Origin of the sequence: Bradyrhizobium nanningense (genome assembly GCF_004114535.1) — a bacterium.
In the GTDB taxonomy this organism is placed as follows: domain Bacteria; phylum Pseudomonadota; class Alphaproteobacteria; order Rhizobiales; family Xanthobacteraceae; genus Bradyrhizobium; species Bradyrhizobium nanningense.
In genome coordinates, this window is record NZ_LBJC01000024.1 from 569341 (window position 1) to 624997 (window position 55657).

54 protein-coding genes, 1 tRNA gene and 1 riboswitch (2 of these 56 running past the window's edge) are annotated in these 55657 nt (G+C 64.9%); of the genes, 22 read left to right on the top strand and 33 right to left on the bottom strand.

Going from position 1 to position 55657, the window contains the following annotated elements:
* The 9 genes from XH84_RS20265 to XH84_RS20305 form a co-directional block, all read right to left on the bottom strand.
* Positions 1-758, bottom strand: the 5' portion of a protein-coding gene (locus XH84_RS20265; protein WP_164936468.1) for an aminotransferase class I/II-fold pyridoxal phosphate-dependent enzyme. The gene continues 457 nt to the left of window position 1, outside the view; 758 of the gene's 1215 nt are visible here — the first part of the coding sequence; it begins with the start codon at positions 756-758; its stop codon lies off the left edge, out of view.
* Between the two features lie 214 nt (positions 759-972).
* Positions 973-1377, bottom strand: a complete 405-nt coding sequence (locus tag XH84_RS20270) for a GFA family protein (RefSeq protein WP_128921079.1) — start codon at positions 1375-1377, stop codon at positions 973-975.
* A gap of 215 nt (positions 1378-1592) precedes the next feature.
* Complete coding sequence (locus XH84_RS20275; protein WP_128921078.1) at positions 1593-3041, bottom strand: ammonium transporter; 1449 nt, start codon at positions 3039-3041, stop codon at positions 1593-1595.
* 37 nt (positions 3042-3078) lie between these two features.
* Positions 3079-3417, bottom strand: coding sequence for a P-II family nitrogen regulator (locus tag XH84_RS20280; RefSeq protein ID WP_008142813.1), 339 nt, complete (start codon positions 3415-3417; stop codon positions 3079-3081).
* A 413-nt stretch (positions 3418-3830) separates the two neighbouring features.
* Positions 3831-4433: an ATP-dependent Clp protease proteolytic subunit gene (locus XH84_RS20285; RefSeq protein ID WP_128921077.1), complete on the bottom strand. Its 603-nt coding sequence runs from the start codon at positions 4431-4433 to the stop codon at positions 3831-3833.
* A gap of 41 nt (positions 4434-4474) precedes the next feature.
* The gene (locus tag XH84_RS20290; RefSeq protein WP_128921076.1) at positions 4475-4831 is read right to left on the bottom strand and encodes an SRPBCC family protein; all 357 of its coding nucleotides are present in this window, start codon (positions 4829-4831) and stop codon (positions 4475-4477) included.
* Positions 4832-4843: 12 nt separating this feature from the next.
* Entirely contained in the window at positions 4844-5158 is a 315-nt protein-coding gene (locus XH84_RS20295) for an ArsR/SmtB family transcription factor (RefSeq protein WP_128921075.1), read from the bottom strand.
* A gap of 39 nt (positions 5159-5197) precedes the next feature.
* On the bottom strand, positions 5198-6499 hold the full coding sequence (locus XH84_RS20300) for an ammonium transporter (protein WP_128921074.1): 1302 nt from the start codon (positions 6497-6499) through the stop codon (positions 5198-5200).
* A gap of 134 nt (positions 6500-6633) precedes the next feature.
* Positions 6634-6972: a P-II family nitrogen regulator gene (locus tag XH84_RS20305; RefSeq protein WP_027535359.1), complete on the bottom strand. Its 339-nt coding sequence runs from the start codon at positions 6970-6972 to the stop codon at positions 6634-6636.
* A 246-nt stretch (positions 6973-7218) separates the two neighbouring features.
* On the opposite strand from XH84_RS20305, the gene XH84_RS20310 reads away from it, so the two are divergent.
* Positions 7219-8109, top strand: a complete 891-nt coding sequence (locus XH84_RS20310; protein WP_128921073.1) for a DUF4339 domain-containing protein — start codon at positions 7219-7221, stop codon at positions 8107-8109.
* A gap of 40 nt (positions 8110-8149) precedes the next feature.
* Here XH84_RS20310 and tesB read toward each other — a convergent pair whose 3' ends face one another.
* On the bottom strand, positions 8150-9013 hold the full coding sequence (gene tesB / locus XH84_RS20315; RefSeq protein WP_128921072.1) for an acyl-CoA thioesterase II: 864 nt from the start codon (positions 9011-9013) through the stop codon (positions 8150-8152).
* Between the two features lie 155 nt (positions 9014-9168).
* On the opposite strand from tesB, the gene XH84_RS20320 reads away from it, so the two are divergent.
* Positions 9169-10389: a ubiquinone biosynthesis hydroxylase gene (locus tag XH84_RS20320; protein ID WP_128921071.1), complete on the top strand. Its 1221-nt coding sequence runs from the start codon at positions 9169-9171 to the stop codon at positions 10387-10389.
* Between the two features lie 215 nt (positions 10390-10604).
* Here the strand turns inward: XH84_RS20320 and XH84_RS20325 are convergent, their stop codons facing one another.
* Positions 10605-10802, bottom strand: a complete 198-nt coding sequence (locus XH84_RS20325) for a Trm112 family protein (RefSeq protein WP_007598651.1) — start codon at positions 10800-10802, stop codon at positions 10605-10607.
* Between the two features lie 59 nt (positions 10803-10861).
* A complete protein-coding gene (locus XH84_RS20330; protein ID WP_164936467.1) occupies positions 10862-11392 on the bottom strand; it encodes a TetR/AcrR family transcriptional regulator in 531 nt (176 codons plus the stop codon).
* A gap of 105 nt (positions 11393-11497) precedes the next feature.
* Between XH84_RS20330 and XH84_RS20335 the strand changes: the two genes are divergently transcribed.
* The 10 genes from XH84_RS20335 to XH84_RS20380 all read left to right on the top strand — a co-directional run bounded on the left by XH84_RS20335 (position 11498) and on the right by XH84_RS20380 (position 18811).
* Positions 11498-11848 (top strand): hypothetical protein, encoded by a 351-nt coding sequence (locus XH84_RS20335; protein WP_128921069.1) that lies wholly within the window; start codon positions 11498-11500, stop codon positions 11846-11848.
* A 31-nt stretch (positions 11849-11879) separates the two neighbouring features.
* On the top strand, positions 11880-12683 hold the full coding sequence (locus tag XH84_RS20340) for a crotonase/enoyl-CoA hydratase family protein (RefSeq protein ID WP_128921068.1): 804 nt from the start codon (positions 11880-11882) through the stop codon (positions 12681-12683).
* The gene (locus XH84_RS20345; RefSeq protein ID WP_128921067.1) at positions 12680-13126 is read left to right on the top strand and encodes a PaaI family thioesterase; all 447 of its coding nucleotides are present in this window, start codon (positions 12680-12682) and stop codon (positions 13124-13126) included. Before XH84_RS20340 ends, XH84_RS20345 begins: the two co-directional genes overlap by 4 nt.
* A 3-nt stretch (positions 13127-13129) precedes the next feature.
* Complete coding sequence (locus tag XH84_RS20350; protein ID WP_128921066.1) at positions 13130-13942, top strand: SDR family oxidoreductase; 813 nt, start codon at positions 13130-13132, stop codon at positions 13940-13942.
* Positions 13943-14162: 220 nt separating this feature from the next.
* On the top strand, positions 14163-14441 hold the full coding sequence (locus XH84_RS20355; RefSeq protein ID WP_164936466.1) for a PepSY domain-containing protein: 279 nt from the start codon (positions 14163-14165) through the stop codon (positions 14439-14441).
* A gap of 84 nt (positions 14442-14525) precedes the next feature.
* Entirely contained in the window at positions 14526-15119 is a 594-nt protein-coding gene (locus XH84_RS20360; RefSeq protein WP_164936465.1) for a cytochrome b/b6 domain-containing protein, read from the top strand.
* A 390-nt stretch (positions 15120-15509) separates the two neighbouring features.
* A complete protein-coding gene (locus XH84_RS20365; RefSeq protein WP_245471776.1) occupies positions 15510-16985 on the top strand; it encodes a hypothetical protein in 1476 nt (491 codons plus the stop codon).
* 57 nt (positions 16986-17042) lie between these two features.
* Positions 17043-17513, top strand: a complete 471-nt coding sequence (locus XH84_RS20370; protein WP_128921063.1) for an FMN-binding protein — start codon at positions 17043-17045, stop codon at positions 17511-17513.
* A complete protein-coding gene (locus XH84_RS20375; protein ID WP_128921062.1) occupies positions 17494-18402 on the top strand; it encodes an FAD:protein FMN transferase in 909 nt (302 codons plus the stop codon). Before XH84_RS20370 ends, XH84_RS20375 begins: the two co-directional genes overlap by 20 nt.
* A 67-nt stretch (positions 18403-18469) precedes the next feature.
* Entirely contained in the window at positions 18470-18811 is a 342-nt protein-coding gene (locus XH84_RS20380) for a hypothetical protein (protein WP_128921061.1), read from the top strand.
* Positions 18812-18824: 13 nt separating this feature from the next.
* On the opposite strand, the gene XH84_RS20385 is transcribed toward XH84_RS20380, so the two are convergent.
* Positions 18825-19502, bottom strand: coding sequence for an LON peptidase substrate-binding domain-containing protein (locus XH84_RS20385; RefSeq protein ID WP_128921060.1), 678 nt, complete (start codon positions 19500-19502; stop codon positions 18825-18827).
* Between the two features lie 106 nt (positions 19503-19608).
* On the bottom strand, positions 19609-20532 hold the full coding sequence (trxA, locus tag XH84_RS20390) for a thioredoxin (RefSeq protein ID WP_164936464.1): 924 nt from the start codon (positions 20530-20532) through the stop codon (positions 19609-19611).
* Between the two features lie 273 nt (positions 20533-20805).
* Between trxA and XH84_RS20395 the strand changes: the two genes are divergently transcribed.
* The 4 genes from XH84_RS20395 to XH84_RS20410 all read left to right on the top strand — a co-directional run bounded on the left by XH84_RS20395 (position 20806) and on the right by XH84_RS20410 (position 24389).
* Positions 20806-20880: transfer RNA gene (locus tag XH84_RS20395), tRNA-Gly, on the top strand.
* A 76-nt stretch (positions 20881-20956) separates the two neighbouring features.
* The gene (locus tag XH84_RS20400; protein ID WP_164936463.1) at positions 20957-21943 is read left to right on the top strand and encodes an NAD-dependent epimerase/dehydratase family protein; all 987 of its coding nucleotides are present in this window, start codon (positions 20957-20959) and stop codon (positions 21941-21943) included.
* A gap of 381 nt (positions 21944-22324) precedes the next feature.
* A complete protein-coding gene (locus tag XH84_RS20405) occupies positions 22325-23605 on the top strand; it encodes a PQQ-dependent sugar dehydrogenase (RefSeq protein WP_128921057.1) in 1281 nt (426 codons plus the stop codon).
* 190 nt (positions 23606-23795) lie between these two features.
* Positions 23796-24389 carry a c-type cytochrome gene (locus XH84_RS20410; protein ID WP_128921056.1) on the top strand — a complete coding sequence of 198 codons (594 nt, stop codon included), beginning with the start codon at positions 23796-23798 and terminating at the stop codon, positions 24387-24389.
* 200 nt (positions 24390-24589) lie between these two features.
* Here XH84_RS20410 and panE read toward each other — a convergent pair whose 3' ends face one another.
* From panE to XH84_RS20430, 4 genes are all read right to left on the bottom strand, one after another.
* Complete coding sequence (panE, locus tag XH84_RS20415) at positions 24590-25513, bottom strand: 2-dehydropantoate 2-reductase (protein WP_128921055.1); 924 nt, start codon at positions 25511-25513, stop codon at positions 24590-24592.
* Between the two features lie 122 nt (positions 25514-25635).
* Positions 25636-26244: a 2-hydroxychromene-2-carboxylate isomerase gene (locus tag XH84_RS20420; RefSeq protein ID WP_128921054.1), complete on the bottom strand. Its 609-nt coding sequence runs from the start codon at positions 26242-26244 to the stop codon at positions 25636-25638.
* Positions 26245-26333: 89 nt separating this feature from the next.
* Positions 26334-27683 carry an MATE family efflux transporter gene (locus XH84_RS20425; RefSeq protein ID WP_206734157.1) on the bottom strand — a complete coding sequence of 450 codons (1350 nt, stop codon included), beginning with the start codon at positions 27681-27683 and terminating at the stop codon, positions 26334-26336.
* 79 nt (positions 27684-27762) lie between these two features.
* Entirely contained in the window at positions 27763-28359 is a 597-nt protein-coding gene (locus XH84_RS20430) for a DUF2239 family protein (RefSeq protein ID WP_128921052.1), read from the bottom strand.
* A 167-nt stretch (positions 28360-28526) separates the two neighbouring features.
* Here XH84_RS20430 and XH84_RS20435 point away from each other — a divergent pair, with 167 nt between their 5' ends.
* On the top strand, positions 28527-29192 hold the full coding sequence (locus tag XH84_RS20435; RefSeq protein WP_128921051.1) for a glutathione S-transferase family protein: 666 nt from the start codon (positions 28527-28529) through the stop codon (positions 29190-29192).
* 26 nt (positions 29193-29218) lie between these two features.
* Here XH84_RS20435 and XH84_RS20440 read toward each other — a convergent pair whose 3' ends face one another.
* Positions 29219-30514 carry an MFS transporter gene (locus XH84_RS20440; RefSeq protein ID WP_128921050.1) on the bottom strand — a complete coding sequence of 432 codons (1296 nt, stop codon included), beginning with the start codon at positions 30512-30514 and terminating at the stop codon, positions 29219-29221.
* Between the two features lie 94 nt (positions 30515-30608).
* Entirely contained in the window at positions 30609-32357 is a 1749-nt protein-coding gene (gene ggt, locus XH84_RS20445) for a gamma-glutamyltransferase (RefSeq protein WP_164936462.1), read from the bottom strand.
* Between the two features lie 103 nt (positions 32358-32460).
* On the opposite strand from ggt, the gene XH84_RS20450 reads away from it, so the two are divergent.
* Entirely contained in the window at positions 32461-33849 is a 1389-nt protein-coding gene (locus tag XH84_RS20450) for an MFS transporter (RefSeq protein ID WP_128921049.1), read from the top strand.
* A 195-nt stretch (positions 33850-34044) separates the two neighbouring features.
* Here XH84_RS20450 and purH read toward each other — a convergent pair whose 3' ends face one another.
* The 3 genes from purH to XH84_RS20465 form a co-directional block, all read right to left on the bottom strand.
* Positions 34045-35637, bottom strand: coding sequence for a bifunctional phosphoribosylaminoimidazolecarboxamide formyltransferase/IMP cyclohydrolase (purH, locus tag XH84_RS20455; protein ID WP_128921048.1), 1593 nt, complete (start codon positions 35635-35637; stop codon positions 34045-34047).
* Between the two features lie 25 nt (positions 35638-35662).
* Positions 35663-35744, bottom strand: a riboswitch (ZMP/ZTP riboswitch).
* A gap of 59 nt (positions 35745-35803) precedes the next feature.
* Positions 35804-37522 carry a heparinase II/III family protein gene (locus XH84_RS20460; RefSeq protein WP_164936461.1) on the bottom strand — a complete coding sequence of 573 codons (1719 nt, stop codon included), beginning with the start codon at positions 37520-37522 and terminating at the stop codon, positions 35804-35806.
* A gap of 156 nt (positions 37523-37678) precedes the next feature.
* Positions 37679-39025: an RsmB/NOP family class I SAM-dependent RNA methyltransferase gene (locus XH84_RS20465; protein WP_128921046.1), complete on the bottom strand. Its 1347-nt coding sequence runs from the start codon at positions 39023-39025 to the stop codon at positions 37679-37681.
* Between the two features lie 189 nt (positions 39026-39214).
* On the opposite strand from XH84_RS20465, the gene XH84_RS20470 reads away from it, so the two are divergent.
* Positions 39215-39418, top strand: a complete 204-nt coding sequence (locus XH84_RS20470; RefSeq protein WP_128921045.1) for a DUF1674 domain-containing protein — start codon at positions 39215-39217, stop codon at positions 39416-39418.
* A 39-nt stretch (positions 39419-39457) separates the two neighbouring features.
* Here the strand turns inward: XH84_RS20470 and cysN are convergent, their stop codons facing one another.
* From cysN to XH84_RS20495, 4 genes are all read right to left on the bottom strand, one after another.
* Positions 39458-41353, bottom strand: a complete 1896-nt coding sequence (gene cysN, locus XH84_RS20475; protein WP_128921044.1) for a sulfate adenylyltransferase subunit CysN — start codon at positions 41351-41353, stop codon at positions 39458-39460.
* Positions 41353-42327 (bottom strand): sulfate adenylyltransferase subunit CysD, encoded by a 975-nt coding sequence (cysD, locus tag XH84_RS20480; protein ID WP_245471777.1) that lies wholly within the window; start codon positions 42325-42327, stop codon positions 41353-41355. Before cysD ends, cysN begins: the two co-directional genes overlap by 1 nt.
* Complete coding sequence (locus tag XH84_RS41665) at positions 42324-44795, bottom strand: FAD/NAD(P)-binding protein (protein ID WP_164936460.1); 2472 nt, start codon at positions 44793-44795, stop codon at positions 42324-42326. Before XH84_RS41665 ends, cysD begins: the two co-directional genes overlap by 4 nt.
* A gap of 142 nt (positions 44796-44937) precedes the next feature.
* Positions 44938-46968 carry a methyl-accepting chemotaxis protein gene (locus XH84_RS20495; RefSeq protein WP_128921043.1) on the bottom strand — a complete coding sequence of 677 codons (2031 nt, stop codon included), beginning with the start codon at positions 46966-46968 and terminating at the stop codon, positions 44938-44940.
* 244 nt (positions 46969-47212) lie between these two features.
* Between XH84_RS20495 and XH84_RS20500 the strand changes: the two genes are divergently transcribed.
* Positions 47213-47803: a thermonuclease family protein gene (locus tag XH84_RS20500; RefSeq protein ID WP_128921042.1), complete on the top strand. Its 591-nt coding sequence runs from the start codon at positions 47213-47215 to the stop codon at positions 47801-47803.
* Positions 47804-47857: 54 nt separating this feature from the next.
* Here XH84_RS20500 and XH84_RS20505 read toward each other — a convergent pair whose 3' ends face one another.
* Positions 47858-48373 (bottom strand): L,D-transpeptidase, encoded by a 516-nt coding sequence (locus XH84_RS20505; RefSeq protein ID WP_128921041.1) that lies wholly within the window; start codon positions 48371-48373, stop codon positions 47858-47860.
* Between the two features lie 430 nt (positions 48374-48803).
* On the bottom strand, positions 48804-50750 hold the full coding sequence (gene acs / locus XH84_RS20510) for an acetate--CoA ligase (protein WP_128921040.1): 1947 nt from the start codon (positions 50748-50750) through the stop codon (positions 48804-48806).
* Between the two features lie 399 nt (positions 50751-51149).
* Between acs and XH84_RS20515 the strand changes: the two genes are divergently transcribed.
* A complete protein-coding gene (locus XH84_RS20515) occupies positions 51150-52316 on the top strand; it encodes a DNA topoisomerase IB (RefSeq protein WP_128921039.1) in 1167 nt (388 codons plus the stop codon).
* Positions 52317-52333: 17 nt separating this feature from the next.
* On the opposite strand, the gene XH84_RS20520 is transcribed toward XH84_RS20515, so the two are convergent.
* A complete protein-coding gene (locus tag XH84_RS20520) occupies positions 52334-52789 on the bottom strand; it encodes an SRPBCC family protein (protein ID WP_128921038.1) in 456 nt (151 codons plus the stop codon).
* A gap of 101 nt (positions 52790-52890) precedes the next feature.
* Between XH84_RS20520 and XH84_RS20525 the strand changes: the two genes are divergently transcribed.
* Complete coding sequence (locus XH84_RS20525) at positions 52891-53970, top strand: adenylate/guanylate cyclase domain-containing protein (protein WP_164936484.1); 1080 nt, start codon at positions 52891-52893, stop codon at positions 53968-53970.
* A 42-nt stretch (positions 53971-54012) separates the two neighbouring features.
* Here the strand turns inward: XH84_RS20525 and XH84_RS20530 are convergent, their stop codons facing one another.
* The 3 genes in view from XH84_RS20530 to tsaD are tightly spaced (at most 2 nt apart) and all read right to left on the bottom strand, a layout consistent with a single transcriptional unit that may run on beyond the window.
* Positions 54013-54426, bottom strand: coding sequence for an EVE domain-containing protein (locus tag XH84_RS20530; protein WP_128921036.1), 414 nt, complete (start codon positions 54424-54426; stop codon positions 54013-54015).
* A 2-nt stretch (positions 54427-54428) separates the two neighbouring features.
* A complete protein-coding gene (locus XH84_RS20535; RefSeq protein ID WP_128921035.1) occupies positions 54429-55409 on the bottom strand; it encodes an NAD(P)H-dependent glycerol-3-phosphate dehydrogenase in 981 nt (326 codons plus the stop codon).
* 2 nt (positions 55410-55411) lie between these two features.
* Positions 55412-55657, bottom strand: partial view of a tRNA (adenosine(37)-N6)-threonylcarbamoyltransferase complex transferase subunit TsaD gene (tsaD, locus tag XH84_RS20540; RefSeq protein ID WP_128921034.1) — the 3' end only. Its footprint extends 828 nt past the window's final position; the window shows 246 of its 1074 coding nt (coding positions 829-1074); its start codon lies off the right edge, out of view — the gene reads right to left on this strand; the stop codon is at positions 55412-55414.

The following is a 55657-nucleotide window of genomic DNA, read 5'->3' on the forward strand; positions in this document are numbered from 1 at the left end:
GAGCGCTTCGACAATGACTGGAACGCGGCCACGCGGGTGAAATCAGGGCCTGCACATTCGAGCGCGCTGCCCGGGGCTTCGCGGGTGTAGATCTCCGAATAGCACTCGTCGCTGAGGATCATGAAGCCGTAGCGATCGGCAAGGCGCTTCAGGCGCGTGAAGTAATCGCGCGAGGCGACCGAGCCCTGCGGATTGGCAGGCGAGGCCAGATAGAACGCCACGGTGCGCGCCAGCGTCGCCTCGTCGATGGCGTCGAGATCGGGCAGGAAGCCATTTTCGATCGTGGTCGGCAGATAGACCGGCTCGCAGGCTGCGGCTAAGGCGCCGGCGCCATAGACCGGATAGAACGGGTTCGGCATCAGGATGGCGGGCTTGCCGGCGCGCGGGCCGACGTAGCGCGCCGCCGCCATCGCGGCGAGGAACAGCCCCTCGCGGCTGCCATTGAGGACGAGAATCTCGCTTCGGGGGTCGAGCGGGCGCGGCAGCTTGAAGCGCGACGACAGCCAGGCGCTTGCTGCCTGGCGGAATGGGTCGGTGCCCTGGTTCATCGGGTAACGGCCGAATTCGGCGATGTGCTTGGCCAGCACCGGGCCGACGAAATCCGGCACGGGATGCTGCGGTTCGCCGACCGCGAGCGAAATCAAGGGCTTGCCGGGCTGATGCGGCGCCAGCAGCTCGTTCAGCCGGACGAAGGGCGAGCGTTCGTTGCTGGAGCTTCCACCGGCCTGCGGCGCGCGGGATGAAGCGGTCATGACCATTCTGGGCGCCAGTACTCTTGGAACGGCCGGTCGCACCACGGCGCCGGCGGGAAGCGGTTCAGTTCACCATAGATAGGGCGAGGTTAAGACGCGATTAACCATCGGCCGGCCGGCCCGTCCAGAGCGGGAATAATGAGGCCGGACAACAACGGGATGCGGGGCGGCTCTAACCTCCCCCGCAAGCGGGGGGAGAGAGCGCACCCTCATCGCGGCTTCAGCGCCCCGGCAGCTTCTCGAACGTCTTCATGCCCGCGGGAATCGCATGAAACTCCTGCATGTCGCAGGTGTAGATCGCCATCTGCGGATGGAATTGGCCAGGCTCGTCCAGGGTGCCGACCTTCACGATCGTCGCCGGCAGTCCCGGAACCTTGGTCACCAGATGGGTGCCGCATTCGGCGCAGAATTCGCGCGTGACGGGGCGTTCGAGATCCTTGCGCGTGAACTGCTTGGGTTGCCCCAGGATGTAGCTGAAGCCGGCCGCCGGCATCGCGATGAATGTGTTGGGCGCACCGCCCGAGATGTACTGGCACTCGCGGCAATGACATTGGGCCTGCATCATCGGGTCGCCCTCGGCCACATAGCGCACTTCGCCGCAATAGCATCCGCCTTCCAAACGCATGACGACCTCCCGATGATTGTTTCTTGTGGGCGATATTTCTGCGCCGGCGGCGCGGAATGGCAATCCTTTTCTTCGCTGCGAAATCAAAAGAACCCTGCAAAAAGAAAGGGGCTCCAGCTTGCGCTGGAGCCCCTCGACGGTCAGGGCATTGCCGGGTATGTGCCCGAACCGTAGTTCTGAGCGCGATCTCCTGAGGAGACCGCGCCCGGGAGGAGTTACATGTTGTAGGCGCGCTCGGTGTGCTCGGTGATGTCGAGGCCTTCACGCTCGCTCTCGACATTGGTGCGCAGACCGACGATCACGTCGACGACCTTGTAGAGGATCGCCGAACCGATGCCCGACCACACCAGCGTGGTGCCGACGCCCCAGAGCTGGGACATCATCTGCGCTGCGAAGTCGTAATCGGCGACCTTCGGCGGGATCGCGGTGTAGTCGATGATGCCGGCGCCGCCGAGGGCGGGGTTGACGAGGATGCCGGTGCCGAGGGCGCCGACAATACCGCCGATGCAGTGCACGCCGAACACGTCGAGGCTGTCGTCATAGCCGAGCGCGTTCTTCACGACGGTGCAGAAGAACAGGCAGACCACGCCGACGACCAGGCCGAGGACGATCGCGCCCATGACGCCGGAGAAGCCGGCGGCAGGCGTGACGGCCACGAGGCCCGCGACAGCGCCGGAGATGACGCCGAGCACCGACGGATGGCCCTTGATGATCCACTCCGCGAACATCCACGACAGCGCGGCGGCCGCGGTGGCGACGAAGGAGTTGGTCATGGCGAGGGCTGCGCCGCCATTGGCTTCGAGGTTGGAGCCGGCGTTGAAGCCGAACCAGCCGACCCAGAGCAGCGAGGCGCCGATCATCGACATGGTCAGCGAGTGCGGGGCCATCAGCTCCTTGCCGTAACCGACCCGCTTGCCGATCAGGAGAGCGCCGACGAGACCTGCAATACCGGCATTGATGTGCACCACGGTGCCGCCGGCGAAGTCGATCGCGCCCTTCTTGAAGATCCAGCCGGCGTCGGCGTTGATCTCGTCGAGCTTGGCCTGCGCCGCGGTCTTCGCCGCCGCGTCAGTGGCAGCAGCGAGAGCCTTGGCGGCGTCCTGGATCATGTCCGGGCCGGGCCAGTACCAGACCATGTGCGCGATCGGGAAGTAGATCAGCGTGACCCAGAGCGGGATGAAGAGCGCGATCGCCGAGAACTTCATGCGCTCGGCGAAGGCGCCGACGATGAGGGCGGGCGTGATCGCCGCGAAGGTCATCTGGAAGCAGATGTAGATGAGCTCCGAGATGTTGGCGTCGACCGAGAAGGTCGCGGCCTTCGAGTCGGTGGTGACGCCCATCATGAAGGCCTTGGAGAAGCCGCCGATGAAGTCGGAGCCGCCGGTGAAGGCCAGGCTGTAGCCGTACACGGCCCAGATCACGGTGACGACGCAGACGGTGTAGAACACCTGCATCAGGACGGAGAGCATGTTCTTGGAACGGACGAGACCGCCGTAGAACAGCGCGAGGCCGGGGATCGTCATCAACAGCACCAACACTGTCGATGTCAGCATCCAGGCGTTGTCTCCCTTGTTGACCGTTGGCTCGGCGTAGGCTGCGGTCGCAGCGAACAGGCCGACTGCGAGAGCCGCCAATCCCGCGCCATAGGGACGCTTGAACGTCATAATATTCACTCCTGATTGGATAAGGTTGAGCGCGAAATCAAAGGGCCGCGGCATCGGCCTCGCCGGTGCGGATGCGCACCGCGTGGTCGAGGTTGATGACGAAGATCTTGCCGTCGCCGATCTGTCCGGTTTTCGCGGCGGACGTGATGGCGTCGATGGTCTTGTCGACCTGATCAGAAGCGACAGCGACCTCGATCTTGATCTTGGGCAGGAAGCTCACGGCATATTCGGCACCGCGATAGATTTCCGTATGGCCCTTCTGGCGGCCATATCCCTTGACTTCCGTCACCGTGAGACCGTGAACGCCGATGGCGGTCAGGGCGTCACGGACTTCTTCCAGCTTGAATGGCTTGATAATCGCCATAACAATTTTCATGGGTCCTATCCCCGCTTGGGCCCGGTCCGGACATGGCCGGGCGTTCTCGACTGGTTCGCCACGAGGGAGAAGTTCACTACGCGGGCACAGCCGGGACCCATAGAATCAAATGCCGTGCCAGATCGGGCGTGTTGCCTAACGGACTATGAAGACGGGGGTTTTCGCGTTTGACGGGTATTGCGGTGCAGTGCGCTATTCGGTCGCGCCCAAATCATGGTCAGGCCTGCTCAAAACACAAGCACGACAGGCCTCCGACACAATGTTGCTCATGCGTCAGGCAGTGGTGAGGTAATTACGTACTGCCGGCGCTTTAGTGCAGGGCCTCGCCGTGCCGCGAGAATTATCGGACGGCCGGGCAGCTGCCCGGGATACGCGCAGGGCCGTCGATCCCGGTCGATGCTGGGTTGGGGCTTTTAGGCAGCGTCACGTTCCGCAAAGACCCGGTCGATCAATCCCCATTCGACCCCCTGCCGCGCGGTCATGAAGTGGTCGCGGTCCAGGGTCCGCTCCACCTCTTCCTCGGAACGTCCGCAATGCTGCGCGTAGAGCCGGGTGATGCGCCGCTTGGTTTCCTGCATCTCGTTGGCATGGATCAGGATGTCAGATGCCTGCCCCTGGAAGCCGCCGAGCGGCTGATGTACGTGAAGGCTCGCATTGGGCAGCGCGGCGCGGTGGCCGGGTTCGCCGGCCATCAGCAGGAACGAGCCCATGGAGCGCGCGGTGCCCATGCACAGCGTATGAACCGGCGCCTTGATGAATTGCATGGTGTCGTACATCGCCAGCCCGCTGGTGACGACGCCGCCGTAGGAGTTGATGTAGAGATTGATCGGTCTGCTCGGATTCTCCGCCTCCAGGAACAGCAGCTGCGCGCAGACGAGGCCCGACATCGCGTCATTGACCTCGCCGTTCAGGAAGATGATGCGCTCGCGCAGCAGCCGCGAGTAGATGTCGAAGGATCGTTCGCCGCGCGCGGATTGTTCGACGACCATAGGGACGAGCTGAAGCATGTCGCGCATCGGCGACCTCCATGTCTGCAGGTGATGAAGTCGTTATGGTGCTAGGCTGCCGCGCGCATCAGGCAGCAATTGGTGTTGGCTGCCTGCGGCAGCTTGATCTGATCGACGCAGGCTTGCTGGACAATACGAAAGCGGGTGCCGCCGTCCTCGCTCGGCTCGATCCGGAAGATGACGCGGCTCTCGCGATACGGCGGCTCGGAATCGCGCAGCCGGTAGCGCACCTCTTCACCGGGAATCGATGATTCCGGCTCGGCACGGGCAAGGTCGCAATCCGGCAGCCAGCGCTCGCGCAAGGCCGGAATGGTGACGGCGCGCCAGACCTTTGCCGGCGGCGCATCAAATTCATATTCCAGCACGAGGGTTTCGTCGGCACGATCGGGCATCACAGCGTCGCTCATTGATCCAGATCCTTATTGATCCATGTCCTTCAGGAGGTCGGCGAGTGCCTCCATCCGCTTCGGCCAATAGGCGCGGTAGCGCGCCAGCCATGTTGCGATGGAGGCGATTCCGTCGGGGTCGACTTCGTAATTCACAAACCGGCCTTGGCGCTGCTCGCGTACGAGGCCAGCGGTCCGCAGCACCGCGAGATGCTGGGACATCGCCGGCTGGCTGATCTCCAGACCGTCGCGCAAGGCGCTGGCATTCAAGCTGCCGCCAGCAAGCCTCTCAAAGACCTTGCGACGCGTCGGGTCAGCCAGTGCCTTGAAGATGTCGGCTTCGATCATGATAACACATAAGCAGATACTTATGTGTTGTGCAAGCCCCTATTGCAGGGCTTCGCCGTGCTGCGAAATGTCGAGCCCCTCGAGCTCGTGCTCACGGGATACGCGCAAGGGCACGAACAGGCCGACCAGCTTGAGCAGGATGAAGCTGACGCCAGCCGACCAGACGAAGGTGACGGCGACCCCATAGACCTGGATCAGCAGCTGCTGCGGATGGCCCTCGAACAGGCCGGCGGTGCCGCCGATGGCGCTGGTTGCGAACACGCCGGCGAGCAGGGTCCCGGTCAGGCCGCCGATGCCGTGGACGCCGAACACGTCGAGGGAATCGTCATAGTTGAAGCGGTGCTTCAGCCAGGTGCAGGCCCAATAGCAAACCGCACCGGCGATGATGCCGATGACGATGCCGTGCCAGGGCGCCACGAATCCGGAGGCCGGCGTAATGGTGCCGAGCCCGGCCACCGCGCCGGAGATCATGCCGAGCACCGAAGGCTTGCGCCGCGTCGACCATTCGATCGCGCCCCAGGTCAGCGCGCCGGCACAGGCGGCCAGATGGGTGGCGATGATCGCCATCACCGCGTGCGAATTGGCCGCGCCCGCCGAGCCGCCGTTGAAGCCGAACCAGCCGACCCACAGCAGGCCGGTGCCCATCACCGCGAGGGACAGGTCGAACGGCGACAGATTTTCGGTGCCGTAGCCGTGGCGGCGCCCCATCACCTTCGCCGCAACGAGGCCACCGGTGCCGGCCGACAGGTGCACCACGAGTCCGCCGGCGAAGTCGAGCACGCCCATGCTGTTGAGGAAGCCGCCGCCCCACACCCAATGCGCCAGCGGAATGTAGACGAAGATGAACCAGGCGACGGAGAACAGGAGATAGGCGGAGAACCGCATCCGGTCGGCGACCGAGCCCGCGACCAACGCCACCGTGATGATGGCAAACGTCATCTGGTACAGCATGAACAGCGCTTCCGGGATGGTCTTCGCCGCCGGGTTGATGCTGTCCATGGTCATGCCGGCGAGAAACCAGCGGTCGAGCGTACCGATCCACGGGCCATCGCCGACGAAGCACAGCGAATAGCCGAACGCGACCCAGAGAATGGAGATCAGCGCCACGGCGGCGAGGCTCTGCGCCATGGTGGCGAGCACGTTCTTCTTGCGCACCATGCCGGAGTAGAACAGCGCGAGGCCCGGAATCGTCATCATCAGCACCAGCGCGGTGGCGACGATCATCCAGGCGGTGTCGGCGGCGTTGATCTCGGAGCCGGCGGCCTTTGCCGGCGAAGCCATGATCGACACAAGTCCGATCGGCGCAGCCATGGCAGCTGCGCGGCGCAACAATCCCGCCATATCGATTCCCCCAGCATGGTCATGACATCGCACGCCGTGGCGTCTTTGCCGGTGCGATGAAGAAGACGTATCAGAGCGTCTTCGAGCGAAGCGGATCCCGGTTCGCGCAAACGAAAACGCGTCAAAGCAAAACTCTAGAGCGCGTCGCTGTCGGTTTCGCCGGTGCGGATGCGCAGCGCGTGGTCGATCGGCGTCACGAAGATCTTGCCGTCGCCGATTTGCCCGGTGCGCGCCGAGGCGGTGATCACACCGACGGCCTTGTCGGCGATGTCGGAGGCGACCGCGATCTCGATGCGCAGCTTCGGCAGGAAGTTCACGACATATTCGGCGCCGCGATAGATCTCGGTGTGGCCCTTCTGCCGGCCATAGCCCTTCACCTCGGTCACGGTCATGCCGTGCACGCCGATCGCCGTCAGGGCCTGGCGGACCTCATCGAGTTTGAAGGGTTTGATGATCGCGACGACGAGTTTCATGGTCAGGCCTGTTCCCCGGGATGCGCCGTGCCGTATGTCCCCGGCGCTGCGTCAATCTGGCATCTTTCCGGGCAAATGGCACAAAAAAGTTGCAGATTGAAGCGGAAAAACGTTTGGCCGAGGGCGGTCATGTGAACGGCCGCCTCTGTACAGGGCAACCGTTCATCCTTCACAATGCATTTTTGGCATGGATGCGGTGAACCCGCGCCGGCCAGGCGGTACATAAGTATTTTGAGGGGACGCTTCATGGCGAGTTGGTTCTACGCATCCGAGGGCAAGCAGCAGGGGCCCTTTCCGGAAGGGCAATTCCGCGATCTCGTCGCCCAGGGCGTCGTGCGCCCGGATACGCTGGTGTGGACCGAGGGCATGGCCGGCTGGCAGAAGGCCGCCGAGATCCCCGGCCTGGTCGGTGGCGGCGGTGCACCGCCGATGATGCCGGCGGGCGGGCCGCCGATGATGGGTGGCGGTGGCTATGCTGGCGGCGGAGGCGGCGGATCGCTCGCCGTCGATTTCGGCATCCTCGAGTTCACCTGGCGCACGCTCGTGCTCGTGATCGGCTCGTGCTTCATCATCCCGGTGCCGTGGCTGTTCGTCTGGTACATGAACTGGATCGTGCCCTGCGTGAAGGTCCCCGGGCGGCCGAATCTCAGCTTCACCGGGAGCGCGATGACGCTGGTGCCCTGGTTTTTCGGCTTCATCGTTCTGGCGATCGCGATCGGCTTGGTCGGCAGCCAGCTGCTGAGCAATCTGCTGTTCATCGTTCAGATCGTGCTCTACTGGCTGCTGCTCAAATGGATGGTCGCGAACCTCGCCTCCAACGGGCAGCCGCTGGGCTTGAGCTTCACCGGCTCGATCTGGGCCTATATCGGCTGGAATCTGCTTTTTGCAATTTCCATCATCACCATCATCGGCTGGGCCTGGGTCGCTGCAGCCCAGATGCGCTGGTTCTGCCGCAGCATCGAGGGCACGCGGCGCGAGATCGTGTTCAAGGGCAGCGGTCTCGACATCCTCTGGCGCGGCATCGTCGCTGCGATCCTGTGCAGCCTGATCATCCCGATTCCGTGGGTGTATCGCTGGATCATGAACTGGTTCGCGTCGCAGACTGTTCTCGCGCCGCGCGGGTCGCTCGGAGCATGATTTGAATCGCTCCAGGCGCAATTCGTTGCGCCTGGGGCGATCAGGATCTGCGTTCGCGCACGGAGCCTTCCTGCGCGACGGAGGCGATCAGCGTGCCGTCGGGCTTGAAGATCGAGCCACGAGTGAGGCCGCGGCCGCCGCGCGCGCTCGGCGAATCCTGGGCATAGAGCAGCCATTCATCGGCGCGGAACGGGCGGTGAAACCACATCGCGTGATCGAGGCTCGCCGGCATCATGCGCTTGTCGAATAGCGTGCGGCCATAGCGCCCCATGATCGCATCCAGCAGTGAGAAATCCGAGGCGTAGGCGAGCGCGCACATGTGCAGCGCCGGGTCGTCGGGCAACTTTGCCGCGGTCTTGATCCAGACATGGATGCGGCCGTCGTCGATCTTCTGGCCGAAATAGCGGCCGAGCTCGACCGGACGCAGCTCGATCGGCCGATCCGATTCGTAGTAGCGGCGGATGAACTCCGGCATCTCCTTGAACATCGGCTGCTTCGCCACCTCCTCCGCCGTGAGCTTCTCCGGTGGCGGCACGTCAGGCATCTTGTCCTGATGATCGAACGCGCTCTCTTCCTCGGCATGGAACGACACCATGATCGAGAAGATCGCGTTGCCGTGCTGGATCGCGGTGACGCGGCGGGTCGAATAGCTCTTGCCGTCGCGCAGACGTTCGACCTGGTAGATGATCGGAATCTGCGGGTCACCCGGCAGGATGAAATAACAATGCAGTGAATGCGGCAGGCGCCCCTCGACGGTGCGGCAGGCCGCGACCATCGCCTGCCCGATCACCTGACCGCCGAACACCCGCTGCCAGCTCGTCTTCGGACTGTTGCCGCGGAACAGGTTCACCTCGAGCTGCTCGAGGTCGAGGATCGAAATCAGGTCGATCAGGCTTTTGGACATGGAATGAACTCTCAAATGTCTCGTCATTCCGGGGGCATCGCGACAGCGACGAACCCGGAATGACGGAACGAAAGGCTCGCCGCCCTCGTTTCACCGCACTGTTTCGCCCAGCTCAAGTCTGCTAGCAAGACCGAGAATTGACCGGGAATTTGGGTATGTCGGTACAGGGTAGCATTGTCATTGGTGGCGGCGCGTTTGCCGGCCTCGCGCTGGCCTTGGCGTTACGCCAGGGGCTCGGCCCCGAGATTCCCGTCATTGTCGCCGATCCCGCGCTGAGCACACGGCCGAGCCGCGACCCCCGCGCCACAGCGATCGTGGCCGCCTGCCGCCGCCTGTTCGAGGCGATCGGCGCCTGGGACGACGTCAGGAGCGAGGCGCAGCCGATCCTCGACATGGTCGTCACCGATTCCAAGCTGGAGGACGCCACCCGGCCGGTATTCCTCAACTTCGCCGGTGATGTCGCGCCGGGCGAGCCCTTTGCGCATATGGTCGAGAACCGCCGCCTGATCGATGCGCTGACGGCGCGCGCCGAAGCGGAGGGCATCGATCTTCGTGCCACCACCGTGGCGTCCTATGATGCGCGTGCCGAGGGTATCGACGTGACACTGGGCGACGGCAGCGTGATCGCCGCCAGCCTGCTCGTTGCCGCCGATGGCGCGCGGTCAAAACTGCGCGAGCGCGCCGGCATCGCGACCCATGGCTGGGAGTATGACCAATCCGGCATCGTCGTCACCGTCGGCCACGAGCGCGATCACGAGGGCCGCGCCGAGGAGCACTTCCTGCCCGCAGGCCCCTTCGCGATCCTGCCGCTCTCGGGCAAGCGCTCGTCGCTGGTGTGGACCGAGCGTCGAGCCGAGGCCGCGCGCATCGTTGCGCTCAGCGATGAGGAATTTCACGCCGAGCTCGAGCAGCGTTTCGGCCTGCATCTCGGCGAGGTGAAGGCGCTCGACAAGCCGCGGGCGTTCCCGCTGTCTTATTTCGTCGCGCGCTCCTTCATTGCCGAACGGCTCGCGCTGATCGGCGACGCCGCCCATGTCATTCACCCGATTGCGGGCCAGGGCCTCAACATGGGGCTGAAGGATGTCGCGGCGCTGGCCGAGGTCGTGGTCGATGCCGCGCGGCTCGGCATGGATATCGGCGGAGCCGACGTGCTCGAGCGTTACCAGCGCTGGCGCCGCTTCGACACCATGGCGATGGGCGTTGCCACCAACTCGCTGAACTTCCTGTTCTCGAACCAGTCGACGCTGCTGCGCACCGTCCGCGACATCGGCCTCGGTCTCGTCGACCGCGCCCCGCCGCTGAAGAACCTCTTTATCCGCCAGGCCGCCGGGCTCACGGGCGAGGTGCCGCGGCTCTTGAAAGGCGAGGCGTTGTAGCCGCGCTGGCTCTCCAATCTCCGCTGTCGTCCCGGACAAGCGCAGCGAAGCGGAGCGCGGATCCGGGACCCATAGCCACAGGGAGGAGTTTGGCGAAGACTCGGAGTTACCACTTCGGTCGACAACGACGTCCTGTGGTTATGGGTCCCCGCGTTCGCGGGGATGACACCTTGTGTGTGACCACGCCATCGCTCAACAATGGCTGAAAGAGATCCTCAATCGATCTTGCGCGCCTCTTCCGGCAGCATGATCGGGATGCCGTCGCGGATCGGATAAGCGAGCTTGGCGCTGCGAGAGATCAGCTCCTGCTTGGCGGAATCGAACTCCAGCGGACCCTTGGTCAGTGGGCAGACGAGAATCTCCAGCAATTTGGGATCGACGCTGGCTTCGGGACGTTCGGTGGGCGCGTTCATTGGGGTCTCCGGCGATCGATTGCCTCTAGCACAGAAATTCGCGTCCGCCCATCGCTGCACTAGGCCGAAACCATCCGCAGAATCTCGTCGAGCGTAGCGGGGAGCCGTGCTGCCGGCACCGGCGCGTCCGACAGTGCAAAGCCGAGAAACGTCCAGTAGAGGATCTGTGCGCGGGCCTGCGCTGTCGGCGCCTCGAGCCCGCGCTTTCCCAGCAGCTGCTCGATATAGTCGAGCCTGCGGCGGTCGATCGCGCGCACTGCCCCTTGCGCCGCCGCATCGAAGGCCGCCCAGTTGCGCACCGCGCGTTCGAGATCGAGCCGCGCGCCGAACGTCCTGCGCAGTAGGGCCTTCAGCGGTTCGTCCCTGGCGGCCTCGACGTCAGCGATGATCTGCTCGGCCGCAATCTCGCGCCAGCGCTTCAGCACGGCGGCCTGGAACGCACCGAGATCGGCGAAATGCCAATAGAAGCTGCCGCGCGACACCCCCATGGCCTTTGCCAGCGGATCGGCCTTGAGCGCGGTGAAGCCGCTCCTGGCGAGTGCCTTGAGGCCTTGCTTGATCCAGTCGTCGGCGGAGAGCTGTTCGGTCATGTCGGGTTCCCGGAACTTGACCATACACTAGTGTATTGACAGCTGGCAGGCCAGTGCCTATCTCTCCATACAGTACTGTATGGATGAAGGAGGCGAGGTCTGCCGATGCGTGATCTGCTGCTGCAATGTGCCGGCGTCGCGGGAATCGCGGTCGCCCTGATCCATGGCGTGCTGGGCGAAACCAAGGTGTTCGCCAAAGCGACCATCACCCCGGAAAGCCTGCGCACGCTGATCCGCCTGGTCTGGCAGGCCGGGACGGTCGCCTGGATCGGCGGCGGCGTGCTCCTGCTTGCGGCGCCCATGCTGGGATCGGACAGCGCACGGCACTGGATCGTCGCGACCATCGTCGCCATCTACGGCTTTGCGGCCCTCGCCAACGCCTGGTGGTCGCGCGGACGAGGCTTCGGCTGGAAGGCGCTCGCGGGCGTGGTCGCGCTGGCGGTCGCCGGATACTGAACCTGCCGATGCGAGCCAAGGGAGGAGCGCGATGACCGATCGCGTCCGTGTCACCGTCGAGAATGACGTGGCCCACGTTCGCCTGAACCGACCTGACAAGATGAATGCGCTCGATCCGGCGATGTTCGAGGCACTTGCCGAAGCCGGCGCGGATCTTCGCGACAGCCCGGAAATTCGGGCCGTCGTGCTATCCGGTGAAGGCCGTGCCTTCTGCACCGGCCTCGACGTCGAACGCCTGCTCGCCGCCGCAAATGGCGAGCCGCTGCTTCCGTCCGCGGATCTGATGCGCCGGACCCACGGCATCGCAAACTTCGCGCAGCACATTGTCTGGCTCTGGCGCCAGTTGCCGGTGCCCGTGATCGCAGCGGTCCACGGTGTTGCCTTCGGCGGCGGCTTCCAGCTCGCGCTCGGTGCCGACCTGCGCTATCTCGCGCCCGATACGAAGCTCGCGGTCATCGAGACGAAATGGGGTCTGGTGCCGGACATGTGCGGCACGCAATTGATGCGCCATCTCGCGCGCGAGGATGTCGTGCGTGAGCTGACCTATACCGGGCGCGTCTTTTCGGCCGACGAAGCGCTTGCCTACGGCTTTGCGACGCGACTCGTCGATGATCCCGTGGCCGCCGCGCTGGCAACGGCGCGTGATATTGCTGGTCGCAGCCCCGGTGCGATCCGTGCCGCCAAGCGGCTGCTCAACCTGTCCGCAACTTGCGAGGCAGCAGCCGGTCTCGCCGCCGAGACCACCGAACAAGCGGCGCTGCTCGGCACGCCCGATCATATCGAGGCGGTCGGGAGCAACCTCGAAGGCCGCACCCCGCGATGGAGCCGCGCATGAGCACGCCGCACGGATTCGACCTGCAAGCACTCGCGGCGGTCAACGCGTCCGCTGCGTTCAACCGCTCCGCGGGCTTCGACGTTGTCGCGGCCGGCAACGGCGAGAGCACCATCCGCATGAATTGGCGCGACGAGCTCACCCAGTATTCCGGGCATCTTCACGCCGGCCTGATCGCGGCCCTGCTCGACACCGCCTGTGGGTTCGCCGCAGCAACGCTCGTGGGCGCGGTCAACGCGTCGCATTTCTCGATGAGCTGCCTGAGGCCGGCCATTGGTCGTTATTTCCTCGCCAAGGGAACGACGCTCCGCGCAGGGCGCAGGCAGGTGTTCGCCCGCGCCGAGCTGTTTGCGGCTGATGAGCAAGATGCGTTGACCCTCGTCGCGACAGGCGAGACCGTGCTCGTCCCCACCGGCGAGCCGTCGCGCAAGACCGACGGGAGTTGAGCCATGGCTCTGACGCTCGTCACCGGCGGCACAGGTCATCTTGGGCGGGATATCGTCGATCGCCTGGTCCGCGACGGACGTCGCGTCCGGGTGTTCGCGCGATCGCCGGGCTTGCGATCGGACGTCGAATGGGCCGCAGGCGATCTCGCCACAGGCGCGGGGCTGCGGGAAGCACTGCATGACGTCGATACGGTGATCAATGCGGCGACCTATTCGCCGATCGCGCGGCGCGGCGGCGTTCGTCCGGTCGATTTCTTCAGATCGCCCTCCGCCGTGGACGTCGAGGGAACGGAGCGGCTGCTGTCGCTCTGCGGGCAGGCCGACATACGCCATTTTCTGCATGTTTCGATCGTCGGACTCGAGCAGGCAACCCTGCCCTATGCGCAGGTCAAGCTCGCCGGCGAACGGCGGGTGCGTGCGTCAGCTCTGTCCTGGTCCATCGTTCGCGCGATGCCGTTCTATTATCTGCTCGACAAATTGCTCTCGAGCCTCGCCTGGCTTCCGGTATGGCCGGTCCCGACGACGCCGTTCAATCCCGTCGATACGTCGGATGTCGCCGATCACGTTTTGACCTGCGCATTCGACGGGCAGCGTGGCGTGCGTGCGGAGATCGGCGGCCCCGAAGCTCTCGATCTCGTTGCCTTCGCCCGCCAATACCAGGATGCAAGGCGACTGCACCGGAAAATCCTGCCAATCGGCCTGTCCGAGGCGAAGGCGCGCGGCATGGGCTTCGTCGTCAGCCAAGGGGTGCGCGGACGTCTCCGCTGGACGGACTGGCTGCAGCACAACTATCCGGGAATGCGAAGCACGGCCTAACGCAGCTGGCGAAGTTGGCAGTTTATCTGGCCCGTGAGACGTAAGGCCGCAGCGCCCCCGCGAATGCATGCTGCATGCGGAGAGCGCTGATCTTTTGGCGGTCGTTAGAACAACTCTAAATCCAAATGGCCTCGTACCGGATTGACTTCACCATCACCTTTGCTTCCTTCAGTCCCGCTTCGCGGCTCGCGTAGCGCGCACGACAGAGGAGGAGATGTTCGTGAAGGTCATTCGTGTTGTTGCCATGGCACTGACGGTCGGGATGGGCATGGGGTCGGCGGCCATGGCCGACGGTTTCAAGGACTGCACAAAGCTCGACAAGGCGTCGTGGAAGCCGGCCAGCGAAGCCGAAGCCAAGGCAAAGGCCTTGGGTTACGAGGTGCGGCGTTCCAAGATCGAAGGCTCGTGCTACGAGGTCTACGGCGTCAAGGAAGGCAAGCTTTACGAGCTGTTCTACAGCCCCGAAGATCTCAGCCTGAAGCACACGATTGCAAAGTAAATCGCCAAGTGAATGGTCAAGCAGGTCGTGACGTAGACTGCGCGAGTTGATATGCGCAAAGCAGGACTTGAGGATGGTCTTTGCTTGATTGAAGAAGCGACGCCAGAAGCGCGCGGGGCGTCCGACAGGACCCCCGCAGATCGAGCCGCTTCGCGGACGGTTGCAGTCTGGGACCTCCCGCTGCGCCTCTGGCATTGGGCTCTCGCGGCCTGCGTTCTGGCCGCGTGGTTCACGCCCACGGTCTATGATCGGCTTCACCGCATCGTCGGCTATGCGGTGCTCGGACTTCTCGCCTTCCGCCTCGTCTGGGGCTTTTGGGGAAGCCGCTATTCGCGCTTCCGCATGATCGGGGTCAGGCTTCGCGCGGCGCCAGGCTATCTCTGGAATCTGCGCCGCGGCATCACCGGCCGCTATATCGGACTTAATCCCGCCGGCACCTTGATGCTGGTGGCGCTGCTGGTCTCGCTCGCGGTCTCGACCATCACGGGCGCGATGTCGGTGACTGTCACCTTCTTCGGCGTCTGGTGGGTCGAAGATGCCCACCGTTATTCGTCGGATGCGGTCATCGTCCTGGTCGTGCTGCACGTGCTCGGTGTGCTGCTGATGGGGATTCTCCAGCGCGAGAACCTGATCCGCGCCATGATCACCGGCCGCAAACGCATCGGCCATCATCTCTGAGCGAGCCGGCCCGGACTGACGCGGCGGAAGCACGAGCTCGTTCGGTTCTGCAGAGCTTCCAGTCGGATTGCCAAGCTCGCGTCGGACGCCAGCGCAGTTCTTTCATTATTCTAATTCTAATGTCGAGCTATTCTAACTTCGCTTTCCCACGTTCCGCTTTCCAAGGCAGGAATTTGCAGGCTTTTCCTGCGGTCGAATGTCGCAAGACCTTGGGGGGAATGCATGTCATTTCACGTTCTCACGGATCCAGTCGCGCCAGCTTTCGAAAGTCGCCGATACCGGCGCCGATCAGCCCTGCTCGCGGCAACCGCCATTTCGCTTCTGAGTTCTGGTGCGGCTTACGCAGCCGAAGGCGGGGCCAACGATGCCCTGCTCAGGAAGCTGGAGAAGATGGAGCAGCGCATCCAGCAGCTCGAAGCCGAACTGAAGCAGAAGCAGGATCGCCCGGCGGCCGATGCAGAGGCAAAGCGGACGGCCAAAACGGCAGCGTTGGCGAGCGCCAATGCGGCGGCGCCATCTGCCGACACAAAGAACGCAACAGCCAAGCCCGCGGATCAAAAAACCGAACCCCAATCGTCGGAGAAATCGACCAAGCCGAAGTCGAAAGACTTCATGGCCCTGCCGCCGCTGCCGGCGGCGTCGGACAAGCCGATCCTCGGACTTGCGGATTCTCCGGTCCCCGGTCTCAGCATCGGGGCATATGGCGAGATCAAGTTCGGCACCATGCAAAATCCTGCCGCGGGCGGTCAGTGGCAGAAGGGCTTTGATGCGGCCAGGTTCGTTCTGCTGCCCACCTATGCGATCACTCCGAACATCATCTTCAATGCCGAAATCGAGTTCGAGCACGCCGGCGCCGGATTCGACAACGACGACAAGCTGCACGGCACCGCCGAGATCGAGCAGGTCTGGATCGATTTCAAGATCATCGACCAATTCAACTGGCGTTCGCCGGGTGTCGATCTCGTGCCATTTGGCTACATCAATCAGCATCACGAGCCCACGCAATTCTACAGCGTGAATCGGCCCGAGCTCTACAACGGCATCATCCCGTCGACCTGGAAGGTCCCGTCCACAAGCGTCTACGGGACGATCACCGAAGACCTCAAATACCAGGTCATGGTCAGCGCCAGTAACGAGGATTTCGGCGATTCCTTCGACAACCGCACCGATGCAAAGACCGTCCCGCTTCCCGGCACGGCGTATATTGCGGGCATTGACGGTGTGAACGCGCTCGGATTCTCGAGGCCCCCGCTCGGCGATTTCCAGCAACTCAACAACGCCACGGCCATGTCGGGCCGGCTCGACTTCACACCGACGTTCTGGGCCGGCTTCGCCGGAAGCATCAGCGCCTACTACTCGCCGAATACGACGCCGCGCGGCGCACATGATGATTTCGGCAACTTCCTCGGCAGGTCCAGCCTTGCAATGTTTGACGCCGAATTCCGCTACAGGGTGCCTGATACGGGCCTCGAGCTTCGCGGCGAATATGTCCGCGCCGAGTTCGGGCACCCGGAAAATCTGCGCGCCAATAACGACACCGATCCGACCAACAATGTCGGCAAGTCGATGTACGGTTATTCGGGCGAGATTGCCTACCACGTGCCGCTCGGCACGATTCTCAACAGCGAGTGGGAGGCTGTCCCGTTCTACCGCTACACCTACATGAACTTGCAGACGGGCGGCGTCGCCGGCACAGATGCCAATCTGCCGACGGGTCAAGGGCAGCGGCAGTATCACACGGCCGGTTTTGCCGTGTTTCCATCGCCCAAGGTTGTGCTGAAGGCGACTTATCAGCGTGTGATCGACAAGAGCGCTACCGGCGCGCTTTCGGATTCGTTTCTCGGTGGCGTCGGGTTCTTCTTCTGATTTGGACAGGGTCGTTATCTTGCAGGATCTGATGACAGGACAACGAGCGGGATGACTATGAGCTGGGTTCGATACACGGTACCGGCTGCGGCGATCTTGTCTGCCGCGTCTCCCGCTTATGCCGTTCGGTATCTGTCGATCGAGGAGGCGCAGAAGGAAGCATTTCCGTCCGCGACACATTTCTCCGAAGTTCAGACGGGCCGGGTCTGGAAAGCTGAAGCCGCCGGCAAGGTGGTCGGCTTCTTCGTGTTCGACCGGGTCGTCGGCAAGCACCTTTTCATCGATTATGCCGTGGCGCTGACCCCGGCGGGGGCGGTCCACAAGGTCGAGATCCTCGAATACCGGGAATCCTATGGTGGCGAGATCAGGAGCTCGAGCTGGCTCGCCCAGTTTGCCGGCAAGACCAGCAGCAGCGCGCTCAAGATCAATGGCGACATCAGGAACATCGCCGGTGCGACCCTGTCGTCTACCCACGTCACCGAAGGCGTGAAACGAATATTGGCGGCCTATGGCAATCGCCTCCGATAGCATCCGTCGCGCACGGCCGCTGCTCGGTACCTTCGTGGAGATCGAGATTGCGGGCGCCTGCAGATCCGACATGGATGGCGCCATCGATGCCGCATTCGATGCCATGGCGCAGGTGCATCGGCTGATGAGCTTTCATGAGCCGGATAGCGACGTCAGCCGGCTCAACCGCGAAGCCGGCCTTCACCCCCTGGCCGTTCATGCGTGGACGTTCGAGGTGCTCGACACTGCCATCGAATTGCATCGTCGCTCCAGCGGGCTGTTTGATGTCACGATCGCGCCGGCGCTGCAGACGTTGGGCTTGTTGCCGCGCCTGAAGGATAGGCCGGTGCCGGCGCCGATTGCCGCCTCCGCCGACGCGATTGAGCTGCTTCCGGACCATAAGGTCCGCTTTCGATCGACCGATGTGATGATTGACCTTGGCGGCATAGCGAAGGGCTTCGCCGTCGACCGCGCAGTTGCCGCGCTGCGCGATTTTGGTGTTCCCGGCGGCATGGTGAATGCTGGCGGCGACCTCCGCGCTTTCGGCGTTGAACCGCGCGCGGTTCACATCCGCGATCCCCGCGACCCCGGCCGATCGGTTTGCCGCATCGATGTCGCCGACGAAGCGCTGGCTTCAACGGCGCGCCGCGTCGAGCTGTTCGAGAGCCGTGAGCCTGGTGGTTCGGCGGTGATTGATCCCGGAACCCAGAGGCCGGCCAGCCGGCTCGACGGTGTCACGATTCGCGCACCATCCTGCATGATCGCCGACGGCTTGACCAAGGTCGCGATGATCTCCGGCACCGATGCGGGCCAGCTGCTCGAATTTTATCGCGCCGGCGCCTTGTTGTTCTCCGATGGCGACGTTCAGATCACCTCCGACTGGTACCACCGGGTGCACCTTGCGGGTTAGAACATCGTTTCGTTATTCGCTCTATGCGGCGTTCGCGACGCTGCTTCTGACCGGTGCCGGTTGGCTCGTGGCCGACTGGCAGAAGGACGTCGCCGGCGACGAAATCTGGCAGCAGATCGCCGCCAACATGCTGATGGTCCATGGCGGGATGGCGATGCTGGCGCTCTTGCTGCTAGGGGCGCTTGTTCCCCTGCACGCGCAGCGATCCTGGCGCAGCGGCAAGAATCTCGTTTCCGGGTCCGTCATGGCGGCGTCCAATGCCGTGCTGATCGCGACCGCATTCGGGCTCTATTACCTGGGATCGGAAGCGGTACGGCCCTTCATGAGCTGGATCCATCTGGGCACCGGTTTCTCCCTGGCCCTGCTGCTCCCGCTTCATATCTGGCTGGGTCGACGGGCGCGTCGATAGCGTCCCGGCCGTGCTACTGCAACGGCGGATCGCCCGAGGTGCGCTTCTTGGCGAGGTCCATCTCGGTGACGGCGATCAGGATCTCGGCGCGGGTCTTCAGGTCGGGCGCCTCCAGCATGGCCTGCTTCTCGGCGGGGCCATAGGGCGACATCATCGCCAGCGCATTGACGAGCGCTTCGTTGGGCGCGCTTTCGACGCCTTCCCAGTCGACCTTGAGATTGTTGGCCTTCAAGAAGTCCGCCAGCACGGCCAGCAGCGCTTCGCGGTCGACCTCGTCCTCGCCCATGCGCGCGGTGAAGTCGTCGACGAAGGCGAAGAAATCCACCTTGCACTGCCGATAGGCGGTGAGCACTTCGAGCTCCTCGACCACCTTGAAGCGCGAGACGCCGGTGAGCTCGAGGATGTAGCGGCCGTCGCCGGATTCGGCGAGCTGGGTGATGCGGCCGACGCAGCCGACCCGGAACAGCGTCGGCTTGTCGGAATCCTTCGGCGAATGCGCGACGTCAGGTTGGATCATGCCGATCAGGCGATGGCCGTCGCGAAAACTGTCGTCGACCATCGCAAGGTAGCGCGGCTCGAAGATGTTGAGCGGCATCTGGCCGCGGGGCAGCAGCAGCGCGCCCGGCAGCGGAAACACCGGAATGATCTCCGGGAGGTCGGCGGGCCCGCGATATTCGATATTGATCGGCATCTGCCCGGTCCCCCTGGCCTTGCTAGTGCATGATCCGGATCCCGAGGACCGCGTCAGCGCAAAGTGTGCAGCGGTTTTCCGAACAGATCATGCTCAAAAAGGCGCCTTACGAAAACAGGATCGTCGACAAACGCTTGCGTCCCTCGACGGTTGCATCATCCGTGCCGCCCCAGGCCTCGAAGAACTGCACGAGCTGCTTGCGGGCACCGTCATCGTTCCACTTGCGGTCGCGCTTGACGATCTCGAGCAGCTGCGCGGTGGCCGCGGTGCGGTCGCCTTGCGCGTTGAGCGCGGTCGCGAGGTCGAATCGGGCCTGATGATCAAGCGGGTTTGCGGCGACTTTCTGTTCCAGCTCCGCGACCGGCCCGAGCGATTGGGCCTGCTCGGCGAGATCGATCGTCGTCTGCACGGCCTTCACGGCGGGGTCGTTGCGCTTGGATTCCGGCACCATGGCCAGCGTCTGCTTGGCCTGCTCCATCGCGCCGGAGACGGCGTAGCATTTTGCCAGCCCGGCAAGCGCCGCGATGTTGGTCGAATCGTGCTGGAGCACCTCCGCATAGATCTGCGCGGCGGCTGCGGTGTCGCCCTCGGCGAGCACGGCTTCGGCCTCTTGCAGGATTTCAGCGATATTCGGCTCACCCGGCGCGGTCATGCCCTTGGTCAGCTTTTCGATGAAGGCGTTGAGCTGGCTCTCCGGCACTGCGCCCATGAAGCCGTCCGCCGGCTGGCCGTTGACGAAGGCGATCACGGCCGGGATCGACTGGATGCCCATCTGACCCGGGATCGCCGGGTGCTGGTCGATGTTCATCTTGACCAGCTTGACCTTGCCCTTGGCGGCCTTGACCGCCTTTTCCAGCACGGGGGTGAGTTGCTTGCAGGGGCCGCACCACTCCGCCCAGAAATCGATCAGCACCGGCTGGCGCTTCGATTCCTCGATGACGTCCTTCACGAAGGTCTGGGTGGTGGTGTCCTTGATCAGATCGGCGGCGGCCGGGTTTGCGGCTCCGTTACCCTGGTCGATGATCGTCACGGGATCCCCTCGTCTGATGTCCGGAATGGCGAGTCTTTAGCATGCTGCCACTCCATATGCTTGCTGTCGGCTCCTAAATTGGGCCGAATGGGCCGAATTTCAATCCACCGAGGCCGATTCGGCGGTTCCGGGGCTTTTTCGGTCGATTCGACCGGCTTTGGGCTCCTATCGGGTCAGAAGATGCGCATCTAGGCCGCCGGTAGCTGTTGCATTCCCCTCCCGCTTTTGGCATACGACAGCCGTTGCCGGCGCGTCATGCGACCGACATAGGATGCGGGTGTAGCTCAGTGGTAGAGCACGACCTTGCCAAGGTCGGGGTCGAGGGTTCGAGCCCCTTCGCCCGCTCCAATTTTCTCCAAAGCATCCAGCTGATCCGGACGGGAACGTGGTTTTCCACGCCGTTGGCGGCTGTGTCGGGTCCGTCATGACAATTCTGGTCACCGGCAGCGCGGGTCACCTCGGGGAAGCGATTCTGCGGATGCTCCGGGCGCGCGGTTCGCCCGTGCACGGGATCGATCTGAAGCCATCGCCCTTCACCGATGCCGTCGGCTCGATCGTCGATCCCGACTTCGTTCGGCGCCAGATGGACGGCGTCAGCGCCGTGATCCACACAGCGACGCTGCACAAGCCGCATGTGGCGACCCACGGCAAACAGGACTTCATCGACACCAATGTCACCGGCACGCTCAATCTGCTCGAGGCGGCTGCGGCGGCCGGCGTGAGGAGCTTCGTCTTCACCAGCACCACCAGCGCGTTCGGCTCGCAGCTTCGGCCCGAGGCCGGACAGGCGGCGGTCTGGGTCACTGAGAATCTGACGGCCGTTCCGAAAAATATCTACGGCACGACCAAGCTGATGGCGGAGACCCTGTGCGAGCTGTTCTTTCGCGAGCGCGGCCTGCCGGTCGTGGTGTTGCGGACCTCGCGCTTCTTTCCGGAGGACGACGATGATCCCGTGATGCGGTCGGCGTATGCGCTGGACAACGCGCAGGCCAACGAGCTGCTCTATCGCAGGCTGGATATCGCCGACGCGGTGAGCGCCCACCTGCTCGCCGCCGAGCGTGCTCCGAAGATCGGATTTGGCCGCTACATCGTCTCGGCCACCAGCCCGTTCGAGCCGCGTCATCTCGTCGCGCTGGCGCGCGATGCGGCCGGTGTCGTGCGCGAGCTCTATCCGGAATGCGCAGAGCTCTACGCGGCGCGGGGCTGGCAGCTCTTCGCGGAGATCGACCGCGTCTATGTCAACGAGCGCGCGCGGCGCGAGCTGGGCTGGCGGCCCGGATTCGACTTCGCGCATGTGCTGAACAGCCTACGTGAGGGCGCTGATTTTCGCAGCACGCTGGCGCGCGAAATCGGGTCCAAGGGCTATCATGACACGGTGTTCGACGACGGGCCCTATCCGGTCGCCTTTTAATCGCCGCCTTTGCTGTTTTGCTCGATGCGCCAAATGCCTGGCCGGTGTCACCGGGAGCAGTGCGACTTGCGCGGATCTACTGTGCATGGGGTTGTTTTCGCGTTTTTTGTTTTGCCGGCCTTCCGCGTTGCCCGCAAATGAGGCGCGCGCCGTTTGATTCCGCATTGCAGCGAGAGCGTTGTCGCCGCTGCGTTTGTCCTCGTTGACATTCCGTCTCAATTTTTTCGCGGCGCAACTGCGCTGCGTGCGCCGCGCTTCTCACCGCTGGCAGATGTGCTAACCTTTTCGCGTCTGTCGTCCCGACGGACCCGAAACTTCGCCTCTCGACTAGCAAAATATAATAATGCGCAGCCCTGGCGGCTGCCTTAGGGGAGTGACGCGATGAAATTCCATCGATCCGTCTTTCAATCCGTTCTGGCGCTTGCAGCGGCTGCCCTTCTCGCGGGGACCAGCGCCGGCAATGCGCAGCAGCAGGACAAGAGCCGGCAGCTGAAGAAATACGAATCCGGCACCAAGGAGTTCTGGACCCATCCGCCGGATGACTGGTTCCTCGGCGACGAGACCGAGGCGCAGAAGGGCCTCGCGCCGCCCTCGGGGCCGCCGACAGGCGCCTCCGACGCCGAGCTCGCCAACATCATCAAGAAGATCAAGCTGCCCGCGGGTTTCAAGATCGAGGTCTACGCTTCGGGCGTGCTGGCCGCGCGGCAGATGGCCTGGGGTGACAAGGGCACTCTGTTCGTCGGCTCGTTCGGCCTCGGCAACGTCTACGCCATCAAGGACAGTGGCGGGAAGAAAGAGGTCAAGACCATCCTCAAGGGGCTGAACATGCCCACGGGTCTTGCCGTCAAGGACGGGGCGCTCTACGTCATCGCCGTCGACAAGCTGATCCGCTACGACGACATCGAAAACAAGCTCGACAATCCCGGCGAGGGCAAGGTCGTCTATGACGACATGCCGTCCTATGCCGCGCATGGCTGGAAGTACATCGCAGTCGACAAGGAAGGCTGGTTCTACATTCCGTTCGGACCGCCCTTCAACATCGGCATCCCGCCGACCAGCGTGTCGCAGATCCGCCGCGTCGATCCCAAGACCGGCAACGCTGAAATCTATGCGCTCGGCGTGCGCAACTCGGTCGGCGGCGACGTCGATCCGCGCACCGGCAAGTACTGGTTCACCGAGAATGCCCGCGACTGGATCAGCGATGATCTGCCCTCAGACAAGCTGAACATGATCAACAAGATCGGCGAGCATTTCGGCTATCCCTACTGCCACCAGGGCAATCTGCCCGACGACAAGTTCGCGATGGGCCACAAGTGCTCCGAGTTCACGCCGCCCGTGCTGAATCTGGGCGCCCATGTCGCTCCGCTCGGCATGAAGTTCTATACCGGCGACCAGTTCCCCGCCGAGTACAAGAACAACATCCTGATCGCCGAGCACGGCTCCTGGAATCGCCACAAGTACCAGGGCGGTCGTATCATGCGCGTGATCGTCGGGCCGGACGGCAAGAATCCCAAGCAGGAGGTGTTCGCCTCCGGCTGGATCGAGGGCGACCAGGGCTATCTCGGCCGTCCTGACGACATCATCCTTGCCAAGGACGGGTCGATCCTGGTCGCCGACGACTGGGCCGGCGCGATCTATCGCATCAGCTACAGCAAGAAGTAGCGCGCACAAGATACGGGGCTGCGGTGGCCGGAAGGCACCGCAGCCTCGTTTGCTTCAAGCTCATGCGGTCGTTCCGGATTGCGCGCCAGCGGGAGTCCGGAACCCATAACCCCGAGCCGTGGTTATGGATCCAGGGCGCGTGCTCCGCACGCCCGGGAAGCGACGCAGTTGATTAGATCGGAATTTCATCATGTGCCGGCACTTCATCTTGCACGCAATCAGCGCGATTGCGCTCGTGGCGCTCGGCGCCCTTCCGGCAGACGCTGCCGATAATTCCGCGATCAAGGAGAAAGCCTCCGCCTGCTCCGGCTGTCACGGCGAGAACGGCATTTCGCAAACCGAGAACATCCCCTCGCTCGCCGGGCAGCCCGATCAATTCATCCAGTGGCAGCTCGTCTTCTTCCGCGCGGGCTCGCGCAAGAACGACCAGATGAAGCCGATCGCCGAAGAGATCACCAACGAAGACATCCGCAGCTTCGGCGCCTATTTCTCGCAACTGGCACCGCCGAAGGAACCGGAAGACGGCGATCCGGACCTGTCGAAGAAGGGGGCGCAAGTTGCCGCCGGCCGCCGCTGCGCCTCATGCCATACGGACAGCTTCGCCGGCACCAAGGGGGTCGCGCGGCTCGCGGGTCAACGCGAGGAATATCTGGTCAAGGCGCTGCACGACTACAAGGCGGGCCAGCGCGTCGGCGGCGGCGTCGCCGCGATGGCCGATGTCGCCTATCACATGAGCGACGAGGAAATCACCGCCGTCTCGCACTATCTCGCGCATTTGAAATAGCGCTGAGTCGCCGCCACAAACTCCACTGTCGTCCCGGACAAGCGCGCCTCAAGCGCGCGCCGATCCGGGACCCATAGCCACAGCATCAAGTCTTGCGGAGACTCGGAGTTGCCTTCTTCCTCAATAACCACGCCCTGGGGCTATGGGTCCCGGATCTGCGCTTCGCTTGTCCGGGACGACACTGAGTGTGTTGCCGGCCGCTACTCCACCCGCTGCTTCTCATACGCCTTCAAATGCGTATAAGCGATGCGCAGCTTCGGCACCGGCACCTTGGCGGCATCTGCGCGCGCGATGAGATCGCCGATGACATGATCGGCCTCGACCGGCAGGCCGGCCTTGATGTCGCGGAACATCGAGGCCGTCATCGGCGAGCCTTCGGTGGTGAGGTTGCCCTTCACCCGCTCGAAGAACGGGCCGCCCGGCGGATAACCCGACGCCGTGGCGATGGCGCTGGTCTCGTCCAGCATGCCGAGCAGAAAATCCCGGCCGCCGGGAGCCGCAAGGATGTTGCCGACGGAGGTTCGCATCAGGCTGGTGGATGCTGCGAGCGAGGAGAGGAACACCCACTTCTCCCACATGTCCTGCATGATGTTCTGGCTGGCGGCGGCGCCGGTGATGCCGCTCTTGAAGGCTTCGTCGATCGCCTTGACGCGCTCCGAAAGCTTGCCGTCGCGTTCGCCGTAGCTGATCGCCTGCATCGGCTGGAGCTGCACCACCTCGCGCTTCTCGTTCAAGGTCGCGGCGATGGCGCACAGGCCGCCGAGCACGCGCTCGGCACCGAATGTCTGGTCGAGAACGTCGAGATGCTTCATGCCGTTCAGCATCGGGATGATCGCGGTGTTCGGCCCGACGGCGGCCGCGAACGACCTGATGGCGTCGTCGAGATCGAACGCCTTGCAGCTGAGGAGCACGACGTCGAACTTGTCCTTGAGCGCGTCGGCCTGCACGGTCGCCGGATTCTTCAAGGTCACGTCGCCGTTCGGGCTCTTGATGACGAGCCCGGCGCTGGCGAGCTCGCCGGCCCGGCGCGGCCGGACCAGGAAGGTGACGTCGCGGCCGGCCTGCAACAGCCTGCCACCAAAATAGCCGCCGATGGCGCCGGCGCCGACCACGAGGATGCGCATGGGATGCTCCATTGTTGCTCTTGATTATTGGTCTTGGCGGCTACTTATAATCGGCATCGCGCGGGAAGCGAAGCAATCCAGAATGTCGCCACGATCACATTCTGTCGCCGGAGCATGAGCGGCTACTTCCCGAGTACCATCTCCTCGACTTCGCGGAGCTGCTCCTTGCCGAAGAACATCTCGTTGCCGACGAAGAAGGTCGGCGAGCCGAACGCGCCGCGGGCGACAGCCTCCTCGGTGTTCTTGATCAGCTTGCCCTTCACGTCGGGCTCCTGCGCGCGGGCGAACAGCTTCTGGGCATCGAGGCCGGAGGACGCCAGCGCCTTCGCCGCGACTTCAGGATCGTCCATCTTTTTCGGCTCGCGCCACATGTGGTGGAAGGCGGCCTCGACATAGGCCTCGAACACGCCCTCGAGCTGCGCGGCGATCGCTGCGCGCATCAGATTCAGCGTGTTGACCGGAAAATGCGGATTCCAGACATAGGGCTGAACTTTGAAGCGCTTGATGAAGCGCTCGGTCTCGACCTGCTGGAATTCGCGCTTGTTCTTGATGCCGGCGAGCGTCTCGGCCGGCGACTTGTTGTTGGTCGATTTGAAGATGCCACCGAGCAGGATCGGGACGTATTCAAACTTGACGTCAATGCGCTGCTCGATCGCGGGAATCGCGAGGTGACTGAGATAGGCGTTCGGGCTGCCGAAATCGAACAGGAACTGCGGGGCAATGCGGGTCAATTCGTTCTCCCAGATCTCGCTTTTCACCCATTGTGGCGCAGCGGGCCCCGCAGGTCTACCGTTTAATGACGGTCATAATACTTTGAGTGTCAGATCACGCGTTGGATCGCCCGCTTGCGCCACACCAGGAGGTAATAGCCCATCTGCAAAACGAACATGGCGCAGAACACGATGGGATAGGCGGCCCATACGCCCTGAAGGCCGATCGTGCGGCTCAGGATCACCGCAGCGGGCAACTCGATCGCGACAATGGCGAAGATCGAGAGCAGCATCGGCGTCAGCGCGACGCCCGCGGCACGCAGGGCCCCGGAAAACACCGTGGCCAGGCCGAACGGCACCGAGCTCCACAGGGCGATGTCGAGCAGGCGTTTCGCCAGATTGAGCACGGCGGGGTCGATGATGAAGATGCCGAGCACGGCGCGCGGCGCGAGATAGATCAGCGCCACCAGCCCGCCGGTCAGGACGAGGTTGAAGGCGAGCCCGGTCCGCACGATGCCGTCGAGCCGGGTTCTGTCGCCGCCGCCGACGGCCTGTGCGCCGAGGATCGAGACCGCGATCGAAATCGACATGGCCGTGAACTGCGTGTAGCCCATCACCTGGTTGACGGCGCCGTAGGCCGCGGTGGCATCCGATCCAAAGCCGTTGACGAGGCCGAGCAGGACCAGCTCCGCGATCGCCATCACCACCATGCCGATAGCGCTCGGCAATCCGATACCGAGGATCTTGCAGAGCATGGCGCCATTGAGTCTGAGCTGACGTAGCAGGGCCGCGTCCGGCGCCAGCGCGTGCTTCTTGCGCCGCAGATAGATGGCCAGGGCGATCAACGTGAGTGCGTTCGAGATCGCCGCCGCCCAGGCCGGGCTGGCGATGCCGGCCGCCGGCAATCCGAACGACCCGCGGATCAGCACCGGTGTCAGGACGAGGCCGATCGCCATCGACAACGTCAGCGCCAGCAGCGGCGTGAATGCGTCGCCGACGCCGCGGATCATCGCCGTCATCAGCAGGAAGACGAAGCCGAGCGGCATGGTGAACAGCATGATCCGCGCATAGGCGCTCGCAGGAGCGAGAATGTCCGCGGGCGTGGCGAGGGCCATCATCAGTTGACGGCTGAAGAACCCGCCGATCAGCGCGACCGAAATGGAGAGCAGAAGCCCGATCGCAAGCGTCGTGCCCACCACGATCTTGATCTTGTCGTGCTCGCGCGCGCCAAGGGCCTGACCGATCAAGACGGTCGCGCCGGTGCTGAGACCCATGACGAAGGCGAACAGAAAGAACATCACGGGGAAGAACACCGAGACCGCCGCCAGCGCGTCGACGCCGATCATCTGGCCGAGATAGACGTTGGCGACCGTGCCGAACAGCGATTGCAGCGCGTTGCTCAGCATCAAGGGTGCGAGGAAGCGGAGGAATGTTTTCCAAAGCGGCGTGTCGGCGGACATGGATTGGCCTTTCAGGGCGTGCGAAACCGTTGCCGCGCAAGGCGCGGCTCGGCCGTCGATAGGGAGATGAGGTGCGCCGTTAAGCGCGGTCGCTGTAGGCGAGCTTGACGATGTGGTCGCGGATGTCGGTCGGCCAGTCGGCGATCAGTGCGGTGAAGCGCCGCCGGTCGTCCGCAAACAGCGCGCGCGAAGCTTCCTCGAACTGCGGCAGATTGCCGGCCATGGTCGACATGAAATGATAGGCGGCATCGCGCGCCTGCCGCTCGCGGTCCTTGTCGCCGCTCGCGCGTCGCGCTTCGTCGACGAGCTTGCGCAGCGCGACCGAGGCGCCGCCCGGCTGCGCGCCGAGCCACTCCCAGTGCCGGGGCAATAGCGTCACCTCGCGCGCGACCACGCCGAGCTTCGGCCGGCCCCGTCCGCGCGGCTCGCTCGGCGGCGTGCTCTCCTCAACCGGCGGCGGGACGAGCTTCGCCAGCCGCGCCAGCACTTCGCGATCCCCGCCGCGCAGATCGAAGTCGATCGATCGGCCGGTGGCGTCCTCGAAGATGACGATGGCCTCGTCCGGCCGTGGCGCCACCCGCTTGACAACCAGCGCGACTTCGCCCGCCGGCCCGGACACCAGGCGCCGCTGACCTTGGAAGGCGGTGAAAGTCCTTTGCATTGAAATCATTGCCATATCGATGACGTTGGTGCCGTTTAATATCCGGGTAAATTACCGGAGTCAATATACCCGGATGAAAATATCCGTACCGATGGCTCGACATTGCGATCCCAGGCTGGCACGAACAGCGCCGTCGGCCGACCACGCCTAAACCACCACGCCTAGCCCCGGGGATCTCACCGATGCTGACCGTTCACCACCTCAACAATTCCCGCTCGCAGCGCGTACTGTGGCTGCTCGAAGAGTTGGGCGTGCCCTACGAGATCGTGCGCTATCAGCGCCAGCCGGACATGCGCGCGCCGAAGGAGCTGCGCGCCATCCACCCGCTCGGCAAATCGCCCGTCATCACCGACAACGGCAACACCATCGCCGAATCAGGTGCGATCATCGAATATCTCGTTGCAACCTACGGCAACGGCCGGCTGATTCCGCCGCCGAATACGCCGGAGCGGCTGCGCTTCACCTATTGGCTGCATTATGCCGAGGGGTCTGCGATGCAGCCGCTGCTGCTGAAGCTGCTGTTCACGCTGATGCCGAAGCGCGCGCCGGCGCTGCTTCGTCCGCTGGTGCGCAAGGTGGCGAACCAGGCGCTGACCACGCTGGTCAATCCGCAGCTCAAGCAGCACATGGATTACTGGGAAGGCGAGCTTGCGAAGAGCGAATGGTTCGCCGGCAACGAGTTTACCGCAGCCGACATCCAGATGAGCTTTCCCTTGGAAGCGGCGCAGGCGCGCGGCGGGCTCGAGCAGGGCCATCCCAAGGCGATGGCATTTTTGGAACGCATCCACGCGCGCCCGGCCTACGCGCGTGCGCTGGAGAAGGGCGGACCGTATCAGGTGGGGCGGTAAGCTTCCTCACCGCCTCACGCCGGCCGCTAACCCGCATGCAGCACGCGTCCGCGTGTCTCCGGCAGCGCAAAGGCGGCGATGAAGAACACCGCGTAAGCCGCCACCGCGAAGATCGCGATCGCATTCGCGAGCGATGTCGTCGCCGACAGCGCGCCGACGAGGAACGGAAACAGCGCGCCGATGCCGCGGCCGAAATTGTAGCAAAAACCCTGGCCGGAGCCGCGCAGCCGCGTCGGATAAAGCTCGGTCAGGAACGCGCCGATGCCGGAGAAATAACCCGAGGCGAAGAAGCCCAGCGGGAAGCCAAGCACCCACAGGATTTCGTTGGTGAGCGGCAGCTGCGTATAAAGCAGCACCACCGCCATGGCGCCGATCGAGAAGATCAGGAACAGATTGCGCCGGCCGATCCGGTCGGCGAGCCAGGCGCCGATGAGATACCCGATGAAGGAGCCGATGATCAACGTCGACAGATAGCCGGTCGAGCCGACGATCGACAGATGCCGCTCCTTGGTCAGGAATTGCGGCACCCAGAACGTGACGGCGTAGTAACCGCCCTGGCAGCCGGTCGCCATCAACGACGCGAGGACCGTGGTCTTCACCATCGGGAAGGTGAAGATCTCCCAAAGCTTCGGATGACTGCCCGTTTCCGCGTGCCTGGCGCGGGCCTCAGCTGCGATCTCCGGCTCGGTGACCGAGCGGCGGATGTAGAACACCAGAAGTGCCGGCAGCGCGCCGATCACGAACATCCAGCGCCACGCCGTCTCCGGCGGCAATACCGAGAACAGGATCGCCTGCGACAGCACGGCGAGGCCCCAGCCGACCGCCCAGCCCGACTGCACCGAGCCGACCGCGCGCCCACGATATTGCGGCCGGATCGCCTCGCCCATCAGCACGGCGCCCGCTGCCCATTCGCCGCCGAAGCCGAGGCCGAGCACGGCGCGCGCGATCAGGAGCTGGTCGAAATTCTGCACGACCGCGCAGACCAGCGAGAAGAACGAGAACCAGATGATGGTGATCTGGAGCGTTCTCACCCGGCCGATATGGTCGGAGAGATAGCCGCCGAGCCAGCCGCCGATCGCGGAGGCGAGCAGCGTCACCGTTCCGGCAAGGCCAGCGGAGCCGGCATCGACCTTCCACAGCGCGATGATGGTGCCGATCACCAGCGGATAGATCATGAAGTCCATGCCGTCGAGCGCCCAGCCCGCCGCGCACGCCCAGAACGTCCGGCGCTCCGGCGTGTTCATGTCGCGATAGAACGCGAGAAGGCTGGTGTCCTCGATCTCGGCGCGCTCGATGTGTTGGAGCGGATCGGTTGTCGTCATGGCGTTTTCCCGGCAGTTTCTTGGCTGTGCTTTGGTAGCACGCGTGGCAGCGAGAGCTAGCAGGCCCGCGCTCCCGTGCCATGCAACGACGTGGTTACTGCCCCGCTGCCTCTGCGCCGCGCGTGCGGGGGTCGGGCGCGCCGAGCGGTCCGTTCGGCGTCACGAGAATTGAATTGGCCGATGTCTGTCCCATCGGCTCGACGATCGCGTGGCCCATCGCCTTCAATTCGCGCAGCACATCGTCGGGAAAGCCGCGTTCGACGCGCACTTCGTCGGGTAACCATTGGTGATGCAGCCGTGGCGCTGCGACGGCGGCCGCGACGTCCATCTTGTAATCGAGCACGTCGACAATGACCTGCAGCACGCTGGAAATGATGCGGCTGCCGCCGGGCGAGCCCGTCACGAGCACCGGCTTGCCGCCTTTGAGCACGATGGTCGGTGACATCGACGAGAGCGGCCGTTTGCCGGGTCCTGGCAGATTGGCTTCGAACCCGACGAGACCATAGGCATTGGAGGCGCCGACCGCTGCGGTGAAATCGTCGAGCTCGTTGTTGAGCAACACGCCGGTGCCTTCGGCAACGAGCCCGACGCCGTAGCTGAAGTTCAGCGTATAGGTGTTGCTGACGGCGTTGCCGCCGGAATCGACCACGGAGAAATGCGTGGTGTTGCTGCCCTCGCGCGGCGAGGGGGATGCGGAAGCCAGCTCTTTCGACGGTGTCGCGCGTTCAGTAGAGATGCCGGAGCGCAGCCTGGCGGCGTAGTCCTTCGCGGTCAGTGTCTCGATCGGTGCGTTGACGAAGGCGGGATCGCCGAGATAGCGCGCGCGGTCCGCATAAGCGCGCTTCATCGCTTCGATCAGGAGATGCAGCGATGCCGTCGATCCCTGCTTCAGATCGGAGAGCTGAAAGCCCTCGAGGATGTTGAGCGTTTCCACCAACACGATGCCGCCAGAAGAAGGTAGCGGCATCGACACGATGTCATAACCCCGATAGGTGCCGCGCACCGGCGGGCGGATCGCGGCCTGATAGGATCTCAAATCCGCCGGCGTCATGATGCCGCCCGCATCAACCACGGCCTTGGCGAGCTTTTCCGCAACCGCCCCCTCATAGAAGCCGCGTGGCCCCTGTGCCGCGACGGCGGACAGCGTTTCGGCGAGGTCGCCCTGCACCAGCTTGTCGCCTTCACGAAGCGGCGTGCCATCGGGCCGCGAGAAGATTTTGGCGGTAGAAGGCCAGCGTGCCAGCCGCCGGTGCCAGCCCGGCAGCGTGTCGGCCATGTCGTCGCCGACGACGAAGCCATCGCGGGCGAGCGCAATCGCAGGCGCGAGCAATTGTGCCAGCGTGAACTGTCCCGAGCCGTATTTCTCCAGCGCCAGACTGAGTCCTGCGACCGTGCCGGGCACGCCGACGCCGAGCGCGGAATCCCGTGACTTCGCCGGATCGGGCTTGCCGTCGGCGCCGAGGAAGATCTGAGGCGTGGTCGCCGCCGGCGCCGTCTCGCGGTAATCGATCGCGATGTTCTCATTGCGGTCAGCGGAATGGATCACCATGAAGCCGCCGCCGCCGATATTGCCGGCGCGCGGATAGGTCACGGCCATCGCAAAGCCGGTCGCGACCGCAGCATCGACCGCATTGCCGCCGCGCCGCAGGATCTCGGCGCCAATTTGCGCGGATATCTTCTCCTGCGCGACGACCATGCCGTGCTCGGCGGCAACGGCGTGCACCGTGTCGGGCGCGGCTGGAACATAGGCCTGTCGGGCATCCTGGGCAGTCGCGGGCGCGAGGCCAAATGCCAGAATGGCTATGACGGCGAAAAACCTCCGCCGTGTCGAATATGACGACATGATCAAACTTCCGCCGTGGCTTCGGACCAGTTCACACACCTTGTTGCAATGCTATACGGTTTGCCCAAAGAGAGGCAAAACTGTTCGTGATGAGGACTGCGTGATGACGACGATCGCTCCCGATGCGCGCATGGCCGGTGCGCCGCGGACCTATCCGCCGCGCGCAGCCGTGGTCAGCTGGATCTTCTTCGATTGGGCCGCGCAACCCTATTTCACGTTGATCACGACCTTCGTGTTCGCGCCATATTTCGCCACCAGCGTTGCGCCGAATCCCGCCGCCGGCCAATCGCTGTGGGGATTTGCGATGGCAGCCGCAGGCCTTGCGATCGCGCTGCTGTCGCCGGTGTTGGGAGCCATCGCGGATGCCTCCGGCCGAAGGAAGCCGTGGATCGCAGGTTTCGGCGCGGTGCTGGTGCTGGCGTCTTGCACGTTGTGGATCGGTAAGCCCGGCGATCACGCCGTCATTCCGCCGCTGCTCACCGCGGTTGCGCTCGCCAGCGTCGGTGCGGAATTCGCCACCCTCTTCAACAACGCGATGATGCCGACCCTGGTGCCGCCGGAGCGGATCGGCCGGCTCTCCGGCACCGGCTGGGCGACAGGCTATGTCGGCGGCATCGTCAGCCTGATCATCGTGCTCGGCCTCCTCGCCGCCAATCCCGAGACCGGCCGCACGCTGCTCGGCTTCACGCCGCTGTTCGGGCTGGACCCCGTCACGCATCAGGGCGATCGTGCCGCGGGACCGTTGACCGGGCTGTGGTTCATCATCTTCGTGACGCCGATGTTTCTGTTCACGCCGGACTATCCGGCAAAGCGCCCTGTGCGCGAGGCGCTGCGCGAGGGGTTGGCGGAGCTGAAGCAATCGATCAGGGGTCTGCCGCAGCAAAAGTCGCTCGCGGCATTCTTGCTCGCCAACATGATCTACACCGACGGGCTGGTGTCGCTGTTCGCGTTCGGTGGCATCTATGCCGCGGGCACCTTCGGCTGGCACACGATCCAGATCGGCACGTTCGGCATCATGCTCGCGATTGCTGGCGCATTCGGCGCCTGGCTCGGCGGCAAGCTCGATGACCATCTCGGGCCGAAGCGCGTCATTGCCGGCAGCATGCTGATCCTGCTGCTGTCGGTGGCGGCGATCCTGCTGGTCGACAAGGATAGTGTGTTGTTCGTCAAGGTGGCGCCGCCGTTGCCGGGCGCGCCCTTGTTCTCCAGCGCCGCCGAGCGCGCCTATCTCGTGCTGGGTTGCCTCATCGGCGCAGCCGGTGGCCCGCTGCAGGCGGCTTCGCGCACGCTTCTAATCCGCCTCGCACCGAAAGACCGTATCGCGCAGTATTTCGGTCTGTTCGCACTGACCGGGAAGGTGACGTCCTTCATCGGCCCATTGCTGATCGGCATGATCACGGCTGCGACCGCAAGCCAGAAGGCCGGCATGGCCGTGCTGGTTGTGTTCTTTGTCGCGGGACTGGGACTGTTGATGCGGGTGCGGGAGTCCTGAGCCCCGCCGTCGCGCCAATCTCCGCCGTCGTCCCGGACAAGCGCAGCGAAGCGGAGCGCAGATCCGGGACCCATAACCACAGGACGTGATTTGGCAAAGACTCGTAGTTGCCAGCTCGCGCCGTAATTTCTCCCTGGGGTTATGGGTCCCCGCGTTCGCGGGGACGACCCCTTTGAGAGTTCAGTGTACTAAAATTTAGTGCCTGAAGTGCCGCGTGCCCGTGAACACCATGGCGATGCCGTGCTCGTCGGCAGCCTTGATCACTTCGTCGTCGCGCATGGAGCCGCCGGGCTGCACCACGGCGGTGGCGCCGGCTTCGATGCAGGCGAGCATGCCGTCGGCGAAGGGGAAGAACGCGTCCGAGGCCACCACCGAGCCCTTGGTGAGCGGCTCGGCGAGCTTCAGCTCATTGGCGGCATCCTGCGCCTTGCGCGCCGCGATCCGCGCTGAATCCACCCGGCTCATCTGACCCGCGCCGATGCCGACGGTGGCGAGATCCTTGGCGTAGATGATGGTGTTGGACTTGACGTGCTTTGCGACACGGAACGCGAATTTGAGGTCGCGCATCTCGGCCTCGGTCGGTGCCCGCTTGGTCACGACCTTGAACGTCATGTCGTCGACCACGGCATTGTCGCGGCTCTGCACGAGCAGGCCGCCCGCCACCGTCTTGGCGGTGAGGCCCGGCGCGCGCGGATCGGGCAGGCTGCCGGCGAGCAGCAGGCGCAGGTTCTTGCGCGCGCCGATGATGGCGATCGCTTCCTCGGTGGCGTCGGGCGCGATGATCACCTCAGTGAAGATTTTCGTGATCTCGCGCGCGGTGTCGGCGTCAAGCGCGCGGTTCATCGCGATGATGCCGCCGAAGGCCGAGGTGGAATCGCAGGCCAGCGCCTTGCGATAGGCCTCGACGAGGTTCGAGCCTTCAGCGACGCCGCAGGGATTGGCGTGCTTGACGATGACGCAGGCCGCGGTGCGTTTGGTGTCGAACTCGCCGATGCATTCATAGGCCGCATCGGTGTCGTTGATGTTGTTGTAGGAGAGCTCCTTGCCCTGGAGCTGCCGGGCCGTCGAGACGCCCGGGCGCTTGTCTGGCGTCGCATAGAACGAAGCGGTCTGGTGCGGGTTCTCGCCATAGCGCAACGACTGGATCAACCTGCCGCCGAAGGCGCGGAAGTCGGGCGCGTCGATCTCGAGCTGACGGTTGAACCAGTTCGAGATCGCAGCGTCATAGGCCGCGGTGCGTGCATAGGCCTTCGCCGCAAGCCGCCGGCGCAGCTTCAACGTGGTCGCGCCCTTGTTGGCGGCGAGCTCGTCGAGCACGGCCTGATAGTCCTGCGCCTCGACCACGACCGCGACGTCGTCGTGGTTCTTGGCGGCGGCGCGGATCATCGCGGGGCCGCCGATGTCGATGTTCTCGATGCAGTCCTCGAAGCCGGCGCCTTTGTCGACCGTCGCCTCGAACGGATAGAGATTGACGACGAGGAGGTCGATCGGCGCGATGCCGTGGGTCCTCATCGCCTCCGCGTGCTCCTTGTTGTCGCGGATCGCGAGCAGGCCGCCATGCACCTTCGGATGCAGCGTCTTGACGCGGCCGTCCATCATCTCGGGGAAGCCGGTGAGGTCGGAGACGTCCTTCACCTCAAGGCCGGCCGCGGCAATCGCCTTGGCCGTGCCGCCGGTCGAGACCAGCTCGACATCATGCGCGACGAGCGCTTTTGCGAACTCGATCAGGCCGGTTTTGTCGGAGACGGAGAGAAGAGCGCGGGTGACGCGGCGGGGATGGTCAGTCATGAGCAAGATCCTCTGTCTTAAGGAGTGTCTATGCCCAGGCGCGCGGCGGATATGTCCCGCGCTTCCCGATGGTGCTCCATCCAAGGTCGCCAGTCGCGCGAGCGAGGGTTCGTTAGCAGTTTTCGGCCCTCTTCTCAACGGCTAGATCACGCCGAATCGCGCCTGTTTACAGCGGAAGTTCCGGCTCGCGCCGGGCGTTGCGGCGGGCATTGGTGACGGCCGGAGAGGCGGTGGAACGCACAAAGCTCCAGCGGATCGAAGGGGCCTGGCGCGCATCCTGCCGGATCACGATCTGCGCGGTGCGGCGGGGGCCGTCATTGCCGGCCAGGAACACGCTGTCCTCGAGGTCGACCTTGTCGTCGAGCGCCTCGAAGGTCCAGACGTCGCGGTTCGGCAGCACCAGCATGACGCCGCGGGCGTCCGACAGCCGGCTGGCCTTCACGGCCGGATGCAGATGGAAGCGCACCGCGAAATCGGCATCCGCGCCCTTGAAGCGTCCACCCTGCGGCGGCGACAGCGTGTCCTCGCCGTCGATGCGCGCGCCGTCATTGGCGATCATCAGCACGCGGCGATGGATCGCGCCGAACTTAGAGAGATAACCGTCATGCGAGGTCGTGAGCAGCGTGCCGTTCTGCACGATTTCGCGATAGCTCTCGACCTCGACCGGCCCGCTGGTGACGGGCGAGCCGTGCAGGAGCCGCTTCATCGCCGACATCTCGACGAACTGACAGGACGAGGTGTCGTGATAGGTCAGCGTCGAATGCGCCGCCGTGCCGCGTGCGAACGGCCGCCAATTGTCGCGGCCCGTGGTCGGCATGCCGCAATTGGTGACGATGCGGCTGATGCCGGAGGACAGCTCGAACGACAGGCAGCCGGCATGGGCGTCGTGACTGACGCCGGCCGGCGGCGGCGGGCCGGTGTCGATGATCAGCGTGGTCTGGCCGGCATCGAGGCGCTGAAAGCCGGTATGCGGCATGTTCGCCATCGGCGCGCCGTGGGTGTCGTCATAGGCGAGCAGCGTGGCGAGCAGATCCGAAGATGTCGCGCTCATGCCGTTGAACAGCGCGAAATTGCCGTCGCCGTGTCGGAAGAAGCGCAGCATCGGCATCATGCGGTCGATCGCGTTGAGCAGCGCCGGTGGCGGCGCGATGTTGCGCGCGGCAAAGGTCTGCCGCAGCGGCAGCAGGTCGATCAAGAGTTCGATCAGCGCACCCGGGTTGCGGGAGATGTGTCCGCCATCGGGCAGGATCTGCCGCTGCAATTCGTCCGACAGCTTCTTCGATGCGCTGCGGATGTGGCTTGCCTGGTTGGCGAGGCATAGCGCCGCATAACACAGCGCGATCAGCACCTGCAGCTTCGGCACTCCGTCCGGAATGTCGACCATGGTGTAGCGCAGGAAGCGGATCTCGCGCGCGAGGGCGCGCAGGTAACGGCGGTAGAATTTGTTGTCGGTCTCGCTCAGCACCAGCGGCGCCTGCGACAACAGCGAGATCACGCGCCGGGCCAGCACATCGGCGCGGCGCGCGACCGGGCGCCGTTTGTTGGCGGGGTTGGCGATCCAGTCCTCGACCAGGGCGCGCGCATTTGCCCGGGTCAGCGCGGTGTCGGCGGCGCGCAAATGGCGCAACCAGCCGAAGCCGAGCAGCGCAACCTCCCAGTCCTCCGACGGCGGCTCGAGATCGAAGATCGAGCGGCCGTGGCAATTGACGATCTTGCCGGCGAAGACGAAGCGGCCGGCATAGATTTCGGCGGCGCGGGTCGCATCCGCGGTGCGCAGATCGTGCGGCGCGATGATCAGCCGGTCGGTGCGGCTGGGCCAGACCCGCGACAGCGCAACGGAACCGCCGCTCGCGCGCGCGAGCATGTTCCGCGCGAAGCGGTTCATGACCAGCGTCGAGATACGTCTGCGTTGAGCGACCGACACGCCTTGCCTTGAAGGGGGAGAGGATTAACGACGAATCCCTATTAATCCCAAAATCGGACGTCTGACACCACCTTGAACGGCGCGAATCAGCGCCGTGTCGCAAAATCCAGTGCAAAATCAGGATTTAACGAGGCGGGCCGCGAAAAATCCGTCGAGTCCGCCGAGCTTGGGATCGGCGTTCGGCAGATGGCTGGGCAGGGTGCGCAGATCGCCCTCCGGAGTGAGGATTTCGTCCAGGCCTGCGACCTCCGACGCCGCGATCGGGAGGCGGCGAAGCGCAGGCTCGGCCGCCAGCAGCGTCGCCACGGCCTGCTCGCCTTCTTCGGGTTCCAGCGAGCAGGTGCAGTAGATCAGCGTACCGCCCGGCTTGAGCAGCGACACTGATTTTCGCAGCAGCTTTTGCTGGAGCGCGGTCAGGGCGGCGATGTCGGATTCCTGCCGCAGCCAAGCCACATCGGGATGGCGGCGGATCGTGCCGGTCGAGGTGCAGGGCGCATCGATCAAGATACCGTCGAAGCCCTCGGCGGGGCCGGCCCATTCCACGGCGTCAGCGACGACGGTCTCGGCTTGGAGCGACAGTCGCGCCAGATTCTCGCGCAGTCGCGCCACCCGGGCCGGCGAGCGGTCGATTGCCGTGACATGTGCGCCTGCTAGCGCCAGTTGCGCGGTCTTGCCGCCAGGGGCGGCGCAGAGATCTGCAATGGACTTGCCCTTGACGTCGCCGAACAGCCGGGCCGGCAGCGCGGCGGCGGCGTCCTGCACCCACCATTGTCCTTCGGTGAAGCCGGGCAGCATTGTCACCGCGCCGTGCAGCAGCATCCGCACCGTCCCGGTCGGCAGCGTCTCGCCGTGCAGGCGGCTTGCCCATTGCGCGGGATCCGACTTCACAGTGAGATCGAGCGAGGGCTCGTGGCCGAGCGCCAGCGCCATCTCGCGTGCGGTCGCTTCGCCATAATGCGCGCTCCAACGCGCAAGCAGCCATGGCGGAAGGTCCAGTGATTGCGCGGCGACCTCCTCGACCAGCGCCTTGCCCTCGCGCGCGCAGCGGCGCAGCACGGCATTGACGAGGCCGGCATAGCGCGCGGCGCGGCGGTCGGATTGCACCAGACGAACGGAGAGGTCGACGGCCGCGTGATCCGGCACGTCCATCCAGAGGATCTGCGCCGCGCCGATCAGCAGCGCGCTCTGCGCGCGCGGCGCGTCGGAGGGAATGCCCTTGTCGAGCAGGCGCGACAGCACGTGGCCGAGCGTGCCGAGCCGGCGCAGCACGGTGGCGACCAGGCGCCGCATCAGCGCGCGGTCGCGGTCGGCCAGCGTCTTCAGTCCCGGATGGGCGCCGCCGCCGTCGAGCTGATCGTCGAGTGTGCGGTGCTTGTGCAGCACGCCGTCGACGATGTCGGCGGCGATCCGTCGCGCCGCAAGGCCGGGCACTTCGGACGGAGGAGCAAAACGTTGAGATGGCATGCGGAAGCAAGGTTCTGAGCGAGCGGCAGTTCCGCCGCAATGGGCGCATGCCTCGAGAAGGCGATCTCTGGCACGCGAATATGCCAAATGTAAGAATCGCTTCCGGCTTTTTCAGCCCTCCGGACCCGATTTCAGGAATGCGTTATTGGACGTCGCCTTGCGGCTCGTCCTGCGCTAGAAGACCGGACGATGAGTGACCAGCCTCCCGTCCCCGATCGCAAGCCGCTCTCGCCGGCAGCCCAGCGCGCGCTGGCCGAAGCCGAGGCGCGCCGGCAGGCTGCCGCCGCGGAGGCCATCAGCGAGGCCAAGGCGAAGGAGCTGCAGGGGCCGAAGGGACCCGAGCCGACCCGCTACGGCGACTGGGAGCGCAAGGGCATCGCCTCCGACTTCTGAGCCATCGCTGGTGCGGCAGGTCGTGTCTGCCCTCGGACGCTACAGATAGTGATTGTCACGGAGGTAGCGCATGATGCGTTCGCAAGCCGCGTCGGTCGACAGCTCCGAACTATCGATGGTGATTTCCGGCGCCTGCGGCGCCTCATAGGGATGATCGATGCCGGTGAACGCCGGTATCTCGCCGGCCCGCGCCTTGCGATAGAGTCCCTTGGGATCGCGACGTTCGCATTCGGCGAGCGGGGTCGCGACGTGGATCTCGATGAATTCGCCCGCCTGGACCCGCTGGCGCGCCAGCTCGCGCTCGCAGCGGAACGGGGAGATCAGCGCGACCAGCGCGATCATGCCGGCGTCGACGAACAGCGCGGCGATCTCCGCGGCGCGCCGGACGTTCTCCGCCCTGTCCGCGCTGGAGAAGCCGAGATCGCGGTTGATGCCGTGGCGAAGATTGTCGCCGTCGAGCAGCGCGGCGTGGCGTCCTAGCTCGGCGAGCCTGCGGTCGACGAGATCGGCGATCGTCGATTTGCCGGCTCCGCTCAGCCCTGTGAACCAGAGCACGCAGGGCCGTTGCTGCTTCAGCCGCGCCCGCACCGATTTGTCGATGGCAAGCCGCTGCCAATGAATGTTGGTGGCGCGGCGGAGTGAAAGGTCGATCATTCCCGCTGCGGCCGTGCAGTGGCTGATCGGATCGACGAGAATGAAGCTGCCCATGTCACGGTTGTCGCGATAAGCCTCGAACACCAATGGACCGTCGAGGTTGAGATGGGCGTAGCCGATCTGGTTGGCATCGAGCGTCTCGGCGCCTTCCTGCGCCATGGTGTCGATGGCGATGCGGTGCTTGAGCGTCATGATCACTGCGCCGGTCGAGGCCGCGCCGCATTTGAGCACATAGCGCCGGCCCGCGACCATGGCCTCGTCGTCGAACCAGACCAGATGGGCGGCCAACTGATCCGAAACCTGCGGCGCGGCCCCCGCCGTCAGGACGTCGCCGCGACTGACGTCGATCTCGTCGACCAATGTGAGCGTAACCGATTCGCCCGCCGCCGCGCGGTCGCGCTCGCCGCCGGGGGTGAGAATGCGCGCGACGTGCGTCTGACGGCCCGAGGGCTGCACCGCGACGGTCTCGCCGGTCGCAATCGTTCCGCTGGCGATCCGCCCGCAGAAGCCGCGAAACTCCGCGTTCGGCCGGTTGACCCATTGCACCGGCAGCCGGAACGGATGCTGCGAGACGTCGCCGGAAACGTCGACCGATTCCAGATAGGCCGTCACGGTCGGCCCGGTGTACCAGGGCATCCGCGCGCTCGCCGCCACGATATTGTCGCCGTCGGGCGCCACGACCGGAATGCACTGGACCTGCGAGATCCCGAGCTGCCCGGCCATGATCAGGTATTCGGCGGTGATGGCCGCAAAGCGATCCCCGTCGAATCCGATCAAGTCCATCTTGTTCACGGCGAGCACGACGTGACGGATGCCCAGCAGCGACAGGATGTGGCTATGGCGCCGCGTCTGCGTGATCACGCCCTTGCGGGCATCGACCAGCACCACGGCGAGTTCGGCGTTGGAAGCGCCGGTCGCCATGTTGCGCGTATACTGCGCATGCCCCGGCGTGTCGGCGACGATGAAGCGGCGCAGCTTGGTGGCAAAGAAGCGGTAGGCGACGTCGATGGTGATGCCCTGCTCGCGTTCCGCCTGCAAGCCGTCGACCAGCAGCGCGAAATCGAGATCGCCGCCGGTGGTGCCGACGGTCTTGCTCTCGCACGCCAGCGCGTCGAGCTGGTCGTCGAGCAGCGTCTTGGAATCATAGAGCAGGCGGCCGACCAGCGTGCTCTTGCCGTCATCGACGCTGCCGCAAGTGACGAAACGCAGCGTCGGGCGATCGTCCTGGTCCAGCCGCGGCGCATCGGAGGCGGCGATGGTGGGGGCCTCGTGATAGGACATCAGAAATAGCCTTCCGCTTTCTTGCGCTCCATCGATGCCGGACTGTCCCGGTCGATCATGCGTCCCTGCCGCTCGGAGGTGCGCGAGGCCGTCATCTCCCGCACGATCTCAGGCAGGGTTGCCGCCGTCGAGATCGTGGCACCGCTGAGCGGATAGCAGCCCAGGGTCCGAAATCGGACCGAGCGCCATTGCGGCTGTTCGCCTGCAAGCAGCGGCATCCGTTCGTCGTCCACCATGATCAACGCGCCGTCGCGCTCGACCACCGGACGCGAGGCGGCCAGATAGAGTGGAACGATCGGGATGTCCTCGAGCAGGATGTAGTCCCAGACGTCGAGCTCGGTCCAGTTCGACAGCGGAAACACCCGCATGCTCTCGCCGGGCGCAAGCATCGTGTTGTACAGGCTCCACAGCTCGGGCCGCTGGTTCTTCGGATCCCAGCGATGCGCCGCGCTCCTGTGCGAGAACACGCGCTCCTTGGCACGCGACTTCTCCTCGTCGCGCCGCGCTCCCCCGATCGCGGCGTCGAAGCCGTGAAAGTCGAGCGCCTGCCGCAACGCCTGCGTCTTCATGACGTCGGTGTAACGGGCCGAGCCGTGGGTGAAGGGGTCGATGCCCTCTCGTAATCCGTCGTTGTTGGTGTGGACGATCAGATTGATGCCGAGCTCGCGCGCGCGGCGGTCGCGAAACGCGATCATCTCGCGGAACTTCCAGGTCGTGTCGACGTGCAGCAGCGGAAACGGCGGCCTGCCGGGATGAAACGCCTTCATCGCCAGATGCAGCAGCACCGACGAGTCCTTACCAATGGAATACAGCATGACCGGCTTGCGGAACTCGGCCGCCGTCTCCCGCAGGATATGGATGCTTTCCGCCTCTAGGCGTCGAAGATGACTGGCGGCAGAGCGGTGCGCAGGGGTCTCCTCGGGCGCGTTGCGCACCGGCGAGACCTCCACGACTGATGCGATCTGTCCGGTCATGCGGCGGTGCCCAGGCCATCGCCGAACAGGCGCCCGGCGGTGTCCGGATCCAGCGAGAGGTCGCGGATGCAGGCGTCGACCGAAGCGCGGTACATGTCGTCGATGCCGTAGCGTCCGATGACCTGGAGCTGGGCCTCGCTCAGCGACGCCGTCTTGCGGCTGCGGTAGCGATAGGCGGTATCCGATCCGTGAAGGCCGACCACGGTGTAGACCTTGGGCTCGCTGAGGAAGGTGACGCCCGAGCCCTTCGTTTCGATCTGTCCGCGCTCCTTCCAGTCGGTGACGGCGCCTTCGGTAAAGCGTGCGCCGAGACCGAGCCGGTCGAACAGCTTACGCACCGATCCTGTCGCGTCTTTGCTGGCTTCATAGACGTAATGCGTCACCGGCACGCCGTGCCGCTTCGCGTAGCTCTCGACGCGCAGCGCATTCAACGAGGAGATCACGTAGTTCTGGACCAGGCGATCCTCGGGAACGCGGTCCGACCATTTCTCGAGCCACGATGCCAGCGAGCTCGCGGGATCGCGGTCGAGCATGATCATGTGGAGCTTATCGGCCGGCCAGCCGGCCTCGAGCAACGGCTGCAACGGCAGGAACAGGCTTTCCGCCAGCACATACGGCCCGGCCATTTCCTTGTTGAAGAGATGCGGCTGCTCCGATGCATGTGGCACCGCCCAGGGCTCGCCTGCATTTCCAAGCAGTCGATGGCGCAGGACGACCTTCACCGGCTGGAAGTAGGAGGGCATGCCGGCGACGCCGAACAGATTGGTGAGTGCGGTCGAGCCCACACGGCAGCGCCCCCACGCGCAGTAGAGCGTCGGGAAGTCCGCAGGCGACCAATGCCGGAATGCTTCGGCGAGGCAGTCCCTCACCTCCCACATCAGTTCGTCGAGCGCCGCCGGTCTGTTCTGGTACTTGCCGTCCGGGGCGAGGACCATCGTGTCGAGCGAGGGATGGTCGCGGCGCACGAGATCGGCCAGGCGGTCGGTTTCTTCGACGGACGTCGTGATGGTGCTCATCTGCTGACCTTTCGGGTTGAGGATCGAATCGACCACGATCTGCGCGCGGCGCAGGTTGATATCGACGGCGGCGGCATAGAAGTGCGTACCCTTCGTGGGGCCGCCGACCGCGTAGACGTTCGGATGAGCCGTGCCGTGACGGTCGTGGACGCGGCTGTCGTCGTAGCCGCAGCGAATTCCGCCGAGCGCGTCGAACGCGATCAGCCCCTGGCGCTGCATGTCCTGATAGAGCGGGCTGGTGTCCAGCCGATAGGATGGTCCTGTCGCATCGATGACGTAATCGACGTCGCGATGATCGCCGTTACCCAGGATCGCGCGGAACCGGCCGCCGGCGGCCGTCACGTTGCGCAACCGGGCGCGGGCCGAGAGCCGGCCCGAGCGCATCAGGTCGCGGATGCGGATTGCATTCTCCAGCGGCATTGCCGAGCGATTGCGAAGCCAGCCGGAATTGTAGACATCCATGAAACGTATCTTCTCGGCGTCGCTCATCCGGCTCCAGGCCTCGCACATCACGTCGATGACGCTGACGAGATAGGCGTAGACGCTGGGCTCAGCGGCCTCGGCTCGCGCGATGTTGTGCTCGAGATCGGCCAGCGCACCGCCGCCGACGTTGCGGCAAGACAGATCGCAACGTATTCCGGTGGTCTCCAGCAGCAGTTCGGAAAGACGGGCGGCAAAGGCGTCGGCTTCGATCTGGTCGCGGCGGGTCACATGGTCGTGCAGCGTGTCCCGGAAGTCGGTCGTGATTGCGGGCATCGTCACCGGCTGGACCGTGGGAAACAGGCCGCTTCTCGAGAAGCAGGTCATCCTGACGGCTTGGTGGGACTTAGCCAGCGCCGCCGCGGTGTCGACCGCACTGAGCCCGCTTCCAAGGATGCCGACCTCGACGCCGTCGTGATCGGCGAAGGTGAATTGGGCGTAGGGATCTCGGATGTAGTTCGGGTTTGCAGTCAGGCCGTAAGGATCATCGGGCGCGTTGTGGCCGGTGCAGAGGATCAGCGCGGAGGAGATATGCGTGATGTTGCGGTCGGTCGTCAGCAGAACATCGCGATCCGGCGAGAACCGCATACGGACGATTTCCGCTTGTTCGATATGAACGGGCACGCCGGCGCTGCGGCATTGCGCGATCGCGGCCGTTCGCACGGCGTCGAGGTAATCCCTGTAGACCATGCGCGGAAGGTGCTTGCTGCCGTGGCAGGAGAGCCCGCGCGCCTGAAGCCAACGCAGAAATTCATCCGCATCGCCCGGCCGGATCGACATCGTCGAGGGCTTCATGTTGAGGAGATGGCGGTCGCTCTGCGTGCGATAGGCGATCCCGCCATCGAAGCCGGCCTTGTCGAAGAGCTGAATTCCGCTGATCGCGCCGTGGTCGCGTTCTGATGCAGCGAGCTCCGCCAGGTAACGCAAGACCGTGATGCCGGTCGCGCCGCCGCCGACAATGCTGATGATCATCGCTCATTTCCCCCAGTTTGCATGTTTGACCCAGGCGCGAGCGGGGGCTCGGCGTGGGGGCCTCCCAAAGCCGTTGGTTATTCGACGTGTCAGACAGGTGGCTCGCGGCCGGCCGAGGATCGGCCGCGGGGCGTGCGGGTCCTCAGGCGGCCCGCACCGTATCGAGGAACTTCGCGACCTCGCTCTTGAGGCGGCCACTCTCGGTCGAGAGTGAGCGCGCGGATGCCAGAACCTGCGTCGAAGCCGAGCCGGTGGCGCTGGCGCCATGACTGACTTGGGCGATCTTGTCCGCGACCTCCACCGTTCCCTTGGCGGCTTCGCTGACGTTGCGGGCGATTTCGGCGGTGGCGGCCCCCTGCTCCTCGATCGTGGCGGCGATGGTGGTCGAGATGTCCGAAATCTTGGAGATGGTCGCGCCGATTTCCTTGATGGCGCCGACGGAGTCTTCCGTGGCCGTCTGCATGCCGGCGATCTGTGCACCGATCTCGTCGGTCGCCCGTGCGGTCTGGGCTGCGAGCGCCTTGACCTCGCTCGCCACCACGGCAAATCCGCGGCCGGATTCGCCGGCACGTGCCGCTTCGATGGTGGCGTTGAGCGCCAGCAGATTGGTCTGCTCCGCGATCGCGGTGATCAATTTGACGACGTCGCCGATCCGGCCCGCCGCCTTGAGCAATTCGTTGATCCGGGCGTCGGTACGCTCGGCCTGCTTCACGGCGTCGCCGGCGATGCGACTGGAATCATGGACCTGGCGTCCGATCTCGACGACCGATGCGCTCATCTCCTCGGCGGCCGATGCCACGGCTCCGACGTTGGCTGACGCTTCCTCGGAAGCCGCTGCCACCATTCCGGAAAGGTGTTCGGTCTCCTCTGCCGTTCCCGACAGCGTGCCGGCGGCGGATTCAAGCTGCTGCGAGGCGGCCGAAACCGAGTTGATGATGCCGCCGACCGCGTCCTCGAACGCACCGGCCAGCCGGATCATTTCCTGCTTGCGACGCGCGGCGGCCGCAGCCTCCTGGTCCTTCTGTTCGGCCTCCATCTGCTCGATACGGATCAGATTGTCCTTGAACGTCCGGGCCGCACGGGCATTGTCGCCGACTTCGTCACCGCGGGTGGTATAGGGAATCTCGACGGCCTTGTTGCCGCCGGCGAGTTGCAGCAGGACTTCGCCGATGCGGCGAATCGGCCGGGCGATGCTCAGCACCGAAAACAGCGCCGAGCCCGCCAGGACCAGGACCACGAGGATACCGACCGCGAGGCTGACCTGGGCCGTCAGCTCGAGCGCGGCCATGAGCTGGCTTTGCCGCAGAGCCATGAATTCGTTGTTGGCCGCAACCAGCTTGTCGACACGCGTCGTGATGTCCTTGGCAGCCGGAAGCACCCGCTCTTCGAAAATGCGCCTCTTGGTCTCTTCCGCCTTCATGGCCGCGCTGGTGGCCGTCTTGTAGCGTCCGGCGAGCGCGGCAAGCGCGTCGATACCCTCGACGATAGTCTTGTCGCCGGCGGACTGACGGACCTGTTTCAGAACGCCGATCATGGCGTCGGCGCGCTGGGCGATACGGTCCTTCTGCTCGACGTCGCCTGTCGCCGAGAAACGCCAGTCGGCCGCGCTGACCGCCTTGAGCAAGGCGTCGGCTTCGCGCAACTCGGCCTCGATGCCGAGCCGATTCTGCGATGCGGCCATTGCGGGCGACGCCAGCAGTTTCTCGACGGCCTTGTTCCAGGCCTCCTCGATCTGGTTTGCCGCGGTGAATTCGCCGAGGGCGGTGCCGCGCGCATCGCTGAGATCGTTGCCGGCCTTCAGAGAGGCCTCGAGCAGGGCCTTCACCTCGCGACAGAGCTCTTTGGCTTCAGCGCGCCTGGACCGTTCCAAGGCGGCGTCGATCTCGGTCGTGGCGTTGGCGATGGAGCCGCGCAATGTCGCGAGATGCTTGGCAAGGCCGTCGGCCGAAGATACGGATCCGATTTCCGCTATCGCGAGGCGTGCCCGGGTCACTGCGAGCTCGGCGCCCTGAGCGTTGGCCTTGTTGGCGGTGTTGATGACGACCAGCCGGCTCAATTCCGCGATTTGTTCGTTACGAATGAGCTGGTTGGCGAGCATGCCGCCGACCAGAAGAACTCCCGCGCTCGCGGTCAGCCCCAACTTTGTACCGATGCGAAACTTGAACGATGCCATGCTCTACGCTCCCCACACGCAATCCGAGTACAACCGCTTAATACTAAACAGTGCGTGAACATCAAACTCCGTACAACTACAGGAGGTATCGAACGGAGAGCGCTTGGAACAGCATGCAGAGCATAGGTATGATTTTCCGTGCCCCCCCCCCGATCCCGGGCAGCCAGCCTGCAAGTCGACGATGGCCCGTCACACAGGGAGGCAAGCCTTGTTGGTTCCCCCGACTCAGTCCTAGCGTGAGCTGATGCGGTTCCAGGATCGACCCAACCCCTACCGGCCACGGTTCGGCGGCTCGCCGTTCGGCCGCCGCTTTTCCGGATTGTTGCCTTGGATGTTCGTGGTCGGCATCGCGATAGCCGTCGTGCTCACCTTTCGCCACGGATCGGGTCGGCTTGTTCCGCGGACAGATGGCGACCGCGCCGGGAATGCCGAGATCGTTCTCCAGCAGGCGGAGCATCCCGATGTCCGCGAGCCCGTGGACGTCGTTCGCACCATCGACGGCGACACGTTCCTCGCGCGTGTTCGTCAACGCGACGGCCGCGATCTCGTCGTGCGGGTTCGGCTGCGTGGCATCGATGCACCCGAACTGAAGGCGTCCTGCCAGGAAGAGTTGGACAAGGCGGAAGCCGCCGCTCGCGCGCTGCGCGATCTTCTCGGCCAGGGCGGCGTGACCATCAGCAATCTCGGCCCCGACAAATATGGCCGCGTGCTCGCCGACGTCGCGACCCGGCGGACCGCGAACGTTTCGGCGGCGTTGCTCGCCGGTGGTTTTGCGCGAAGCTACAATGGCGGCCATCGCGACGGCTGGTGCGCACGCGGCTGGCGGTTCTGGTAACAAAAAAGCCGCATCCAAAGACGCGGCCTTGTCTTGTTGCGGCTGATCGCGGGATCAGCGCGTCACGACCACCGTCGTGCCGACGGAGACGCGGCCATAGAGATCGGTGATGTCGTCGTTCAGCATGCGGATGCAGCCATAGGAAACGAAGCCGCCGATCGAACCCGGCACGTTGGTGCCGTGGATGGCGTATTCGCCGCCGGCAAGCGTCATCGCCGCGACGCCCATCGGGTTGCGCGGCGAGCCGCCCGGAATCATGTCGGGAATGTTGGGCTTGTCACGCTTGACCTCGGCCGGCGGTGCCCAGGCTGGGTTGCGATACTTCCCGTCGATCTTCGTCGTGCCGGCCCATTGCTTACCGGATTTGCCGACGCCGACCGGATAGCGCACGGCGTGGCCGCTATCGAGAACGAGATAGAGTCTGCGCTCGCTGGTTTTGACCACGATCGTGCCCGGCGAATAGTCGGCGAGGTGCGTGCCCACCATTTCCGGCCGCGCGTCTGCCGCCGTCGACATCAAGACCCCAGCCCCGATGGTGGCGGCCATCGCCACCGCAATCCTCATCGACATCGATCTCCCCTTTGCCCCAATCGGATCATCCAAAATGACGCAGAACCCGGCAATCGCCGCCGCCAAGTCCCCATGAGGAGACATTCTTAACCGCGCCCGTTAACCGGATGGTTTCCACGCGCGGCCACCGAAGGCCGACCAGCAGGGGGAACAAAGGAAATGTTCGAAATAAAGTAAATGACCTGAAAACAACACTCGGCGGGAAAGATGCGGGCGCGCCGCCGCGCGCGCTGACAAGCGCGTGAGGGTGTGAATCGCTGTTGTTCACCGGCCCACGACAACGCGGCCGTGTCCCGGACAAGGCGCGGCGCGTGGCGCCGCGCCGCAGAGCCGGGACCCAGAAAGCCACACGTTCTGTCGTCAGATGGGCCTCGGCTCTGCAGCGCACCGCTGAAGGAGCGCTGCGCTGCGTCCGGGGCACGAGAGATCGTTACGCCTGCCTGCGGTTCTGTCGGTTCTTGACGAGGTCATCGACCACGGCAGGATCGGCCAGCGTCGATGTGTCGCCCAAGCTGCCGGGCTCGTCCTCGGCGATCTTGCGCAGGATGCGGCGCATGATCTTGCCGGAGCGAGTCTTTGGCAGGCCCGGCGCGAACTGGATCTGGTCGGGCGAGGCGATCGGGCCGATCTCCTTGCGCACCCAGGTGACGAGCTCCTTGCGCAGGTTCTCGGTCGGCTCGATGCCGGCCATCAGGGTGACATAGGCGTAGATGCCCTGGCCCTTGATGTCATGCGGGAAGCCGACCACCGCGGCTTCCGAGACTTTCTCATGCGCCACCAGCGCGCTCTCGACTTCCGCGGTGCCCATGCGATGGCCGGAGACGTTGATGACGTCGTCGACGCGACCGGTGATCCAGTAATAGCCGTCGGCATCGCGGCGGCAGCCATCGCCGGTGAAATACTTGCCCTTGTAGGTCGAGAAATAGGTCTGCTCGAAGCGGGCATGGTCGCCATAAACGGTGCGCATCTGGCCCGGCCATGAGCGGGTGAGGCAGAGATTGCCTGACGTTTCGCCCTCCAGCACCTTGCCGTCGGCGTCGACGATCTCGGGCGCCACGCCGAAGAACGGCTGGGTCGCCGAGCCGGGCTTCAGCTTGGTGGCGCCCGGCAGCGGCGTGATCAGGATGCCGCCGGTCTCGGTCTGCCACCAGGTGTCGACGATCGGGCAGCGGTCGTCGCCGACGACGCGGTGATACCATTCCCAGGCTTCCGGATTGATCGGCTCGCCGACCGAGCCGAGCAGACGGAGCGAGGCGCGCGAGGTCTTCTTCACCGGCTCGTCGCCGCCCTGCATCAGCGCGCGGATCGCGGTCGGCGCGGTGTAGAAGATGTTGACCTTGTGCTTGTCGATGACGTTCCAGAACCTGGAATTATCCGGGTAATTCGGCACGCCTTCGAACATCAGCGTTGTCGCTCCGTTCGCCAGCGGCCCGTAGAGGATGTAGCTGTGACCGGTGACCCAGCCGACGTCCGCAGTGCACCAGTAGATGTCGCCGTCATGATAATCGAAGACGTATTGATGCGTCATCGAGGCGAACACGAGATAGCCGGCGGAGGTGTGCAGCACGCCCTTGGGCTGGCCGGTCGAGCCTGAGGTGTAGAGGATGAACAATGGGTCCTCGGCGTGCATGTGCTCGACCGGGCATTCCGTCGTCACCATTGCCGCCGCCTCGTGATACCAGAGGTCGCGCGTCGGGTTCATGTCGATCTTGCCGCCGGTGCGCTTGACCACGACGACCCAGTCGACCCCGTCGGCCTTGGCGAGCGCTGCGTCGACATTGGCCTTCAGCGGCACCTTCTTGCCGCCGCGCAGGCCTTCGTCCGCGGTGATGATGATCTTGGATTGGCAATCGTTGATGCGCTGGGCGAGACTGTCCGGCGAGAAGCCCGCGAACACCACGGAGTGGATCGCGCCGATCCGTGCGCAGGCCAGCATCGCATAGGCCGCTTCCGGAATCATCGGCAGGTAGATGGTGACGCGGTCGCCCTTCTTGACGTTGCGGGTGCGCAGGATGTTGGCCATCCGGCAGACCTCGTCGTGCAGCTCCTTGTAGGTGATGTGCTTGGACTGCGAGGGATCGTCGCCTTCCCAGATGATCGCGGTCTGGTTGGCGCGCTTTGCGAGATGCCGGTCGATGCAATTGTAGGCGACGTTGAGGATGCCGTCCTCGAACCATTTGATCGAGATATTGCCGGGCGCGAAGGAGACGTTCTCGATTCTGGTCGGCGCGTGCATCCAGTCGATGCGCTTGGCCTGCTCCGCCCAGAAACCGTTCGGGTCCGAGATCGAGCGAGCGTACATCTCCTTGTACTTGGCCTGGTCGACCCAGGCGCGCTTCGCCCACTCCACGGGGACGTCGTAGATCTTCTCGGACATGCTTTCCCTCCACATCCGGCAGGCCGAACGCTAGCGACCGGCGAGCCGATTTGATCATTGGCTGATTATGCGTCGGGCTAACCGGACCCGACAAGGAGCACAAGCTGGACCTTCGGCGGGCCGCTGGCCATGCGGAAGATCAAGCCCGCCTGCGGTGACTGTCACAGATCTGAAACAGGCAAAGGCCGCCTTTGCGGTCTTTACCCAACTCTCCGGAAGCGGCCCTGCAGGGCGCCTATGCGCCGCGGGAGGTATTTAGAAACCTCCCGTCGCCGATTCGGGACTCGCAATACGGTTCGGAACACCCTAAATGGCCAACCCGGGTCCAAAGAGACCCCTCGGAACAAAAATCAGAACAGCGGCATTGACCGGTAACAGACAGGGCTAAGGCATAAGACTATGATGGATCAGCAGAATCTCGGGACGCTGCGGCCCGCTTCAGCCGATCCTGCCGCCATTGCGCTGGCCAAGGCCTTGGGACAATGGCCGAAACCGGCCGCTTTCAGGCGTCCGAGCCCCAAAAAGACCTTTGACGCGGCGCCGGCGACGGTCGAGGCGCTTGCCAAGGAGCTCGGCCTGCGGCTTGGCGACCAGAACGAGCTGAGCATTCGCCGCATCAAGCGCGGCAAGGGCTATTCCTTCGTCCGCCCCAACGGCGCACATATCCGCGACGCCCGCACCATCCGCCGGCTGCATGCCATGGCGGTGCCGCCGGCCTATCGCGAGGTGCGCTACTCGGCCGATCCGAGCTCGCATCTTCAGGCCGTGGGTCGCGATGCCGCGGGCCGGCTGCAATATCGCTATCACGCCGATTGGGAGAAGGTCCGCGAGCACCGCAAGGCGCACCGCCTGGAAAAGCTCGTCGGCGCGCTGCCAAAAATCCGGCGCAAGGTCTCGGCGTTCCTGTCGGGCGATGAGCCGACGCGTGAATTTGCGCTCTCGGCCGTGATCGAGTTGATCGCGCGCACCGCGATCCGCCCCGGCAACGAATCCTACGCCCGCCTCAACGGCACTCGCGGCGCGACGACGCTGCTGAAGTCCAACGTCACGCTGGAAGACGATTGCTTCGTGCTGACCTTCAAGGCGAAGGGCGGCAAGGCGGTGCGCAAGGAGTGCGACGCGGCCAAGCTCGTGCGCGCCATCGGTATTTTGCAGGGCGTCCCCGGCAAGCGCATGTTCCAGTATCGCGATGCCTACGGCATCGTGCGCGCGGTCAGCACCACGCAGGTGAACGCGTTCTTGCGCGAGATCGCCGGCATCAAGATCTCGCTCAAGGATTTTCGCACGCTGATGGCCTCGGCCGTGGTCGTCGAGTCCTTGTCGCGGATTACGCCGGCGACCAGCCAGCGCGGCCGCAAGAAGCAGGTATTGGATGCGATCCGCGCCGCGGCCGACCAGCTCTCCAACACGCCGGCGATCTGCCGCAAGAGCTACGTCCACGACACCATCGTCACCGCGTTCGAGGACGGCATCCTCGAGCGCTTCGCCGCGACCATGAAGGGCCAGCGCTCGCAAGCGAGGCGCGAGCAGCTTCTGGCGCAGGTGGTGGCGACCGCAGCGGTGTAGGGCCACCCTCCGAGTGCCTATGCCTTGTTGGAAACGCCTATGTCGGGACCTGGATCGCCGCCTGCGGCTGCGGTCGTGAGCCGTTCCAGATAATGCGCCCACCCTGCCGCGTGCGCGGCGGCCTGCGCTTCGCTCGGCAGGCCGCTATGGGTCATGCGCAGCAGCGTGCCGCCGTCGCGTTCGATCAGGTCGATCTCGATCAGGCTCGAGCCGGGCGGCACTTCCTGGCCGCCCTCCCAACCGAACGTGTAGGCGAGACGATGCACCGGCACGACCTCGCGGAAGGTGCCGCGGGCGCCGCCGCCGCGCGGACCGATGCCCTTGAGCAGATAGAGACCGCCGGGATGCGGCTCGGTGGTGGCGTCGGAGCCCATCCAGCTCAAAATCTTCTCGGGGTCCGTCAGGTAAGCGAAAACAATGGCGCGTGGCGCGGCGATCTGGGTCTCGCGTCGCACTATGAACGGTTCGGTCATCGGCGATCATCCCTGGGCTGACATTGGGACATGGCGGCGTCGAAGCGGCCCGTCAAGGATTGCCCGTGACAAAGACGGCCCGGTTTCGCCATGATCGAGCCATGCAGCTCGCCCCGACCCTCGCCTGGCTTGTCGATGCCGCCTCGGATAGTGCCGGGGCCGATCGCCTGCTTGCGGAACTCGGCGCACATCTGGTCGCTGACGGCCTGCCGCTTGCGGCAGGCAGTCTGACGCTGGAGGTACCGCACCCGTTGATCGCGAAGCGGACCTGGTTGTGGCGCGCCGACGGCGGCCAGGTGATCGAAGCGCTTGGCTTTGCGCCCGGCGGACTGGCCCCAGACCCGCCCAACGATGCCGGCCGCCGCTGGCTGCGCGATCTCGCAGGCGGCGAGGTGCACGAAGACATCGTCGGACGGCTCGACGGGCCACAGCTGGGCTGGATCGGACCGCGGCCGTTCACCGCAGACGAAATCGGGCAACTGCGCCAGGCCGCGCGTTTTGCCGCGACGCCCCTCGCCGTGCTGGCCGCGCGCGCCACGTTGCGGGCAACGCTGGATGCCTATCTCGGCAGGCGCAGTGCAGAGCGGGTGCTGGCCGCACCCTTGCGTCGCGATCTCGGCGAGACCATTCAGGCCGCGCTGCTCTATGCGGACCTGCGCAATTTCACGACCCTGTCTGAAACCTCACCGCCCGGGGAGGTCATCGCCGCGCTCGACGCCTGGTTCGATCGCATCGCCGGCGCTGTTCACGCCTTCGGCGGCGAGGTGCTGAAATTCATCGGCGACGGCGTGCTCGCGATCTTTCCGGTGGTCGAGGCATCGCCGCGTCGCGCCTGCGAGGCTGCCTTACGTGCTGCAGGCGCAGCCGAGGCCGGCATGGCCTATCTCAACGCGGAGCGCGGCGCCAAGGGCCTGCCCCCGCTGGCGTTCGGCGCTGCGCTCCATCTCGGTGAGATGCTCTGGGGCAATATCGGCGCCGCCAACCGGCTCGATTTCACAGCGATCGGTCCCGCCGTCAACCTCGCCAGTCGCCTCGAAGGATTGTGCAAGCCGCTCAGCAGGACCGTGCTGGTGTCGGGCGCGCTTGCCGCCGAGACGGACATGCCGCTGGTCGCGCTCGGGTCGCATTCGCTGCGCGGCATTGCCGCGCCGTGCGAAGTGTTCGCGCTGCCGGAGGCGTAGGCCCGGATATCGCTTCGCTCATCCGGGCTACTGCACCTACGCCTATATCCCGCCCATCTTGCAGACGAGCTTCCACTCCTCCGCCGTCACCGGCTGCACCGAGAGGCGCGAATACTTCACCAGCGCCATGTCAGCGAGTTTCTTCTCGGCTTTGATCGCGGCCATCGTGACCGGATTCTTCAAGGGCTTGTCGGCCTTGATGTCGACGCAGACGAATTTACCTGTCTTGTCGGTCGGATCGGGATAGGCCTCCTTGATGACCTCCGCGATGCCGACGATCTCCTTGCCCTCGTTGGAATGATAGTAGAACGCCTTGTCGCCTTTCTTCATGGCCACGAGGTTCTGGCGCGCGGTGTAATTGCGCACGCCGGTCCAGGCTTCGCCCTTGGCGCCCTTCGCCACCTGCTGGTCCCAGGACCACACCGACGGTTCGGATTTCACCAGCCAGTACGCCATGTTCATTCCTCTGACTTGAAGGGGCGCGTCAGCAGCCCCGAGATCGCGGCGTCGATCGTGCTTCGGCCGCTCAGGATCGACGCGACCGCCTCGGATACCGGCATCTCGATGTCTCGCGAAGCTGCAAGTTCGATCAGCACCGGCGCCGTGAACTCACCCTCGGCGAGCTTGCCGGCGGGCGGCGGCTCGCCGCGTCCGAGCGCGAGCCCAAGCGCGAAATTACGCGATTGCGGGCTCGCGCAAGTCAGGATGAGATCACCGAGACCGGAGAGGCCGGCGAGTGTCTCGCTGCGTGCACCGAGCGCGCGGCCGAGGCGCATCAGCTCGGCAAAGCCGCGGGTCGTCAGCGCGGCCTGCGCGGAGGCGCCGAGCTTGCGCCCGACCGCGATGCCGACCGCGATCGCCAGCACGTTCTTGGCGGCACCGCCGATCTCGACGCCGCGGATGTCGATGGAGTGATAGGGGCGGAATGTCGGCGAGCCCAGCGCCTGCACGAGCGTGCTCGCCAATCTCTCATCGCCAGCCGCCAGCGTCACCGCCGTCGGCAAGCCGCGCGCGACGTCGTCGGCAAAGCTCGGTCCCGACAGGATCGCCGGCTGCGCGCTTGGGGCGGCTTCCGCAATCACATCGGTCATGAACTTGTGGGTGCCGTGCTCGATGCCTTTGGCGCACGCAACGATCGGTGCCGGCCTCGCCAGATGCGACGCCAGCATGTTGACCACGCCGCGCAGGTGCTGCGCCGGCGTGGCGATCAGCTGGATGTCCGCGCGCGCGGCGAGTGCCAGATCGTTCGTCACGATGATATCCGGAGCAAGCGGTACGCCGGGCAGCCGGGGATTGTCTCGGGTCGAGGCGATTCGCGCCGCATGCTCCGCACTGCGTGCCCATAGCGTCACGTTCCGTCCGGCTCGCGCCGCGGCCGTCGCCAGCGCCGTACCCCAGGCGCCTGCGCCGATCACCGCGACGGATTGGAACGCGGTCATCGCTAATATCCCGCCCGCGTTTTGCCGTAGCCTGCCGGCGCCGTTGCGTTGGCATCGAGCAGCCAGCGCGCGCGCGGCTGCGCGTCCATCGTGTCGGTCATGCCGAGCGCGAGGCGCTCGGCGCCGGCCCAGGCGATCATCGCGCCGTTGTCGGTGCAGAGCGCGGGGGGCGGCATGATCAATTGTGTCCCGGCTTGCCGTGCGACGTCATCGAGGGCGCCGCGGATCGCCTGGTTGGCGGCGACGCC

What these genes read in the sequence shown, in the direction of transcription:
- XH84_RS20270 (WP_128921079.1), bottom strand. Translation starts at nt 1,377, where the DNA reads ATGCGTTTGGAAGGCGGATGCTATTGCGGCGAAGTGCGCTATGTGGCC.
- XH84_RS20275 (WP_128921078.1), bottom strand. Translation starts at nt 3,041, where the DNA reads ATGACGTTCAAGCGTCCCTATGGCGCGGGATTGGCGGCTCTCGCAGTC.
- XH84_RS20280 (WP_008142813.1), bottom strand. Translation starts at nt 3,417, where the DNA reads ATGAAAATTGTTATGGCGATTATCAAGCCATTCAAGCTGGAAGAAGTC.
- XH84_RS20285 (WP_128921077.1), bottom strand. Translation starts at nt 4,433, where the DNA reads ATGCGCGACATGCTTCAGCTCGTCCCTATGGTCGTCGAACAATCCGCG.
- XH84_RS20290 (WP_128921076.1), bottom strand. Translation starts at nt 4,831, where the DNA reads ATGAGCGACGCTGTGATGCCCGATCGTGCCGACGAAACCCTCGTGCTG.
- XH84_RS20295 (WP_128921075.1), bottom strand. Translation starts at nt 5,158, where the DNA reads ATGATCGAAGCCGACATCTTCAAGGCACTGGCTGACCCGACGCGTCGC.
- XH84_RS20300 (WP_128921074.1), bottom strand. Translation starts at nt 6,499, where the DNA reads ATGGCGGGATTGTTGCGCCGCGCAGCTGCCATGGCTGCGCCGATCGGA.
- XH84_RS20305 (WP_027535359.1), bottom strand. Translation starts at nt 6,972, where the DNA reads ATGAAACTCGTCGTCGCGATCATCAAACCCTTCAAACTCGATGAGGTC.
- XH84_RS20310 (WP_128921073.1), top strand. Translation starts at nt 7,219, where the DNA reads ATGGCGAGTTGGTTCTACGCATCCGAGGGCAAGCAGCAGGGGCCCTTT.
- tesB (WP_128921072.1), bottom strand. Translation starts at nt 9,013, where the DNA reads ATGTCCAAAAGCCTGATCGACCTGATTTCGATCCTCGACCTCGAGCAG.
- XH84_RS20320 (WP_128921071.1), top strand. Translation starts at nt 9,169, where the DNA reads ATGTCGGTACAGGGTAGCATTGTCATTGGTGGCGGCGCGTTTGCCGGC.
- XH84_RS20325 (WP_007598651.1), bottom strand. Translation starts at nt 10,802, where the DNA reads ATGAACGCGCCCACCGAACGTCCCGAAGCCAGCGTCGATCCCAAATTG.
- XH84_RS20330 (WP_164936467.1), bottom strand. Translation starts at nt 11,392, where the DNA reads ATGACCGAACAGCTCTCCGCCGACGACTGGATCAAGCAAGGCCTCAAG.
- XH84_RS20335 (WP_128921069.1), top strand. Translation starts at nt 11,498, where the DNA reads ATGCGTGATCTGCTGCTGCAATGTGCCGGCGTCGCGGGAATCGCGGTC.
- XH84_RS20340 (WP_128921068.1), top strand. Translation starts at nt 11,880, where the DNA reads ATGACCGATCGCGTCCGTGTCACCGTCGAGAATGACGTGGCCCACGTT.
- XH84_RS20345 (WP_128921067.1), top strand. Translation starts at nt 12,680, where the DNA reads ATGAGCACGCCGCACGGATTCGACCTGCAAGCACTCGCGGCGGTCAAC.
- XH84_RS20350 (WP_128921066.1), top strand. Translation starts at nt 13,130, where the DNA reads ATGGCTCTGACGCTCGTCACCGGCGGCACAGGTCATCTTGGGCGGGAT.
- XH84_RS20365 (WP_245471776.1), top strand. Translation starts at nt 15,510, where the DNA reads ATGGAGCAGCGCATCCAGCAGCTCGAAGCCGAACTGAAGCAGAAGCAG.
- XH84_RS20370 (WP_128921063.1), top strand. Translation starts at nt 17,043, where the DNA reads ATGAGCTGGGTTCGATACACGGTACCGGCTGCGGCGATCTTGTCTGCC.
- XH84_RS20375 (WP_128921062.1), top strand. Translation starts at nt 17,494, where the DNA reads ATGGCAATCGCCTCCGATAGCATCCGTCGCGCACGGCCGCTGCTCGGT.
- XH84_RS20385 (WP_128921060.1), bottom strand. Translation starts at nt 19,502, where the DNA reads ATGCCGATCAATATCGAATATCGCGGGCCCGCCGACCTCCCGGAGATC.
- XH84_RS20400 (WP_164936463.1), top strand. Translation starts at nt 20,957, where the DNA reads ATGACAATTCTGGTCACCGGCAGCGCGGGTCACCTCGGGGAAGCGATT.
- XH84_RS20405 (WP_128921057.1), top strand. Translation starts at nt 22,325, where the DNA reads ATGAAATTCCATCGATCCGTCTTTCAATCCGTTCTGGCGCTTGCAGCG.
- XH84_RS20410 (WP_128921056.1), top strand. Translation starts at nt 23,796, where the DNA reads ATGTGCCGGCACTTCATCTTGCACGCAATCAGCGCGATTGCGCTCGTG.
- panE (WP_128921055.1), bottom strand. Translation starts at nt 25,513, where the DNA reads ATGCGCATCCTCGTGGTCGGCGCCGGCGCCATCGGCGGCTATTTTGGT.
- XH84_RS20425 (WP_206734157.1), bottom strand. Translation starts at nt 27,683, where the DNA reads ATGTCCGCCGACACGCCGCTTTGGAAAACATTCCTCCGCTTCCTCGCA.
- XH84_RS20430 (WP_128921052.1), bottom strand. Translation starts at nt 28,359, where the DNA reads ATGGCAATGATTTCAATGCAAAGGACTTTCACCGCCTTCCAAGGTCAG.
- XH84_RS20435 (WP_128921051.1), top strand. Translation starts at nt 28,527, where the DNA reads ATGCTGACCGTTCACCACCTCAACAATTCCCGCTCGCAGCGCGTACTG.
- XH84_RS20440 (WP_128921050.1), bottom strand. Translation starts at nt 30,514, where the DNA reads ATGACGACAACCGATCCGCTCCAACACATCGAGCGCGCCGAGATCGAG.
- ggt (WP_164936462.1), bottom strand. Translation starts at nt 32,357, where the DNA reads ATGTCGTCATATTCGACACGGCGGAGGTTTTTCGCCGTCATAGCCATT.
- XH84_RS20450 (WP_128921049.1), top strand. Translation starts at nt 32,461, where the DNA reads ATGACGACGATCGCTCCCGATGCGCGCATGGCCGGTGCGCCGCGGACC.
- purH (WP_128921048.1), bottom strand. Translation starts at nt 35,637, where the DNA reads ATGACTGACCATCCCCGCCGCGTCACCCGCGCTCTTCTCTCCGTCTCC.
- XH84_RS20460 (WP_164936461.1), bottom strand. Translation starts at nt 37,522, where the DNA reads ATGAACCGCTTCGCGCGGAACATGCTCGCGCGCGCGAGCGGCGGTTCC.
- XH84_RS20465 (WP_128921046.1), bottom strand. Translation starts at nt 39,025, where the DNA reads ATGCCATCTCAACGTTTTGCTCCTCCGTCCGAAGTGCCCGGCCTTGCG.
- XH84_RS20470 (WP_128921045.1), top strand. Translation starts at nt 39,215, where the DNA reads ATGAGTGACCAGCCTCCCGTCCCCGATCGCAAGCCGCTCTCGCCGGCA.
- cysN (WP_128921044.1), bottom strand. Translation starts at nt 41,353, where the DNA reads ATGTCCTATCACGAGGCCCCCACCATCGCCGCCTCCGATGCGCCGCGG.
- cysD (WP_245471777.1), bottom strand. Translation starts at nt 42,327, where the DNA reads ATGACCGGACAGATCGCATCAGTCGTGGAGGTCTCGCCGGTGCGCAAC.
- XH84_RS41665 (WP_164936460.1), bottom strand. Translation starts at nt 44,795, where the DNA reads ATGATCATCAGCATTGTCGGCGGCGGCGCGACCGGCATCACGGTCTTG.
- XH84_RS20495 (WP_128921043.1), bottom strand. Translation starts at nt 46,968, where the DNA reads ATGGCATCGTTCAAGTTTCGCATCGGTACAAAGTTGGGGCTGACCGCG.
- XH84_RS20500 (WP_128921042.1), top strand. Translation starts at nt 47,213, where the DNA reads ATGCGGTTCCAGGATCGACCCAACCCCTACCGGCCACGGTTCGGCGGC.
- XH84_RS20505 (WP_128921041.1), bottom strand. Translation starts at nt 48,373, where the DNA reads ATGTCGATGAGGATTGCGGTGGCGATGGCCGCCACCATCGGGGCTGGG.
- acs (WP_128921040.1), bottom strand. Translation starts at nt 50,750, where the DNA reads ATGTCCGAGAAGATCTACGACGTCCCCGTGGAGTGGGCGAAGCGCGCC.
- XH84_RS20515 (WP_128921039.1), top strand. Translation starts at nt 51,150, where the DNA reads ATGATGGATCAGCAGAATCTCGGGACGCTGCGGCCCGCTTCAGCCGAT.
- XH84_RS20520 (WP_128921038.1), bottom strand. Translation starts at nt 52,789, where the DNA reads ATGACCGAACCGTTCATAGTGCGACGCGAGACCCAGATCGCCGCGCCA.
- XH84_RS20525 (WP_164936484.1), top strand. Translation starts at nt 52,891, where the DNA reads ATGCAGCTCGCCCCGACCCTCGCCTGGCTTGTCGATGCCGCCTCGGAT.
- XH84_RS20530 (WP_128921036.1), bottom strand. Translation starts at nt 54,426, where the DNA reads ATGGCGTACTGGCTGGTGAAATCCGAACCGTCGGTGTGGTCCTGGGAC.
- XH84_RS20535 (WP_128921035.1), bottom strand. Translation starts at nt 55,409, where the DNA reads ATGACCGCGTTCCAATCCGTCGCGGTGATCGGCGCAGGCGCCTGGGGT.